This window comes from Fodinicola acaciae, assembly GCF_010993745.1.
Classification (GTDB): Bacteria; Actinomycetota; Actinomycetes; order Mycobacteriales; family HKI-0501; genus Fodinicola; species Fodinicola acaciae.
On sequence record NZ_WOTN01000002.1, the window covers coordinates 1,595,388 to 1,651,884 of the forward strand.

The 56,497-nt window shown below is 67.7% G+C and carries 56 protein-coding genes (2 of these 56 only partly in view); 32 read left to right on the forward strand and 24 right to left on the reverse strand.

What is annotated here, in order from left to right:
* A protein-coding gene (locus tag GNX95_RS22700; protein ID WP_163509397.1) for an SRPBCC family protein crosses the window boundary here: on the forward strand, positions 1-142 show its 3' end. The gene continues 317 nt to the left of window position 1, outside the view; only the last 142 of its 459 coding nucleotides appear in the window; the start codon falls outside the window, past its left edge; its stop codon occupies positions 140-142.
* Positions 143-674: 532 nt separating this feature from the next.
* Here GNX95_RS22700 and GNX95_RS22705 read toward each other — a convergent pair.
* On the reverse strand, positions 675-3,032 hold the full coding sequence (locus GNX95_RS22705) for a helix-turn-helix domain-containing protein (protein WP_163509398.1): 2,358 nt from the start codon (positions 3,030-3,032) through the stop codon (positions 675-677).
* Positions 3,033-3,269: 237 nt separating this feature from the next.
* Positions 3,270-4,226, reverse strand: a complete 957-nt coding sequence (locus tag GNX95_RS22710; protein ID WP_163509399.1) for a GlxA family transcriptional regulator — start codon at positions 4,224-4,226, stop codon at positions 3,270-3,272.
* Between the two features lie 44 nt (positions 4,227-4,270).
* Between GNX95_RS22710 and GNX95_RS22715 the strand changes: the two genes are divergently transcribed.
* Positions 4,271-4,861 (forward strand): DJ-1/PfpI family protein, encoded by a 591-nt coding sequence (locus tag GNX95_RS22715; RefSeq protein ID WP_163509400.1) that lies wholly within the window; start codon positions 4,271-4,273, stop codon positions 4,859-4,861.
* 50 nt (positions 4,862-4,911) lie between these two features.
* Here the strand turns inward: GNX95_RS22715 and GNX95_RS22720 are convergent, their stop codons facing one another.
* A complete protein-coding gene (locus GNX95_RS22720) occupies positions 4,912-5,190 on the reverse strand; it encodes a hypothetical protein (RefSeq protein WP_163509401.1) in 279 nt (92 codons plus the stop codon).
* 177 nt (positions 5,191-5,367) lie between these two features.
* Here GNX95_RS22720 and GNX95_RS22725 point away from each other — a divergent pair, with 177 nt between their 5' ends.
* Both GNX95_RS22725 and GNX95_RS22730 read left to right on the forward strand, forming a co-directional pair.
* Positions 5,368-6,219 (forward strand): helix-turn-helix domain-containing protein, encoded by an 852-nt coding sequence (locus GNX95_RS22725; RefSeq protein ID WP_163509402.1) that lies wholly within the window; start codon positions 5,368-5,370, stop codon positions 6,217-6,219.
* Positions 6,220-6,224: 5 nt separating this feature from the next.
* The gene (locus GNX95_RS22730) at positions 6,225-6,428 is read left to right on the forward strand and encodes a DUF397 domain-containing protein (RefSeq protein WP_222853826.1); all 204 of its coding nucleotides are present in this window, start codon (positions 6,225-6,227) and stop codon (positions 6,426-6,428) included.
* A gap of 186 nt (positions 6,429-6,614) precedes the next feature.
* Here GNX95_RS22730 and GNX95_RS22735 read toward each other — a convergent pair whose 3' ends face one another.
* Positions 6,615-7,043 (reverse strand): nitroreductase/quinone reductase family protein, encoded by a 429-nt coding sequence (locus GNX95_RS22735; RefSeq protein ID WP_163509404.1) that lies wholly within the window; start codon positions 7,041-7,043, stop codon positions 6,615-6,617.
* A 108-nt stretch (positions 7,044-7,151) separates the two neighbouring features.
* Between GNX95_RS22735 and GNX95_RS22740 the strand changes: the two genes are divergently transcribed.
* From GNX95_RS22740 to GNX95_RS22755, 4 genes are all read left to right on the forward strand, one after another.
* Positions 7,152-7,865 (forward strand): class I SAM-dependent methyltransferase, encoded by a 714-nt coding sequence (locus tag GNX95_RS22740; RefSeq protein ID WP_163509405.1) that lies wholly within the window; start codon positions 7,152-7,154, stop codon positions 7,863-7,865.
* A gap of 75 nt (positions 7,866-7,940) precedes the next feature.
* On the forward strand, positions 7,941-9,668 hold the full coding sequence (gene icmA, locus GNX95_RS22745) for a coenzyme B12-dependent isobutyryl-CoA mutase large subunit (RefSeq protein ID WP_163509406.1): 1,728 nt from the start codon (positions 7,941-7,943) through the stop codon (positions 9,666-9,668).
* A 128-nt stretch (positions 9,669-9,796) separates the two neighbouring features.
* Positions 9,797-11,548: an ABC transporter ATP-binding protein gene (locus GNX95_RS22750; RefSeq protein WP_163509407.1), complete on the forward strand. Its 1,752-nt coding sequence runs from the start codon at positions 9,797-9,799 to the stop codon at positions 11,546-11,548.
* Between the two features lie 45 nt (positions 11,549-11,593).
* A complete protein-coding gene (locus GNX95_RS22755; protein ID WP_163509408.1) occupies positions 11,594-12,043 on the forward strand; it encodes a hypothetical protein in 450 nt (149 codons plus the stop codon).
* Here GNX95_RS22755 and GNX95_RS22760 read toward each other — a convergent pair.
* Together GNX95_RS22760 and GNX95_RS22765 are read right to left on the reverse strand one after the other, a co-directional pair.
* Positions 12,033-12,749: a polysaccharide deacetylase family protein gene (locus GNX95_RS22760; protein WP_163509409.1), complete on the reverse strand. Its 717-nt coding sequence runs from the start codon at positions 12,747-12,749 to the stop codon at positions 12,033-12,035. The genes GNX95_RS22755 and GNX95_RS22760 overlap by 11 nt on opposite strands.
* Positions 12,750-12,808: 59 nt before the next feature.
* Positions 12,809-13,411: a response regulator transcription factor gene (locus GNX95_RS22765; RefSeq protein WP_163509410.1), complete on the reverse strand. Its 603-nt coding sequence runs from the start codon at positions 13,409-13,411 to the stop codon at positions 12,809-12,811.
* A gap of 18 nt (positions 13,412-13,429) precedes the next feature.
* Between GNX95_RS22765 and GNX95_RS22770 the strand changes: the two genes are divergently transcribed.
* From GNX95_RS22770 to GNX95_RS22795, 6 genes are all read left to right on the forward strand, one after another.
* The gene (locus GNX95_RS22770; RefSeq protein ID WP_163509411.1) at positions 13,430-14,470 is read left to right on the forward strand and encodes a sensor histidine kinase; all 1,041 of its coding nucleotides are present in this window, start codon (positions 13,430-13,432) and stop codon (positions 14,468-14,470) included.
* On the forward strand, positions 14,467-15,555 hold the full coding sequence (mnmA, locus tag GNX95_RS22775) for a tRNA 2-thiouridine(34) synthase MnmA (RefSeq protein WP_163509412.1): 1,089 nt from the start codon (positions 14,467-14,469) through the stop codon (positions 15,553-15,555). Before GNX95_RS22770 ends, mnmA begins: the two co-directional genes overlap by 4 nt.
* A gap of 72 nt (positions 15,556-15,627) precedes the next feature.
* Positions 15,628-15,984 carry a hypothetical protein gene (locus tag GNX95_RS22780; RefSeq protein ID WP_163509413.1) on the forward strand — a complete coding sequence of 119 codons (357 nt, stop codon included), beginning with the start codon at positions 15,628-15,630 and terminating at the stop codon, positions 15,982-15,984.
* Positions 15,981-16,970: a uroporphyrinogen decarboxylase/cobalamine-independent methonine synthase family protein gene (locus tag GNX95_RS22785; protein WP_163509414.1), complete on the forward strand. Its 990-nt coding sequence runs from the start codon at positions 15,981-15,983 to the stop codon at positions 16,968-16,970. The genes GNX95_RS22780 and GNX95_RS22785 overlap by 4 nt, the downstream gene beginning before the upstream one ends.
* Before the next feature lie 373 nt (positions 16,971-17,343).
* On the forward strand, positions 17,344-19,458 hold the full coding sequence (ligA, locus tag GNX95_RS22790; RefSeq protein WP_163510172.1) for an NAD-dependent DNA ligase LigA: 2,115 nt from the start codon (positions 17,344-17,346) through the stop codon (positions 19,456-19,458).
* Positions 19,459-19,541: 83 nt separating this feature from the next.
* Positions 19,542-21,617, forward strand: coding sequence for a putative bifunctional diguanylate cyclase/phosphodiesterase (locus GNX95_RS22795; RefSeq protein WP_163509415.1), 2,076 nt, complete (start codon positions 19,542-19,544; stop codon positions 21,615-21,617).
* 1 nt (position 21,618) lies between these two features.
* On the opposite strand, the gene GNX95_RS22800 is transcribed toward GNX95_RS22795, so the two are convergent.
* Entirely contained in the window at positions 21,619-22,323 is a 705-nt protein-coding gene (locus GNX95_RS22800) for a dienelactone hydrolase family protein (RefSeq protein WP_163509416.1), read from the reverse strand.
* Positions 22,324-22,459: 136 nt separating this feature from the next.
* On the opposite strand from GNX95_RS22800, the gene gatC reads away from it, so the two are divergent.
* From gatC to GNX95_RS22825, 5 genes are all read left to right on the forward strand, one after another.
* Entirely contained in the window at positions 22,460-22,756 is a 297-nt protein-coding gene (gatC, locus tag GNX95_RS22805) for an Asp-tRNA(Asn)/Glu-tRNA(Gln) amidotransferase subunit GatC (protein WP_163509417.1), read from the forward strand.
* A gap of 93 nt (positions 22,757-22,849) precedes the next feature.
* The gene (gene gatA / locus GNX95_RS22810) at positions 22,850-24,355 is read left to right on the forward strand and encodes an Asp-tRNA(Asn)/Glu-tRNA(Gln) amidotransferase subunit GatA (RefSeq protein WP_163509418.1); all 1,506 of its coding nucleotides are present in this window, start codon (positions 22,850-22,852) and stop codon (positions 24,353-24,355) included.
* Positions 24,355-25,851: an Asp-tRNA(Asn)/Glu-tRNA(Gln) amidotransferase subunit GatB gene (gene gatB, locus GNX95_RS22815; RefSeq protein WP_163509419.1), complete on the forward strand. Its 1,497-nt coding sequence runs from the start codon at positions 24,355-24,357 to the stop codon at positions 25,849-25,851. The genes gatA and gatB overlap by 1 nt, the downstream gene beginning before the upstream one ends.
* Positions 25,848-26,261 (forward strand): hypothetical protein, encoded by a 414-nt coding sequence (locus tag GNX95_RS22820; protein WP_163509420.1) that lies wholly within the window; start codon positions 25,848-25,850, stop codon positions 26,259-26,261. The genes gatB and GNX95_RS22820 overlap by 4 nt, the downstream gene beginning before the upstream one ends.
* A gap of 63 nt (positions 26,262-26,324) precedes the next feature.
* Entirely contained in the window at positions 26,325-27,938 is a 1,614-nt protein-coding gene (locus GNX95_RS22825) for an exonuclease domain-containing protein (RefSeq protein WP_163509421.1), read from the forward strand.
* Between the two features lie 156 nt (positions 27,939-28,094).
* On the opposite strand, the gene GNX95_RS22830 is transcribed toward GNX95_RS22825, so the two are convergent.
* The 3 genes from GNX95_RS22830 to GNX95_RS22840 all read right to left on the reverse strand — a co-directional run bounded on the left by GNX95_RS22830 (position 28,095) and on the right by GNX95_RS22840 (position 31,189).
* Complete coding sequence (locus GNX95_RS22830; RefSeq protein WP_163509422.1) at positions 28,095-29,246, reverse strand: PQQ-dependent sugar dehydrogenase; 1,152 nt, start codon at positions 29,244-29,246, stop codon at positions 28,095-28,097.
* Positions 29,247-29,303: 57 nt separating this feature from the next.
* On the reverse strand, positions 29,304-30,695 hold the full coding sequence (locus GNX95_RS22835) for a PI-PLC domain-containing protein (RefSeq protein WP_163509423.1): 1,392 nt from the start codon (positions 30,693-30,695) through the stop codon (positions 29,304-29,306).
* A 98-nt stretch (positions 30,696-30,793) separates the two neighbouring features.
* On the reverse strand, positions 30,794-31,189 hold the full coding sequence (locus GNX95_RS22840; protein ID WP_163509424.1) for a PH domain-containing protein: 396 nt from the start codon (positions 31,187-31,189) through the stop codon (positions 30,794-30,796).
* Positions 31,190-31,314: 125 nt separating this feature from the next.
* Between GNX95_RS22840 and ilvD the strand changes: the two genes are divergently transcribed.
* The 4 genes from ilvD to GNX95_RS22860 all read left to right on the forward strand — a co-directional run bounded on the left by ilvD (position 31,315) and on the right by GNX95_RS22860 (position 35,434).
* Positions 31,315-33,003: a dihydroxy-acid dehydratase gene (ilvD, locus tag GNX95_RS22845; protein ID WP_163509425.1), complete on the forward strand. Its 1,689-nt coding sequence runs from the start codon at positions 31,315-31,317 to the stop codon at positions 33,001-33,003.
* A 55-nt stretch (positions 33,004-33,058) separates the two neighbouring features.
* Positions 33,059-33,487, forward strand: a complete 429-nt coding sequence (locus tag GNX95_RS22850; protein WP_163509426.1) for a hypothetical protein — start codon at positions 33,059-33,061, stop codon at positions 33,485-33,487.
* Between the two features lie 100 nt (positions 33,488-33,587).
* A complete protein-coding gene (locus GNX95_RS22855; RefSeq protein WP_163509427.1) occupies positions 33,588-34,058 on the forward strand; it encodes an Lrp/AsnC family transcriptional regulator in 471 nt (156 codons plus the stop codon).
* Positions 34,055-35,434 (forward strand): aspartate aminotransferase family protein, encoded by a 1,380-nt coding sequence (locus GNX95_RS22860; RefSeq protein WP_163509428.1) that lies wholly within the window; start codon positions 34,055-34,057, stop codon positions 35,432-35,434. The genes GNX95_RS22855 and GNX95_RS22860 overlap by 4 nt, the downstream gene beginning before the upstream one ends.
* Before the next feature lie 109 nt (positions 35,435-35,543).
* Here GNX95_RS22860 and GNX95_RS22865 read toward each other — a convergent pair whose 3' ends face one another.
* Positions 35,544-36,434, reverse strand: a complete 891-nt coding sequence (locus GNX95_RS22865) for a polysaccharide deacetylase family protein (protein WP_163509429.1) — start codon at positions 36,432-36,434, stop codon at positions 35,544-35,546.
* A 95-nt stretch (positions 36,435-36,529) separates the two neighbouring features.
* On the opposite strand from GNX95_RS22865, the gene GNX95_RS22870 reads away from it, so the two are divergent.
* Complete coding sequence (locus GNX95_RS22870; RefSeq protein ID WP_163509430.1) at positions 36,530-37,306, forward strand: DinB family protein; 777 nt, start codon at positions 36,530-36,532, stop codon at positions 37,304-37,306.
* Here GNX95_RS22870 and GNX95_RS22875 read toward each other — a convergent pair.
* The 5 genes from GNX95_RS22875 to GNX95_RS22895 form a co-directional block, all read right to left on the reverse strand.
* Positions 37,272-38,126, reverse strand: coding sequence for an endonuclease domain-containing protein (locus tag GNX95_RS22875; protein ID WP_163509431.1), 855 nt, complete (start codon positions 38,124-38,126; stop codon positions 37,272-37,274). The genes GNX95_RS22870 and GNX95_RS22875 overlap by 35 nt on opposite strands.
* Before the next feature lie 120 nt (positions 38,127-38,246).
* Positions 38,247-39,269, reverse strand: coding sequence for a hypothetical protein (locus tag GNX95_RS22880; protein WP_163509432.1), 1,023 nt, complete (start codon positions 39,267-39,269; stop codon positions 38,247-38,249).
* 140 nt (positions 39,270-39,409) lie between these two features.
* Positions 39,410-39,982 (reverse strand): hypothetical protein, encoded by a 573-nt coding sequence (locus GNX95_RS22885; RefSeq protein ID WP_163509433.1) that lies wholly within the window; start codon positions 39,980-39,982, stop codon positions 39,410-39,412.
* A gap of 86 nt (positions 39,983-40,068) precedes the next feature.
* Positions 40,069-40,248 carry a DUF397 domain-containing protein gene (locus tag GNX95_RS22890; protein WP_163509434.1) on the reverse strand — a complete coding sequence of 60 codons (180 nt, stop codon included), beginning with the start codon at positions 40,246-40,248 and terminating at the stop codon, positions 40,069-40,071.
* Positions 40,245-41,132, reverse strand: a complete 888-nt coding sequence (locus tag GNX95_RS22895; protein WP_163509435.1) for a helix-turn-helix domain-containing protein — start codon at positions 41,130-41,132, stop codon at positions 40,245-40,247. Before GNX95_RS22895 ends, GNX95_RS22890 begins: the two co-directional genes overlap by 4 nt.
* Here GNX95_RS22895 and GNX95_RS22900 point away from each other — a divergent pair.
* The 6 genes from GNX95_RS22900 (at position 41,125) to GNX95_RS22925 (ending at position 48,412) form a co-directional block, all read left to right on the forward strand.
* Entirely contained in the window at positions 41,125-42,033 is a 909-nt protein-coding gene (locus tag GNX95_RS22900; RefSeq protein ID WP_163509436.1) for a hypothetical protein, read from the forward strand. The genes GNX95_RS22895 and GNX95_RS22900 overlap by 8 nt on opposite strands.
* Positions 42,034-42,159: 126 nt before the next feature.
* Positions 42,160-43,965, forward strand: coding sequence for an acetolactate synthase large subunit (locus GNX95_RS22905; RefSeq protein WP_246281710.1), 1,806 nt, complete (start codon positions 42,160-42,162; stop codon positions 43,963-43,965).
* 13 nt (positions 43,966-43,978) lie between these two features.
* Positions 43,979-44,509, forward strand: a complete 531-nt coding sequence (gene ilvN, locus GNX95_RS22910) for an acetolactate synthase small subunit (protein WP_163509438.1) — start codon at positions 43,979-43,981, stop codon at positions 44,507-44,509.
* 25 nt (positions 44,510-44,534) lie between these two features.
* The gene (ilvC, locus tag GNX95_RS22915) at positions 44,535-45,560 is read left to right on the forward strand and encodes a ketol-acid reductoisomerase (protein WP_163509439.1); all 1,026 of its coding nucleotides are present in this window, start codon (positions 44,535-44,537) and stop codon (positions 45,558-45,560) included.
* Positions 45,561-45,799: 239 nt separating this feature from the next.
* A complete protein-coding gene (gene serA / locus GNX95_RS22920) occupies positions 45,800-47,410 on the forward strand; it encodes a phosphoglycerate dehydrogenase (RefSeq protein WP_163509440.1) in 1,611 nt (536 codons plus the stop codon).
* Positions 47,411-47,482: 72 nt separating this feature from the next.
* The gene (locus GNX95_RS22925; protein WP_163509441.1) at positions 47,483-48,412 is read left to right on the forward strand and encodes a CE1 family esterase; all 930 of its coding nucleotides are present in this window, start codon (positions 47,483-47,485) and stop codon (positions 48,410-48,412) included.
* A gap of 72 nt (positions 48,413-48,484) precedes the next feature.
* On the opposite strand, the gene GNX95_RS22930 is transcribed toward GNX95_RS22925, so the two are convergent.
* Positions 48,485-48,904 carry a DUF4190 domain-containing protein gene (locus GNX95_RS22930; RefSeq protein WP_163509442.1) on the reverse strand — a complete coding sequence of 140 codons (420 nt, stop codon included), beginning with the start codon at positions 48,902-48,904 and terminating at the stop codon, positions 48,485-48,487.
* A 155-nt stretch (positions 48,905-49,059) separates the two neighbouring features.
* Between GNX95_RS22930 and GNX95_RS22935 the strand changes: the two genes are divergently transcribed.
* Positions 49,060-50,079 (forward strand): 3-isopropylmalate dehydrogenase, encoded by a 1,020-nt coding sequence (locus tag GNX95_RS22935; RefSeq protein ID WP_222853936.1) that lies wholly within the window; start codon positions 49,060-49,062, stop codon positions 50,077-50,079.
* Positions 50,080-50,474: 395 nt separating this feature from the next.
* Here the strand turns inward: GNX95_RS22935 and GNX95_RS22940 are convergent, their stop codons facing one another.
* Entirely contained in the window at positions 50,475-51,677 is a 1,203-nt protein-coding gene (locus GNX95_RS22940) for a glycoside hydrolase family 16 protein (RefSeq protein ID WP_163509444.1), read from the reverse strand.
* A 35-nt stretch (positions 51,678-51,712) separates the two neighbouring features.
* Positions 51,713-52,540: a glycoside hydrolase family 16 protein gene (locus GNX95_RS22945; RefSeq protein WP_163509445.1), complete on the reverse strand. Its 828-nt coding sequence runs from the start codon at positions 52,538-52,540 to the stop codon at positions 51,713-51,715.
* Positions 52,541-52,898: 358 nt separating this feature from the next.
* On the opposite strand from GNX95_RS22945, the gene GNX95_RS22950 reads away from it, so the two are divergent.
* Positions 52,899-54,017, forward strand: coding sequence for a branched-chain amino acid aminotransferase (locus GNX95_RS22950; protein WP_163509446.1), 1,119 nt, complete (start codon positions 52,899-52,901; stop codon positions 54,015-54,017).
* A 53-nt stretch (positions 54,018-54,070) separates the two neighbouring features.
* Here the strand turns inward: GNX95_RS22950 and GNX95_RS22955 are convergent, their stop codons facing one another.
* The 5 genes from GNX95_RS22955 to GNX95_RS22975 form a co-directional block, all read right to left on the reverse strand.
* Positions 54,071-54,220, reverse strand: coding sequence for a type II toxin-antitoxin system VapC family toxin (locus GNX95_RS22955; RefSeq protein WP_163509447.1), 150 nt, complete (start codon positions 54,218-54,220; stop codon positions 54,071-54,073).
* Between the two features lie 19 nt (positions 54,221-54,239).
* On the reverse strand, positions 54,240-54,509 hold the full coding sequence (locus tag GNX95_RS22960; protein WP_163509448.1) for a hypothetical protein: 270 nt from the start codon (positions 54,507-54,509) through the stop codon (positions 54,240-54,242).
* A 119-nt stretch (positions 54,510-54,628) separates the two neighbouring features.
* Positions 54,629-54,979, reverse strand: a complete 351-nt coding sequence (locus tag GNX95_RS22965; RefSeq protein ID WP_163509449.1) for a hypothetical protein — start codon at positions 54,977-54,979, stop codon at positions 54,629-54,631.
* A complete protein-coding gene (locus tag GNX95_RS22970; protein WP_163509450.1) occupies positions 54,976-56,235 on the reverse strand; it encodes a PepSY-associated TM helix domain-containing protein in 1,260 nt (419 codons plus the stop codon). The genes GNX95_RS22965 and GNX95_RS22970 overlap by 4 nt, the downstream gene beginning before the upstream one ends.
* 85 nt (positions 56,236-56,320) lie before the next feature.
* Positions 56,321-56,497, reverse strand: partial view of a class II fructose-bisphosphate aldolase gene (locus GNX95_RS22975; protein WP_246281711.1) — the 3' portion only. The gene runs 675 nt beyond the window's last position; the window shows 177 of its 852 coding nt (coding positions 676-852); the start codon falls outside the window, past its right edge; it ends in the stop codon at positions 56,321-56,323.

Here is a 56,497-nt window from a genome sequence, read left to right on the forward strand (position 1 = left end):
GACCGAGTCTTTTGAGCTCAGCAGTGCGCTGGTGCTGAGGATTTACTGGGGCTTGCTGGGATGGGCCCGCGGACGCACCAACCGCGACGGCATGCGTACGACCCTGGAGCGCATCAAAGCCGCGGTCGAGCAGGGCGCGTGATCGCTGTCGGCGCCGAACAGCGCCGCGCTTTTGGTCGCATGGCCACCATGCGTGCGTCAGGAGTCGTTGTGACATCCAGCGGCGGCTAGGCCCTAGGGCGGTGCTGGTGTGACTGCTGTGGCCAAGCATGCGGGTGAGACGGCCTGACCGGGTAATACTTGGTTAACAAGGCATCAAACCGGGCAATTGGCACGCCCGGGCGTCGAGCCTGGCCCGGCGAGCAGTCACAACGGCATTACTGGCCTCGGTAGTCACACCCACCGCAGGGGCTGGTGGTCACGCCGGTGCGAGAGCCTTGTTTCGTGCATCTAGCGCCAGTAACTCGACATTCACGCCTCCGGTAAACCTCACAGGGCGGACATTTAGCGTTACACGCGCCTATGGATCCCATAGAGTGGACCCCTTTCGCCACCTACCGGGACGCCATGACACCCTTCCGCGCCGGCCCGCGCAGCCGATGGCCGGACGCACATCACCCGGTCGCTGCGCCACCGGCCGATGCCCCACGCATGGTGGCCATGCGACGAAGAACCTAGAGCGACGACAGCGCCGAGGACACCTTGGCGATGTGTTCGTCGGCGCCGCCGATCGAGCGCCACAACCCCAGCGACCGCTCGAGTTTCGTACGCGCGCTGACAACATCACCGAGCCGGGCGTCGAGCTCACCGAGCAGCTGCCAGCACTCCGCCTCCTCCATCCGGTTGTCGTGCTGCGCAAAGTACGCGACCGCGTTTTCCAAAGCAGTCACCGCCGGCTCGCGATTGGCGTTGCGCGTGTGTACGCGACCAGCGCGCAAATAGGTGAACGCGACGCACCGATCGTCTTCCAACTTCTCGAAGATATTCAAGGCCTGCTCAAGAAAATCGACCGCGCGAGCCGTCTCGCCGACTCGGTCGAAGACCTGACTGGCCTCGCGCAACACAACAGCCTCGCGATGCGCGTCGCCGATACGCCGGCAAAGTCGCAGCGCAGCAAGGAAATTCTCCTGCGCCTCGTCGCAACGGTCCTGCGCCAGCAGCACCATGCCAAGGCCATTACGCATCTGCGCTTCCAGTCCGCGATCGTCCCCAGCGGCCGCGATGTCCAAAGCGCTGCGGATATGTTTCTCCGCCTTGTCATAATGACCGAGTACGCGGTCAATGGTCGCCAGGCCACCGGTCGCCAGAAATGCTTCACGATCGTCGCCACACTGCCGCGCCAACTGCAACGCACGCTGAAAATTCGCGGTGGCCTGGTCGTAAACATCGCAATAGAGCAGGATTTGTCCAAGGCCACGCAGAAGCGCCGCCTCACCACGCAGGTTTTTCTTCTCTCGTACGGGTTTGAGCGCCAGCTCGTGCGTGCGCCGCCAGTCCTCGTAATGGCTGATCTGGTCGTAATAAGGCACCGCCGCGACGGTCAGCTGCCAGGCCAGCTCGTCCTCGTCCCAGCGGGCGGCCAGCTCGATGGCGGCGATCAGCGTGGCGTGCTCGGCCTCGAACCACCGCCGCGGCTCGCGCAGCACGGTGGTCACCGTCGACATCGCGATCGGCGGCTCGGCGGCCGGCGGCACCGGCCAGCGGAACAGGCTCGCCTCCAGCTTGTGCGTCGCGCGTACGGTCAGGTCGAGCCAACAGGCCAGCAGTCGGCGTACGGCCGCACGCCGCTCGTCGAGCGCGATCGTCTCCAGCCCTTCGTCGGCGTACGCGCGGAGCAGGTCGTGCAGCCGATAACGCGGCCAGCCGGTGGCGTCGATGCCGGTGAAGCTGAGCAGGTTGGCGTCGACCAGCGTGTCCAGCGTGTCGTCGGCCTCCGGCCGGTCGAGCAGCGGACCGAGCACCCAGCCGGGCACGGTGTGTGGACCCAGCAGCGCCAGCAGCCGAAAGGCGCGCACGGCGTCGGCCGGCAGATTGTCCGTGCTGGCTTCGAAACTCGCGCGTACGCCGAGATCGCCGAGCCGCAGCTCGTTGAGCCGGCGCGACTCGTCGGCCAGTCGCTCGTGCATGAGCCGCAGCGGCCACGCCGGCCGGCCGGCGAGCTTGCCGGCGGCTATCCGGATCGCCAGCGGCAGGTGCGCGCACGCGGCCAGGATGGCGGCGGCGTGCTCCGGCTCTGCCGCGACCCGCTCCGGGCCGACGATGCCGGCGAACAGCTGGTGCGCCTCCGGCTCGGACAACACGTCGAGCTCGACGTGCCGCGCGCCGGCCAGATCGGTGAGCAGCTGGCGGCTGGTCACGAGTACGGCACAGCCGCGCGTCGGCAGCAGCGGCCGCACCTGGTCACTGTTGGCGGCGTCATCGCAGACCAGCAACATCCGGCGATCTGCCAGCAGCGATCGGAACAGCGCGGCACGCGCCGGCAGGCCGTCCGGCAGCGCGCCGCCGACCACACCAAGCGCGTACAGCAGCTCGCCGAGCATCACCGCCGGATCGCGCGGCTGGCCGGACGTGCCGGCCAGATCGAGATAGAACTGTCCGTCCGGAAAGTCGCCGGCGATCCGGTGCGCGACGTGCATGGCCAGCGCCGACTTGCCGATGCCGGGCCCGCCGACCAGGACGGCGACGGGTACGCCGCCGGCCTCGCTGGCGCGCAGGCTGGTCATCAGCCGCTCGACGTGCTCCTCGCGGCCGGTGAAGTCGGGCAGGTCAGACGGCAATTGCGAGATCGGCGCCACCGGCTGGCCGGCCTCGTCCGGCAGCTGCCCCTTACGGCTCTGCGCGGTCGCCGCGAAGTCGGCGCGCTCCTGGCCGGTCAGGCCGAGCGCGTCGGCGAGGCGCAGCACGGTGTCCTGCCGGGGAAACCGCCGGTCACCGCGCTCCAGCGCGCCGATCGCCTGCGTACTGAGCGCGGCCAGCTCGCCAAGCGCCTCCTGCGTCAGCCCTTTGGACCGGCGGTGCCGGCGCAACGTCATTCCGAACGGCTGTCCCAACCTTCACCCCCGTTCTGGGCCAGTCCAGTTTAGTTCCTTTGTGTAGCCGAACTGTAGAGGTTGTCGCTGGTGCCGGACCGCACCGGCCGCGACACTCGGACGTGCCTGGTGGACGTACGAGCCGCGGAGGTCGCGTTTGATCGGTAGCCACTAGAGCCACAGCAAAACAAGTCCTGCCCTGTCCCGAAAACCTGCCCCGGGACAGGGCTTTGCTGTGTGTCAGCCGCGGTACGCGCGTCGATAGTGGCTCGGGCTCGTGCCGGTGTCCCGCCTCAGCAACAGCCGCAGGTTGGCGGCGCTGCCGAGGCCGGTGCGTTCCGCGACCTGCTCGACCGTCAGGTCGCTCGACTCCAGCAGCTGCCGGGCGCGCAGCAGCCGTTGCGCGGTCAGCCAGCGGGCCGGCGTCGTGCCGGTCTCGTCGCGAAACCGGCGTGCGAACGTACGCGGAGCCCAGCCGGCGTGCCGCGCGAGGTCCGCGACCGACAACGGCTCGGCCAGCTGGTCCAGGGCCCACGAGCAGGTGGCGGCCAGGCCAGTGCCGGAGGCGGGCACCGGACGGTGCAGGAACTGCGCCTGTCCGCCCGTACGGTGTGGCGCCACGACCAGCCGCCGCGCGACCTCGGCAGCGACCTCCTCTCCGTGGTCGACGCGCATGACATGGACGCACAGATCGAGGCCGGCGGCGATCCCCGCGCTGGTCAGCACCGGTTCGTCGCTCACGTAGAGCACGTCCGCGTCGACCTTCACGGCCGGATAGCTGGTCGCCAACTCGGCGGCATCTCGCCAGTGGGTCGCCGCGCGTCGGCCGTCGAGCAGCCCGGTTGCCGCCAGCGCGAACGCGCCGGTGCACACCGACATCAGCCTGGCGCCGCGCTCGGCCGCCGCCCGTAACGCCTCGATCACCGCGGTTGGCGGCCGCGTGTGTGGCGAGTAGCCAGGCACGACGACGGTGTCGGCCGTACGCAGTGCCTCCAGGCCGGCCTTGACCGAGATGTCGAAGCCGCTCGTCGTAGGCACCAGGCCTGGTTGCGGCGCGCAGACCGTCAGTCGATAGCGGTCGCGCTCGTCCGGATGGCCGAAGACCTGCGACGGCACGGCCAGGTCGAAGGCCACCACCGCCGGCAGCGCCAGCACGATGACATCATGCACAGGCAGGATTCTTGCACATTGCGGCATTCCTGCCTCTGTTGCGCGTACGCGGTGGCCGGCATCGTTGGAGCATGACTCGTCACCTCGGAATCCTGTTCTTCGACGGCATGGAGGAGCTCGACGCGATCGGTCCGTGGGAGGTTTTCGCGTTCTGGACGCGGCGTTTTCCCGACGACGGCTATGCGGCGACCACGTTCTCCGCGGACGGCCGCGCGGTGACCTGCGCGAAGTCGCTGGCCGTACAGCCGCATCAGAGCGCCGCCGACCTGCCATCACTGGACGTGCTGCTGCATCCTGGCGGCAACGGCACGCGCGCGTTGGTGGAGGATCCGGCGCATTTGCAGTGGATACGCGACCAACGTGAGCAGGTGCCGTTGATGACCAGCGTCTGTACGGGTTCGCTGGTCTTCGCGGCCGCGGGCCTGCTGCGCGACCGGCCGGCGACCACGTACCACAACTCGTTCGCAGAGCTGACAAAGCTCGACCCGACGATCGCGACGAAGCCGGGTGAGCGCTATGTCGATGACGGCGACGTGATCACCTCCGCCGGCATTTCCGCCGGCATCGACATGGCGCTGCACGTCGTCAGCCGGCTGACCAGCCCGGAGCGCGCGCGGCAGGTGCGCGAGGGGATCGAGTACGCGCCGCAGCCTGACAACTGACCGACGACCAAACCGACGACCACAGCCAAGGGTGACGCTCCGAGCGAGCGTCACCCTTGGTCTGTGTCCGGTTCGTACGGCTCGACCTCGTCGCACCAGATCAGCCGCATCAGCTCCGGCCGGCCGGCGGACATCACCATCACCGCCGACTCCGGCGACTGGAAGACGCCGAACGCCGGCTCGTCGATGCTGACCACGACCGCCTGGTCCTCCATCGCGATTCCCCAGCCGGCGAGCCAGCCGTCGAAGCGGTCCTCGGTGACCGTACACAGCGCGAAGAAGCGCGGCATTTGCATCGCGACCAGCTGCTTGAGCAGTTTCTCCAGCAATTCCGGAGAAAAGGCGTAGAGCGTGCGGATGTCTCGGCACGACGTGTCGGTCTCGTGCCGTAGAGTAGCGGCGCCTGGTTCAGATGTCGCAGATGTCTCTCCCATGCACTCAGAGCGTTGTCTATGCAGCATTGACTCGCAAGGTTATGCGTAGCTGAATAATCACGGGAGGGTACGGTGCCGAAGCAACGCCCACGACCGCAGGCCCGCGGCCTCGCCGCTCGCCTGCTGGAGATGCGCAAGGCCACCGGTCTGTCATCGACCGAGGTGGCGGCGAAGCTGGGCTGGTCGCAGTCGACCGTCAGCCGGATCGAGACCGGCAAACGCGTAGTGAAGCCGGAAGAGGTCATCGCGCTGCTGGCCACCTACGGTGTCAGAGGCGACGACCGTGAGCAGCTGCTGGAAATGTCCCGCCACGGCGACCGACCGAACTGGCTCGAAGAACTCCGTGGCAAGGCTGTGCCGGTCCAGGCCTCGATGCTTGCCGAGTACGAGTCGGAAGCGATCGCCATCACGCATGTCGATCTGTTGCTCATCAGCGGACTGCTTCAGACGCGCGCGTACACGAATGCGGTCATGCGCGCGGACGGCGTGCCGGCAACCGAGATCGAGCCGCGAGTGGCGTTGCGCGTGGAGAGGCAGAAGCTCCTGCATCGCCGGCCGCCGATTCGGCTGCTGTCGATCCTCGACGAGGCCGCGCTCCGTCGAGAGGTTGGTGGCCGTCAGGTGATGGCTGACCAGCTCGAACAGCTCATTGCCTCGGCAGAGCGCCCGAATGTCGAGGTGCGCGTGGTGCCGTTCGACCGAGGTGGTCATGCGGCGAGCACCGCTTCGTACGCGTTGATGGAATTCAGCGGCGGACCGCCTCTGGTGCATGTCGAGATGCGTGGCGGAGGCGTCTTTCTGGACGATGGCGGCCACATCGATGCCTACGTCAACGTCACGGCTAACATGAAGGCGATCGCCTTGGAGCAGCATGAGTCGCTTCGGTTGATTGCGGGGATTGCGGCCGGCTATCGAAGAGAGTGAGCTTTGTGAACTCGGCGCGGCTTGTTTGGCGGAAGTCCAGCTTCAGTGGCTCCGAGTCCAACTGCGTCGAGGTCGCGTCGCTTGGCGACGGCCGTTTTGCCATCCGGAACAGCAATTTCCCTTCAGCCGGCTACCTCGCGTACGACCGCGCCGGCCTCGCCGCCTTCGTCGCGGCGATCAAGGCCGGCGCCCTCACTTCTCGCGCCTGAGCTCAGAAACCCTTCGGCAGCACCAGGTCATCGACCGCGAAGCTGATCGGCCATGGCTCGTAGCCATTGTCATGGCCACATCTGCGGGCCGTCCTCAGGCTCGTTGGATGGATCGGCGGCGGTGTGTCCGTCGATGGTGAAGTGGTCGATCTCAAGGTCCAGGGTCGGACGATATGCGTTCGTTGCTTACTTCGGCTCCAGGAGGACGAGCGGGATCACGCGGCTGGTCTTGGCCTGATAGCTCGCGTAGTTCTTGAACTTCGACGCGATCTGCGGCCACATCCGCTCGCGTTCCTCGGCGCTCGCCACTCGCGCGTGCATCGGCCTGGCCGGCTCGCCCTTCCACGACACCTGTACGTCCGGATTGGCGGTCAGGTTGTGATACCACGCCGGCGAGTGATCGTCGCCGCCGCGCGAGGCCACGACAACGATCGCGTCGCCTTCTTGCAGCGGCGAGGTGAGCATCACCGTACGTGGCTGGCCGGACTTGCGGCCGGTCGTGGTCAGCTCCAGCACGGGCATGCCGAGCGCGTCCCAGCCGGCCTTGCCGCCACTGACCTTCAGCAAGCCACGATGGACCGCGTTCATCGACTTGAGCACGAAGTCACTGGGCATGGGAGCTAACTTACCGCCAGTAGGATTCGCTGTCGAATGGTCGCATGGCCACCATGCGTGCGCTCAACGCACGCATGGTGGCCATGCGACCATTCGGTAGGAGGCGACGTGCTGGATTATGACGCCGAGGCGGCGCGCTACGACGAAACGCGCGGCGGCGTGCCACGTGCGCGTGCGGCGGCGGAGGCGATCAAGGAGCTGCTTCCGGCGGGCGCTGCGACCGTAGTGGACATCGCCTGTGGCACCGGTTTGGTGACGAGCCAGCTCGCCGGCGCGATCGGCCTCGATCAAGCCGAGATGATGCTGCGGCTGGCCGCTCCACGGCTCGGTGGCCGGGTCGTACGCGCGGACGCGTCCGCTTTGCCGTTCGCCAACGGCAGCATGGACGCGGTGACGATGATCTGGCTGCTGCACCTGGTCGACGATCCGGCGCCGGTGCTCGGCGAGGCGGCGCGGGTGCTGCGGCCGGGCGGCCGGCTGATCACCACGATCGACAAGAACGCCGCCAACTTCGTGCCGGACACCGACATCGGCCGGCTGCTTCGACCGCTGCGCGACGAGACGGTCAGCGATGGCTTCGACGCGATGGTGGCGACGTTGCGGTCGTACGACCTGCGGCCGGTCACCGAAACGACGTTCGTCGGCGTCGGCCAGGGGAGACCACCAAGCGGGTGGCAGAAGATCGTCGCGGGACGCGAGTTTCGCTGGATGCGCCGGCTGACCGCCGAGCAGATACGCGAGCTGGTCGCGGCGCTGGCCGAGTTGCCTGGTCAGGACGCGCCTCGCGCGGACCCGGTCTATCGGCTCGTCGCCTTTGGGTGAGCTGCGCCGCAGATCGCTGGCCGAAATTACTAGGACGTCCTAGTATTTCGCCTAGTGGACCGTAGGAGGCGTGGCGTGAGCGAGGACATCGAGGCTGGCCGGCGACGGTGGCGGGAGCGCTATGACGCGTCGCCGGTGCGCGATGCCGACTTCACCACCCTGTCCGGCATGCAGGTCGACCCGGCGTACGGGCCGCCGGACGGCGCCGAGGTCCCCGACTTCGAGCGGATCGGCTGGCCGGGCGAGTTTCCGTACACCCGCGGCCTCTATCCGACCGGCTATCGCGGCCGCGCCTGGACGATCCGGCAGTTCGCCGGTTTCGGCAACGCGCAGCAGACCAACGAGCGTTACAAGATGATCCTGCGTTCGGGCGGGGGCGGCCTGTCGGTCGCCTTCGACATGCCGACGCTGATGGGTCGCGACTCCGACGATCCGCGCAGCCTCGGCGAGGTCGGCCATTGCGGTGTGGCGATCGACTCGCTGGCCGACATGGAGGTGCTGTTCGACGGCATCCCGCTGGCCGACACCACCACGTCGATGACGATCTCCGGCCCGGCCGTGCCGTTGTTCTGCATGTACGTGGTGGCCGCGGAAAAGCAGGGCGCCGACATCTCCAAGCTCAACGGCACGCTGCAGACCGACATCTACAAGGAATACATCGCACAGAAAGAGTGGCTGTTCGCGCCGGAGCCGCATCTGCGGCTGATCGGCGACCTGATGGAATACTGCGCCAACGAGATCCCGGCGTACAAGCCACTTTCCGTTTCCGGCTACCACATCCGCGAGGCCGGGTCGACCGCCGCGCAGGAGCTGGCCTTCACGCTGGCCGACGGCTTCGGCTATGTCGAGCTGGGTCTGTCGCGCGGCCTGGACATCGAGAAGTTCGCACCAGGACTCAGCTTCTTCTTCGACAGCCACATCGACTTTTTCGAGGAGATCGCGAAGTTCCGCGCGGCTCGGCGGATCTGGGCCCGCTGGATGCGCGACGTTTACGGCGCCAAGACGGCGAAAGCGCAATGGCTGCGGTTCCACACGCAGACCGCCGGTGTCAGCCTGACCGCGCAACAGCCATACAACAATGTCGTGCGTACGGCCGTCGAGGCGCTGGCCGCCGTGCTCGGCGGCACGAACTCCTTGCACACCAACGCTTTGGACGAGACGCTGGCGTTGCCGACCGCGCAGGCGGCCGAGATCGCCCTGCGCACGCAGCAGGTGATCGGCGACGAGACCGGCGTCATGAACGTCGCCGACCCGCTCGGCGGATCCTGGTACGTCGAGGCGCTGACCGACAAGATCGAGGCCGAGGCGGAGAAGATTTTCGCCCAGATCAAGCGGATGGGTGGCGGCGACGACAATGAGCACGACAAGGAGTACGACAAGGAGCACGACAAGGAGCACGCGATCGGTCCGATGACCTCCGGCATCCTGCGGGGCATCGAGGACGGCTGGTTCACCGGCGAGATCGCCGACTCTGCCTTCGCCTATCAGGTGGCGCTGGAAAAGGGCGACAAGAAGATCGTCGGCGTCAACACCAACACCGAGACCATCAGCGGCGAGCTGGAAATCCTCCGGGTGAGTCACGAGGTCGAGCGCCAGCAGGTCAAGCTTCTGGCCGCACGCAAGGCATCGCGCGACGACGCGGCCGTGCGCGCGGCGCTCGGCGAGATGGTCCGGGTGTCGCGTACGGACGAGAACATGTTGCCGTCGATGCTCGCGGCCGTACGCGCCGAGGCCACCGTCGGCGAGATCTGCGGAGCGCTCAAGGACGAGTGGGGCGCGTACGTGGAGCCGGCGCGGTTCTGACCGGACTTCCGGCCGGGCCGGTCCCGGCGGGAGTCGGACCGCAAAGCCGCCTTTGGAGTGATCCGCCGCGGCTGGTCAGTCAGTAGGTTGGAGATCGACCGATCTACTGACAAACGACAGGTGACTGCATGGTCGCCGGCGAAACGCCGACGAAAACCGATCACCGCAGGATCCTGCGGATATTCACACCGTACGGCTGGCCGCTCGCCGGTTTGGCGGCGCTGATCGTTTTCTCCTCGGCAACAGGGATCTTCACCCCGTTCATCGTACGGTCCATTGTGGACGATGCGCTGGCCAACCGGGATCTCGGCCTGCTGCTGCTTCTCGTCGGCGCGCTGATCGGCCTGGCGGCGGTGGCGGCGTTGATCCAGGTCGTGGAGATCCTGATCGCGTCGCGCGTCGGCCAGGCGGTGATGCACGACCTGCGCGTACGCGTTTATGGCCACCTGCAACGGCTTTCGCTGAGGTTTTTCACCGCGTCGCGCACCGGCGAGGTGCAGTCGCGGATTTCCAACGACATCGGCGGCATGCAGTCGCTGGTGACGCATTCCGCTGTGGAGCTGACGCGCAGTGCCGGTGCGGTGTGCGTGTCGGCGATCGCCATGCTCGCACTGGACTGGAAGCTCGCGCTGTTCTCGTTTTTGGCTCTGCCATTGTCCATCTGGGTCAACCGGCGGATCGGATCCATCCGCGAACGGGTCACCGCGCGGCAGCAGGCGCGGCTCGCCGACCTGTCGTCGTTGGTGCAGGAGTCGCTGTCGGTCCAGGGTGTCGTGCTGAGCAAGACCACCGGCAGGTCCGGCTCGATGATCGCGCGTTTCACCCGGATGTCCTGGGATGTCGCGCGGCTCGAGGTCCGCTCGCACACCGCCGGACAATGGGAATATTCGCTGGTCATCCTGCTGGTGTCGGCGATGCCGGCGTTGACGTATCTGCTTGGTGGCGTGCTGCTCGGCGTCGGTGCGCCGGTCACCATCGGCACGCTGGTCGCGATGATCGCGTTGCAGGAGGCGCTGATCTGGCCGCTGGAGGAAGTGCTGGAGTTCGGTGTCGAATACAAGTCGGCAACCGCTTTGTTCGCGCGCGTCTTCGACTATCTGGACCGCGATGCCGACATTGTCGAGGCGCGGACACCGGTGGTGCCCGATGCCGTACGAGGCAACGTCAGGCTGACCAACGTCACCTTTGGCTATTCGGCGGAGCTGCCGCCCGTCCTTCGTGATATCGACCTGGAAATCCCGGCCGGATCGCGGCTCGGGATCGTCGGCGCGACCGGGTCTGGCAAGAGCTCGCTCGGCTATTTGCTCGTACGACTCTATGACGTGGACGCCGGCTCGGTGACGATCGACGGTGTGGACGTGCGCGAGCTGAGTTTCGAGTCGCTGGCCGGGATGATCGGTGTGGTGACACAGGAGCCATACCTTTTCCACGCCTCCGTCGCCGAGAACCTGCGCTTTGGCAAGGAAGACGCGACTCCTGCCGAACTCGAGGCCGCCGCGAGGGTCGCACAGCTGCACGATGTCGTGGCGGCGCTTCCTGACGGCTATGACACGATCGTCGGCGAACGCGGATATCGCTTTTCCGGCGGCGAAAAACAGCGGCTCGCATTGGCGCGTATTCTGTTGCGCGACACGCCGATCCTGTTGCTGGACGAGGCGACCAGTGCGCTCGACGCGCACACCGAGCGTGCCATCACCGAGGCACTGCACACCTCATTGGCCGGCCGCACGATCATCACGATCGCGCACCGGCTTTCGACCGTACGCGACGCCGACCGGATCATCGTGCTGCACAACGGCGACATCATCGAGTCGGGCACGCACGACGAGCTCGTCGCACGTAATGGCCGATATTCCGCGCTCGTCGGCGCCGACCGCTGAGCATCGGGGACCGGTCCCGGCGCGATGGCAGTAAAACTGCGTGTCATGAGAAACGCGATCCGCGGCGCTGTCGTCGCCTTGCTGCTGCTGTCCGCAGCTGCCTGTGGCACGCCAAAACCGGTGGCGAAACCGACGCATTCGCCATCGCCATCGGCCACACCGTCCGCCACACCGTCGGCATCGCCGAGTCAGGCACCAACGGTCGCGGCCGACGGCACCAACGTACGTGCCTGCTATGACGGAAACTGCGAGATCAGGGTCTCCGGTTCGCTGCGGATCCCACTGCAGCCGCGGTTTCACGTCCGCCGGCTGTCGGTGTCGGCGTCCGGCGACCAGGTCGTCGTGACCTCCGAGCTGGACGGCGACGGTGGCGGCGGCAGCCAGTGCAGCATCGGCGGCGGTGGCGAGTGCAGTTTTTCGTTCAACGGCCCGACGATAACCGTGCAGGCGTGGCCGGTTTCCGGCGGCGGCTCGATCCTGCGCATCACGAGCTGAGCGCGAGCAGCTCCGAGACCGTGACGAAGCGATAGCCGCGGGTTCGGAGCTGGTCGATGATCGGGCCCAGCGCGTCGCGAGTGACCTGCCGGTTCGCATACATGCCGTGCAGAATCACGATCGACCCGGGACGCACGTGCGAGACGACGTACGACGTCGTGGCGGCCGCGGTGCGGTCGACTTCGGGATAGCTGTTGGGCTCCACGTCCCACATGATCGTCTTTCGGTTGTGCTGGGCCAGATACCACGGCAACGCGATTCCCTTTTTGCCGTTCGGCGGTCGAAAGTCGATCTCGCCGCGAAAGCCGGTCTGTCGGATCAGCGCGTCCGTGCGGGTGATCTCCGACTCCACGAAACCCGGCGAGCAGAAGACCATCCGCTCGTGGGAGTACGTGTGGTTGCCGAGCTGGTGACCGGCCGCGGCGATCTGTCTGCCGAGCGCCGGATATTGCGCCAAGGCGCTGCCGATGAGGAAAAACGTGCCGTGCACGTGCTCGCGTGCCAGCGTCGCGAGCAGCTGCGACGTGCCGGCCGGATCCGGGCCGTCGTCGAAGGTCAACGCGACGACCTTCCGGCCGGTCTCCACTCGCGCGGTCAGGCCACCGAAAAACTGGAACGTACGCGAGTCGACCAATTTCAGGCCGCCATAACCCAACAAAAGCACGACGACGATTGCCGAGGAGGCGATGATGAGCCAGCGTTTCATGGGTGCCAGCCTGCCGGGCCGCCGCGCTGACCGGAACCGGCGAAGGACGGAGGCCGCAGCTACGACTTTGGGCCCATCTCGCGCGCGATGATGGCGGCCTGCGTACGGCTCGTCACGCCGAGCTTGGACAGCACATTGCTGACGTGGGTTTTGACCGTACGATGGGAAAGTTCGAGCGTGGACGCGATGTCCTGATTGGACAGTCCAGCGGCCAGCAGGTCGAGGACGTCGCGTTCGCGTCCGGTCAGCGCCGGCGTGACAGGCGATGGGTTGGCCAGCAACCGCGCGGCGGTCGGCGTGAGCGCGGTGACGCCGGCGTGCGCGGCGCGTACGGCCGCCGCCAGCTCCGCTCCGCTGGAGTCCTTGAGCGCGAATCCGGCGGCACCGGCGGCCAGCGCGCGGCGGATCTCGTGCGTGCGACCGACGGTGGTGAGCATGACGACCTTCGCCGGCACCTGCTTGAGCAGGTCGATGCCGCTCACATCCGGCAGATTCAGGTCGAGCAACACAACGTCCACCCGGTCCACCGGCCCGTCCCACTCCAGCAACGCCTTGCCGTCGGCGAGCTGTCCGACGACCTCGAGGTCCGGCTGGGCGGCCAGGATCAGCGCGATGCCTTCCCGCACCAGCGCGTGGTCGTCGACGACCAGGATCGAGATCATCGCGGCAAGCGTACGTTGATGCTGGTGTGGTTGCGGCGACACTGGCAGGTGTTGGTCGACGCCGCCTTCGTGATCGCGGTGGCGGCGTTGTTCGGCGTGTCCGGCGCGTGGCGGCCGTGGAATGGCTGGCTGGCCGCCGGCGTGGCGCTGTCGGCGCTGGAGATCGTGCCGCTGTTCGTACGCCGTCGAGCGCCGGCGGTCGTACTGTCCGTCGTCACCGCGGCGACCACCGCGCATCTGCTGATGGGGGCGTCGCGGACCATCGTCTACGTGCCGGCGCTGATCGCCATCTACGCCGCCGCCGTCAACGGGTCGCGTTGGGTGCGCTGGGGACTGTGCGCCGCCGCGATCGCGGTCATCGCGGTGGCCACCACGCCGCTGCGCGGTCTCGTCGAAGGTGCCGCGTTGGCGCTGGTCGTCGGCGGTGTCACCTGGCTGATGGGGGCCGAGCGGCGGCGGCACCTGGTCGAGCGGTCGGTGTTTCTCGCCGAGCGGACCCGCGCGCGTGAGCGTGAGCTGATCGCTCGGCGGCTGCACGACTCGCTCGCGCACACGATCACGGTGATGCTCATCCAGGCCGAGGCGATGCGTACGTCGGCGTCGGTCGACCGCCTGGACCAGCTGCTCGGCGCCGGCCGGCAGGCCCTGGACGAGGTCAGGGAAACGCTCGCTGACCTGCACGAACCCGACGTGCGACAGGCGCTGGACCGGCTGAGAAAGGCCGGCCTGGTGATCGATGACGTGGATGTCGACGGGTTGGCCGGCCGGATCGTCGTGGAGGCGGCGACGAACGCGTTGCGGCATGCCGGGCCGGGAGCCGTTGTGACCGTACGCGTCGACGGTGAGCGCGTGGAGGTGCGCAACGGTCCCGGTCAGCCGGTGGACTTCGGACCCACGCCCGGCCTCGGCCTGCGCGGACTCGCCGCCGAGGTCGCCGAGTGCGGCGGGTCGCTGTCGTACGGTCCGGACGGCGACGGCTGGCTGGTCACCGCCTTCCTGCCGACGGACGTCGCGGTCGTACCCTCGAGTGGTCGGCACAGAGAGGTAGGACGGTCATGAAGGTGCTCGCCGCGATGTCCGGCGGCGTCGACTCGGCGGTGGCCGCGGCGTTCGCGGCCGAGGCCGGCCACGACGTGACCGGCGTACACCTGGCGCTGGCCCGCAACCCGCAGACGCACCGCACCGGCGCGCGCGGCTGCTGCACCAAGGAGGACGCGCACGACGCGCGCCGTGCCGCCGACGTGATCGGCATCCCGTTCTATGTGTGGGACCTGGCCGAGCGGTTCCACGAGGACGTGATCGAGGACTTCGTGGCCGAGTACGCGGCGGGCCGCACGCCCAACCCGTGCCTGCGGTGCAACGAGAAGATCAAGTTCACCGCGGTGCTCGATCGTGCGCTCGCGCTCGGCTTCGACGCGGTCGTCACCGGCCACCACGCCCGACTGTCCACTGTGGACGGTGTGGCCCAGCTGCGGCGCAGCGTCGACTTCGGCAAGGACCAGTCGTACGTGCTCGCTGTGTGCACGGCCGACCAGCTGCGGCACGCGATGTTTCCGCTCGGCGGCATCACCAAGGAGCAGGTGCGCGCCGAGGCGGCCGCGCGCGGCCTCGCGGTGGCCGACAAGCCGGACAGCCACGACATCTGCTTCGTCTCCGACGGCGACACGGCCGGGTTTCTTCGCAAGGCGCTGGGGTCTCGCGCCGGCGACATCGTCGACACGTCCGGCGAGGTCGTCGGCACGCACGACGGGGCGTACGCCTTCACCGTCGGCCAGCGCAAGGGCCTGCGGATCGGCCGGCCGGCCGAGGATGGCAAGCCGCGCTACGTACTCGACATCGAGCCGGTCACCAACACCGTGCACATCGGACCGGCCGACGCGCTGGACGTGACCGAGGTGCGCGCCGCGCGGCCGGTCTGGACCGCCGGTGCCGCGCCCGCGCTGCCACTGCGCTGCCAGGTGCAGCTGCGCGCGCACGGCACGCCGCTGGACGCCGTCGTACGCCTGGACGGCGCCGAGCTGGTCGCCGAGCTCGACGCGCCGACCCGCGGCGTCGCCGCTGGTCAGGCCCTGGTCGCATACCTGGACGACGTGGTGGTCGGCTCCGCCACCATCGTCCGCTCCGCCGCCCTCGCCTCCCGTTAGCGGCCGCATGGCCACCATGCTTGCGTTGGATGCACGCATGGTGGCCATGCGACCAACTGGCAGGATGAGCGTGTGACGGTTGCGGTGTTCAGGCATGCCGACCAGTTGGTGGTCGCGCTCGCCGGCTGGGACGCGTTCTACGGCCTGCGCCGGCGGATCGCCGTGCCGGTCGAGACGGTCGGTGAGGTGCTGGTACGCCGCACGGAGTCGCTGGTCGCGGACCGGCCGGCTCTGCGCAGCCGCGGCGCGTACGTGCCGGGCGTGATGACCATCGGCACCTTCCGCCGGCTCTCCGACGGCGGCCGGCAGTTTTGGTGCGTACGTGACGCCGAGGAGGTCCTCACCGTCGAGCTGGCCGGCGCCGACTACGAGCGGCTCGTGCTGCAGGTGACCGATCCGTACGCGACCGCGCGCGAGCTGCCCGCATGACCGAGTGGCCGGCCGGTGCCGCGACCGGCGTGGGGTCGATGCCCGGTGACGACATCGTCGAGGCGATCGCGACCGTCTTCGGCGAGCTGCCCGACCTGCCGCACCTGCCGGAGCTGCCGGCACGCGGAGCCGGCGCCGACCTGGTCGGCCGTGGCGCCGGCATCCTGGTCGACCTGCCGGTCGAGCTGGCCGTCTCCGGCTGGCGGATGGCGTCGAAGGCCGGCCACGCCGCTCGGCGTACGGCTGACCTGCTGGAACGCGACCTGGACGCGCTGACCGACTATGCCGACGGCTATGCCGGTCTGCTGAAGATCCAGGTCGCCGGACCGTGGACGCTGGCCGGCGAGATCGAGCTGCGCAACGGCGAGCGCCTACTCACCGACCACGGCGCCACCGCGGACCTGGTCGCCTCGCTGGCTGAGGGTCTTTCCGACCATCTCGCCGAGCTGCGCCGCCGCGTGCCTGGCGCGACCTTCGTGACGCAGCTCGACGAGCCACTGGTGCCGGCGGTGCTGGCGGGGTCGCTGCGTACGGCCAGCGGCTATCGGACCGTCGCCGCCGTCGAGTCCGCGATCGTGGAGCGTGACCTGCGTACGGTGCTGGAGGCTGCCGGCGAGCTGACGGTCGTGCACTGTTGCGCCGCGGACGCGCCGTTGGCGTTGTTCCGGTCGGCTGGGGCTTCGGCGGTGTCGTTGGACCTGTCGCTGGTGTCGCAGGCCGACTATGACGACCTGGCCGAGCACATCGACGCTGGCGGCGTGTTGGTCGCTGGCGTTGTGCCTGGCGGTGGGGGCGACGTGCCGTCGGTGGAGGAGGTGGCCGATCCGCTGCGGACGCTGGTCACCGGCCTCGGCTTCGCGCCGGAACGCGTACCGGCCGCCGTGACCCTGTCGCCGTCCTGTGGCCTGGCCGGTGCCACGTCGGCGTACGCGCGCGCGGCTCTGCGACGCTGCACCGAGGCCGCCCACAAGCTTGCCTCCGGCTGACCCCGTCGCCGTCGTCGGGTCCGCGGAATCGGAATCCGATTGCGTCGTCTGAGGTGGTCTGACCTGCGGGTTTATTTCCTGAGGTGACAATCGGACATAGGTTTGGCGCCCGAATGTCACCTTGTTTACCCCTACTCGCCAGTAGATGGTCAGCGAAGTAGCATTCGGACATTTTCAAGATCAACTTCTATGTATGTAAGTTTCCACGCGAACCCACCCCCCGCCCGATCTGGGTGGGGGCCCAGATTGGCAGGGGGGTACGACAGTTTCGGGCCGTAGCGGGTAACCGGGGGACGAAACAGGCGGTGTTTGCCGTGGTCCGGTCGTCCGCGTCGTACCTGTCGTACAGAATGCATCCGTGGCAGAAGATCAGCTGGCCCAGACGCCAGAGAGCGACATCCCGACCGACGCGCGGCACCGGGTCGCCGAGCTGACGGAGCAGATCGACGCGCACCAGTTCGCGTATTACGTGAAGGACGCGCCGACCGTCTCCGACGCCGAGTACGACAAGCTGCTGCGCGAGCTGATGGCGCTGGAGGAGCGATATCCGGCGCTGCGCAGCCCGCAGAGTCCCACGCAGCGCGTCGGTGGCACGTTCTCGACGGCGTTCACCGCGGTCGACCACCTGGAGCGGATGCTCAGCCTCGACAACGCGTTCTCCGCCGACGAGCTGACCAGCTGGAACGAGCGGGTCGAGCGGGAGATCGGCACCGGTGCGCACTTCCTGTGCGAGCTGAAGATCGACGGCCTCGCGGTCAACCTGCTCTACGAGGACGGCCGGCTGACCCGCGCGCTGACCCGCGGCAACGGCGTCACCGGCGAGGACGTGACGCTCAACATCCGCACCATCGACGTGGTGCCGACCGAGCTGCGCCGCGACAGCGACGCCGGTCCGCCGCCGGAGCTGCTGGAGGTACGCGGCGAGGTCTTCCTGCCGGTCGAGGGGTTCGAGCAGCTCAACGCCAGCCTGGTCGAGGCAGGCAAGGCACCGTTCGCCAACCCGCGCAACTCGGCCGCCGGCTCGCTGCGGCAGAAGGACCCGAAGGTGACCGCCAGCCGGCCGCTGCGGATGCTCGTGCACGGCACCGGCGCGCGTCGCGGCTTCAACCCGGCGCGGCAGTCCGAGACATACGAGAAGCTCAAGGCCTGGGGCCTGCCGACCTCCGAGCGCTATCGCGTGGTGGACACGCTCGAAGAGGTGCAGGAGTTCATCGCGTACTACGGCGAGCACCGCCACGACGTCGAGCACGAGATCGACGGTGTCGTCGTGAAGGTCGACGAGATCGGTCTGCAGCGCCAGCTCGGCTCCACCTCACGTGCGCCGCGCTGGGCCATCGCATACAAATATCCGCCGGAGGAGGTCAACACCAAGCTCCTCGACATCCGGGTGAACGTCGGGCGCACCGGCCGGGTGACGCCGTACGGCGTGATGGAGCCGGTGGTGGTCGCCGGCTCGACGGTCGAGATGGCCACCCTGCACAACGCCGACGAGGTGCGCCGCAAAGGCGTACTGATCGGCGACACAGTTGTGCTGCGCAAGGCCGGTGACGTGATCCCGGAGATCGTCGGACCGGTGGTCGACCTGCGCGACGGCAGCGAGCGCGAGTTCGCGATGCCGACGTTGTGCCCGGAGTGCGGCACCAAGCTGCGTCCGGAGCGCGAAGGCGACAAGGACATTCGCTGTCCGAATAATCAGCATTGTCCGGCGCAGCTGCGCGAGCGGCTTTTCCACCTGGCCTCCCGCAACGCATTCGACATCGAGGTGCTCGGATACGAGGCGGCCGTCGCGCTGCTCGACTCCGGCGTGCTGGCCGACGAGGGAGATCTCTTCGCGCTGGACGAGGAAAAGCTCCGCCAGGTCGCCCTCTTCACCCGCAAGTCCGACGGCGAGCTGACCGCGAATGCCAGGAAACTGCTGGACAATCTGCGGGAGGCCAAAGATCGTCCACTGTGGAGAGTGCTGGTCGCGCTGTCGATCCGGCACGTCGGACCGACCGCGTCGCAGGCGTTGGCCACCGAGTTCGGCGACCTCGACGAGATCCTGGCGGCCACGCCGGAGCGGCTCGCCGAGGCCGAAGGGGTCGGTCCGACCATCGCCAGTGCCTTGCTCGATTGGGCAAATGTCGACTGGCACCGCGAGGTCGTACGAAAATGGCGAGAGGCCGGCGTACGCATGGTCGACGAGCCAACGCAGGACGTTCCGCGTACTCTGGCAGGACTTACGGTCGTAGTGACCGGTTCGCTCGAGGAGTATTCTCGCGACGACGCGAAAGCGGCCATTGTGGGCCGCGGGGGCAAGGCAAGCGGTTCTGTTTCCAAGAAAACCGATTTCGTCGTGGCCGGCGAAAAGCCGGGCTCCAAATATGACAAAGCGATCCAATTGGGGGTGGCGGTTCTCGACGAGGCGGGATTCGGAGTGCTGCTGGCCGACGGTCCGGAAGCGGCCAGAGCAGTCGCCGTGAACGCGTCCGAGGCGTCCGCGGAGTAGCGCTCCTGTGCCGCTGGCGCGCGTGCACGTGCATTCGCACGCTATCGTCTGCGCAAGACCTGACTTTGGGGCATGGGGGTTTGGTGACAACTGCCGATCCGCGTGATCTCACGCCGTCCTGGCGTGAGTGGCGGTTTTGGCTGTTCGTCACCCTGGTCGCCATTGGCGCGCTGGCGGTCATCCGGTTCGGTGCCGCCGAGGACATCAGCGAGCTCGGCCAGTTGCCGGTGACTTTCTGGGTTATCGCGGCGATGGTGGTGATCGGCGAACTGTGGCCGGTGGCGGTCATGGCGACGGACGGTCGCCGGCCGACCGCACAGGGTAACGGATTGGTCGCCTCGACGACTTTTGTCTTCGCCGTACTGATTTTCTGGGGCCTCGGCGCCGCGATCGTCATCCAGGCGATCGGCGTCATGCTCACCGACCTGCCGAAGCGCCGCGCGATCTATCGGACGATCTTCAACATCAGCCAGTACGCGATCAGCTGGGGCGCCGCGCATGTGGTGTTGACCACAATGGCGCAGAACCGCCATCCGTCGCACACGCTGGCGCTGCAGCCGCGGCTGTTGCCGGCGATCGTGCTCGCGGCCGTCGCGTACTTCCTGATCAACAACCTGGTCGTGTCGGTGATGGCCAAGCTGCACACCGGCGGCACCGTACGCAGTCACTATTTCTACGCGTTCGGCTATCACCTTTTCAGCGAAGGCGCGTTGCTCGCGCTGGCGCCGATCGTCGTGCTCGCCCTGCAACAAAGCTCCTGGTATTTACCGTTGTTACTGGTCGCGTTGATCGCCGTGCAACAAAACGCGAGGGTCAGCAACCGGCACCAGCGGCTCGCGCTGCACGACGAGTTGACCGGTCTGGCCAACAGAAAACTGCTGCACGACAGCGCCGTGCAGGCGCTCGCCGACGCGCGCGAGACAAATCGGTCGGTCGGCGTTCTTTTCCTCGATCTCGACCATTTCAAGAGCGTCAACGACACATTGGGACATCACGTCGGCGACCAGCTGTTGCAGGATGTGGCCGCGCGGCTGACGCGTTCGGTGCGTTCCGACGACATCGTCTCGCGACTCGGTGGCGACGAGTTTGCCGTTCTTTTACCGGGACTGGTGGACCAGTGGACCGCGGCCGAGGTCGCCGAGCGGGTGTCCGACGCGCTGGCCGCGCCGTTCAGTCCGCACGGCGAGGCGGCCGTACGCATCGACCTCGGCGGCTCGATCGGCATCGCTTTCTTCCCCGCGCACGGCGAAGACGTCGACACGGTTTTCCAGCGCGCGGACGCCGCGATGTACACGGCGAAATCGCGTGGACTGGACAGCGTCGTCTATTCCGACGACGGCACCGAGGGAATCGGCGGCGCCATTCTCACCGAGCTGCGCGAGGCGCTGCAAAACGGACCGGAGGCGGCCGGCCTGGCCGTACATTTCCAGCCACAGGTGGAGCTGGGGTCCGGCCAGGTGGTCGGCGTGGAGGCGCTCGTACGGTGGAAACACCAGCGGCTGGGGTGGATCGCGCCGACCGAGTTCATCCCGATGGCCGAGCGCGGCGTCCTCATCGGCGAGCTGACCCGGTGGATGCTGGACAACAGCCTGGCGCAGCTGCGCGACTGGGAAAACGCCGGCCTGAAGCTGCAGGTCGCGGTGAACATCAGCATTCGCGACCTGCAGTCGGTGGAGCTGGCCGACTTTTTGGCGCGGCGGCTGGTGCATTACCAGCTGCCGGCCGACCGGTTGAAGGTGGAAATCGACGACGCGAGCACGATTTCCGGCCGCGAGAACGTACAGGCGGCATTGCGCGCGCTGGAGGATCTCGGCGTCGGAATCAGCCTGGATCATTTCGGCATCGGCTATTGCAGCCTGACCAGACTGCGGCGTTTGCCGGTCAGCGAAGTGAAAATCGACTCGTCATTTGTCTCGCGGCTCATCACCGACGACGACGACGCGGCGGTCGTACGGTCCATTGTGGACCTGGCCAACGCGCTGGAACTGGACGTGGTCGCCGAAGGCGTCGAGGATGAGCCGACCTGGCGCGCGCTCGCCGCACTCGGCTGCAACGACGCGCAGGGCAACTACTTCGCCGAGCCGATGCCGCCGGAGGACGTGGTGCTGCTCCTGCGCGACGGCGGCCGTTTCCCGTTGTTGCACGCCGTCGGCACCTGATTCAGCGCAGGTGGGTGGCGAAGAAGGCGAGTACGCGTTTCCACGCGTCGGCATTGGCCTCGTGGTCATAGCCGAGGCCGGCGATCCGCAGCAGCGGCGCGAACGGTCCGACCGGCAGCCGGTTGGCGAAGCCGTGGCCGGCTTTCGGATATTCCTTGACGTCGTGCGGCACGTCGCGCTCGGTCAGCAACCGGTCGAGCTTGTCGGCCGCGCCGCGTAGTCCGGCGTCGCGGCCGCCGAAGCTCGCCACGATCGGGCACGCGTCGTCGAAAACGCTGTCGTCCAGCGGCATCGGCCCGTAGTACGGCGCGCTCGCGTCGAACCCACGTGCGGCGGTCACCAGCGCGAAGCCGCCGCCCATGCAGAATCCGGCGACGCCGACCTTGCCGTTGGAGTTGGGATGCGACAGCAACTCCGTACGCGCCGCCTCGATGTCGTCGAAGGCCTGGCCCTCGGCGTTGAACAGCTGCCGGAAGACGCCCTGTACGCAGCGTACGAAGCCGCCGCGGTGGTAGAGGTTGGGGACGAGCGCGAAATAGCCGGCGGTGGCAAACCGGTCGGCGATCTCGCGGATGTCGTCGCTCATGCCGAAGGCGTCGAAGACGATCACCACGCCCGGCCACGGCCCGTCGCCGGACACCTCCGGCTGCGGCACCGCCAGATAGCCGCCGATGGACCCGTTTGACGTCGGAATCGTCACATCCACGCCGCGCAGACTACTCCCTGCCGCAGGTCCGCATGGCCACCGAGCTCAGCGGTAATGCAGTGGAAGTCGGGCCGGGCACTGTCCGTAAACTTGGGATGGTTCACCGCTCTACGGACGAAAGCGAGCCCGCACCAGCATGTCCGTCATCACCCGAGCCGAGGTCCAGCATCTGGCGAAACTGGCCCGGATCGAGCTCACCGACGACGAGCTCGACCACTATTCCGGCCAGCTCGACGTGATCCTGTCCTCGATCGCGCAGATCTCCGAGGTCGCCGCGGACGACATCCCGCCGACCTCCCACCCGTTGCCGCTCACCAACGTGATGCGGCCGGACGAGCCGCGTCCGTGCCTGCCGGCCCAAGCTGTGCTGGCTGGTGCGCCGGCGGCCGAGCAGCAGCGGTTCCGCGTACCGCAGATCCTGGGGGAAGAGTGATGACGCGAGGCGACAGGTTCGCCAGCATCGACCGTGAGGCCGGCGCGGCAGCGATCGGCCGACCGAGGAGCGCAGCGGTTCTGGAGGCGAGCAATGCACTCTGACGTGACCGCGCTGACCGCGGCGGAGCTCGGCGCCAGGATCGCCAGCCGCGAGGTGAGCAGCCGCGAGGTGGTGGACGCGCACTACGACCGGATCGCCAAGATCGACGACAGGGTGCACGCTTTCCTGCATCTCGACCACGAAGGCGCGCGCAAGCAGGCCGACGAGGTCGACGCGCGGATCGCCAGCGGCGAAAAGCTCGGTCCGCTGGCCGGCGTGCCGTTGGCGCTCAAGGACGTGATGGTCCAGAAGGACATCCCGACCACCTGCGGCTCCAAGATCCTGGAAGGCTGGCGGCCGCCGTACGACGCGACCGTCGTCGGCAAGCTGCGCGAGGCCGGTGTGGTGATCCTCGGCAAGACCAACATGGACGAGTTCGCGATGGGGTCGTCCACCGAGCACTCCGCGTACGGTCCGACCCACAACCCCTGGGACCTCGACCGCATCCCCGGCGGCTCCGGCGGCGGTTCCTCTGCGGCGGTGGCCGCGCGGATGGCGCCGCTGGCCATCGGTACGGACACCGGCGGCTCGATCCGCCAGCCCGGCGCGGTGACCGGCACGGTCGGCATGAAACCGACATACGGAGGCGTCTCGCGCTATGGCCTGATCGCCTTCTCCTCCTCTCTCGACCAGGCCGGTCCGTGCGCGCGCAACGTACTGGACGCGGCGCTGCTGCACGAGGTGATCGGCGGCCACGACCCGCTCGACTCGACCTCGATCGACGCGCCGGTGCCGCCGGTGGTGGAGGCGGCCAGAAACGCCGACGTCAGCGGCATGCGCATCGGTGTCGTACGCGAGTTCGCCGGCGACGGTTTCCAGCCCGACGTGTCGGCGCGCGTCGACGAGGCGGTGGCGTTGCTGACCAAGCTCGGCGCCGAGGTCGTCGAGGTGTCGTGTCCGCACTTCGTACACGCGCTGCCGGCTTACTACCTGATCGCCCCGAGCGAGTGCTCCTCCAACCTGGCGCGCTTCGACGCGATGCGATACGGCCTGCGGGTCGGCGACGACGGCACCAGATCGGCCGAGGAGGTCACCGCGCTCACCCGCGAGGCCGGCTTCGGACCGGAGGTCAAGCGCCGGATCATGATCGGCACGTACGCGCTGTCGTCCGGCTACTACGACGCTTACTACGGCCAGGCGCAGAAGGTCCGCACGCTCATCACCCGCGACTTCGAGGCCGCCTTCGAGCAGGTCGACGTGCTGGTGTCGCCAACCACGCCGACCACCGCGTTCCGGATCGGCGAGCGGATGGACGACCCGATGCAGATGTACATGTCCGACATCTGCTCGATCCCGTCCAACCTGTCCGGCGGCGCGGCGATCAGCGTGCCGGTCGGCGTCGACGCCGACAACCTGCCGGTCGGCATGCAGATCATGGCGCCGGCGATGGCCGACGAGCGGTCCTACCGTGTCGGTGCCGCGCTGGAGAAGGCGCTGGTCGAGCAGTGGGGTGGTCCGTTGCTGGACCGCGCTCCGGAGCTGGAAGGTGCGCGCTGATGAGCGACCTGATGGGTTACGACGAGGCGGTCGCCACCTTCGACCCGGTCTTCGGGCTGGAGGTGCACGTCGAGCTCGGCACGGCCACCAAGATGTTCTGTGGCTGCTCGACCGAGTTCGGCGCCGAGCCCAACACGCAGACCTGCCCGACCTGCCTCGGGCTGCCCGGCGCGCTGCCGGTGGTCAACGAGATCGGCGTGGAGTCGGCGATCCGGATCGGGCTCGCGCTCAACTGCTCGATCGCGTCCTGGTGCCGCTTCGCGCGGAAGAACTACTTCTATCCGGACATGCCGAAAAACTTCCAGACCTCGCAGTATGACGAGCCGATCTGCTACGACGGCTATCTCGACGTCGAGGTCGACGGTGAGACCGTACGGGTCGGCATCGAGCGCGCGCACATGGAGGAGGACACCGGCAAGTCGCTGCACGTCGGCGGCGCGACCGGCCGCATCCACGGCGCGTCGCACTCGCTGGTCGACTACAACCGCGCCGGCATCCCGCTGATCGAGATCGTCACCAAGCCGGTCGAAGGCATCGGCGCGCGTACGCCCCAGGTGGCTCGCGCGGTCGTCGCCGAGCTCCGCGAGATCGTCCGCGGCCTCGGTGTCTCCGAGGCGCGGATGGAGCGCGGCCAGCTGCGCTGCGACGCCAACCTGTCGCTGCGGCCGTCGCCGGACGCGCCTTACGGCACGCGGTCGGAGACCAAAAACGTCAACTCGCTGCGCAGCGTCGAGCGAGCGGTCACGTACGAGATCCGCCGGCAGGCCGCGCTGTTGGCCGGCGGCGGCAAGATCGTGCAGGAGACGCGGCATTTCCACGAGGACAACGGCACCACCACCTCCGGCCGGGTCAAGGAGGAGGCCGAGGACTACCGCTATTTCCCCGAGCCAGACCTCGTACCGGTCGCGCCTTCACCGGAATGGGTGGAAAAGCTGCGTGCCGCGCTGCCGGAGCGGCCGAGTGAGCGGCGTCGCCGGCTGCAGTCGGAGTGGGGTTTCACCGACAAGGACATGAATTCCGCGGTCGGCGCCGGCGCGGTCGACCTGATCGAGGCGACGGTCGCCGCCGGCACGACCGCGGACGCCGCGCGCAAGTGGTGGCTCGGCGAGTTGGCCAGGCGTGCCAACGAAAACGGCAAGGAGCTGGACGCGCAGGGGGTCACCCCGGCGCAGATCGCCGAGCTGCAGTCGCTGGTGGATTCCGGCCGGTTGAACGACAAACTCGCTCGCCAGGCGCTGGACGGCGTGTTGGCCGGCGAGGGCTCACCGACCGAGGTCGCGCAGGCGCGCGGCCTGGCGATCGTCTCCGACACCGGCGCGCTCGGCGCGGCCGTCGACGAGGCGATCGCGGCAAATCCTGACGTCGCCGAGAAAATCCGTGGCGGCAAGGTCGCGGCAGCTGGCGCTCTGGTCGGCGCGGTCATGAAAGCGACGAAGGGACAGGCCGACGCCAAGACCGTACGCGAGCTGATCCTGGACAAACTCGGCGCTTCGTGACCGGACCAGCGGCCGTGCCGGCGTATGTCGACGCGTCGGACCCGATCTTCACCGGCGCGTACGGCCGGCCGCCGGCGATGTATGTCGAGGTCGCGCCTGGCCGTATCGTGCAGCTGCGGCCAGGACGCAACGAGCTCGAGCTGCCGTGCGGACGCCGCCGGCTGCGGTTTTACTCGCAGTACTGGTTTTTCCAGGTCGGCCGCGCCGAGCTGGACGTGGACGCCCGGCCGGGCCAGCCGCTGTGGCTGCATTATGCCGCGCCATACCTGATCTATTCACGCGGTCGAGCGGGCTTCGGCCAGCTCGGCCGGCGGCCGGGTGCGGCGGCCGCGGCCATGATCCTGGGCTCGGCGCTGCTGCTCCCGCTGGCCCTGGTCGGCATCTTCCTGCTGATCAGGGCTCTGAGCTGACTGTCGTACCTCGGACGTAATGTGAGGTCGTCGATACGCTCCGCCTGAGGACGGGACGGTTGGATGACGCTGTTGGGACCGCTGCGCTGGGCCGTGGTGGATGTCGAGACGACCGGCCTGTCGCCTGGCACCGATCGCGTGCTGTCGGTCGCGGTGGTCCACGTCGACGAGGACGGCCGGATCGAGCAGACCTGGTCGACGCTGCTCAATCCCGGCCGCGATCCGGGGCCGGTGCACGTACATGGCCTGACCGCACAGATGCTGGCCGGCGCGCCGACGTTCGAGGCGATCGCCGACGAGTTGCGTGAGCGGCTGAGTGGTCGGGTTTTCGTGGCACACAACGCCGATTTCGACTGGGGGTTCCTGGCCGCGGAGGCGGCGCTGGCTGGCACCGCGCTGCCGAGCACGCATCGGCTGTGCACTCTCGCGCTCGTACGCCGGCTCGAGCTGGGTCTGCCCAACCACCGCCTCGGCACGCTGGCGCAGCACTGGGGGATCGCGCAGCAGCACGCGCACGACGCGCTCGACGACGCCCGAGTTGCCGCGCAGGTGTTGAAAAACGCGACGCTGGAGGCGTTGAAAGCCGCCGTACCGTTGCCCCTCCTGCCGCTGACGGACTGGCTCTGGCAGCAGCCGCCGCTGCCGGTGTACGGCCGGGAGTGGACCAATCCTGGCATCCTGCGCGGTCCGCTCGTGCAAGGCATGCGGGTGGTGATCACCGGTCCGACGGCGACCAACCGCGCCGAGTTGTACGCGCGTTGCCATGCCGCTGGCCTCGACGTGAAAGACCGGGTCAACCGGCGCTGCAGCGTCCTGGTCTGCAACGATCCGCTGTCGACCACGGTCAAGTCGCGCCGAGCCGCCGCGCACGGCATTCCGGTGATCGACGAGTCGGTGCTGGTGCGACTGCTTGACGACGTACGGCCCGGTGTGGCCGCCGAGACGGCGCCGGTTCACCGGCAGGTGCGGCCGCGTCCGGCGCCGGTCGGCGCGCTGGCGATGCGGCGGATCCTGGTGCTCGGCGGTCCGTACGAGCGGGCCGCGAGCTTCCGGTCGCGGATCGCCGCGGCCGGCGGCCTGCCGGCGGTCAACCTGACGCCGCGGATCAGCCACGCGGTGGTGCTCGACGGCGGCGAGCACGATCCGCGCTTCGAGCGGCTCGGCGCGCTCGGCGTCACGATCGTGCCGCCGGCGGACTTCGACGCGCTGTTGGCCGACCGGCGGCCGCGCGGCGATGTCGATCCGCTGGTGTTGCCGGCCGGCGGCGACAGCGACCTGCCGGTCGACGCGTACGGTCCACAGTGGACGGTGAGCGCGTCGCGGGTCTGGGAGAGCCCGGCCGATCTCGACCTGGTCGCGTATGCGCTGGACGAGTCGGGCGAGATCGGCGACGAGCTCGACGCGGTCATCGACGCGCCAAACGAGCGGTCCGTCCGGCTGGATGTCGACGCGCTGCCGGTTTGGTGCGCGCGCGTACGCGTCGTCGCCGGTGTCACCGCCGGCGCTGAGCTGGGGCCGGTGCAGGTGCACATCCGCGACGCCGGCGACGCCGACTGGTGCACCAGCACACTCGACGCGCCGCCAGGCTGTCGCTCGCTGACCCTCGTCGACCTCTACCGCCGCGCCACCCGCTGGCGCCTCGTTGTGACCGGCTCGCCCGCGGACCTCGCCGACTGAGGTCCGATTGTCGCCTTCTTGACCGGTCTCCCCAGGAAACTGGTCAAGAAAGCCGCAATCGGACGCCAGGTCGCTGGTCCGATTGTCACCTTGGCCGACAAAACCTCAGGTCAGCCGGCACCAGACGACGCAATCGGATTCCGATTGCGTCGTCGGTCAGAGCTGGCTGACGCCGCCGCCCCCTGGCGGCACGACGCGCAGGATCTTGTCGTCGTCGGCGGCCGGAGTGCCGCGGCCGTCCTTGTTGGACGTGGTGACCCACAGCGACCCGTCCGGCGCGACCATGACCGTACGCAGCCGGCCAAACTGGTCTTTCAGAGCATCAGAAGGCTTGCCGGTGACGCCGCCGGTGTTGGCGTCGAGCGTGACGATCCACAGCCGCTTGCCGGCCAGGCCGCCGAGCACCGCGCTGTTGCCGGCGACCGCCAGACCGGCCGGCGAGGCCTCGGTGGTCGGCCAGGTGACCAGCGGGTTCACGTAGCGCGGATCGCTGCCGACCCCCTCGACCGCTGGCCAGCCGTAATTCTTCCCCGGCTGGATCAGGTTGAGCTCATCGAACCGGTCCTGCCCGAACTCGGTGGCATAGAGCCGCTTCTTGTCGTCCCAGGCCAGGCCTTCGACGTTGCGGTGACCGTAGGAATAGACCAGCGAGTTGGGAAACGGGTTGCCCGGCGCCGGCTTGCCGTCCAGTGTCATCCGCAGGATCTTGCCGCCGAGGCTCGCCTTGTTCTGCGCGTTGGATGTGACGCCGGCGTCGCCGGTGCCGGCGTAGAGAAAGCCGTCGGGTCCGATCGCCAGCCGGCCGCCGTCGTGGAAGTTGGCCGCCGGGATGCCGGTGACGATCGGCTGCGGCTGGCCGCCGAGCACCAGCTTGGCGATCCGGTTGTCGGTCGCGGTCGTGTAGTAGACGAAGACCGTCTTGTCGCTCGCGTACTTCGGCGACACGGCGATCCCCAGCAGTCCGCCTTCGCCGCGGTTGGTGACGCCGTTGACCGTCTGCACCGGTGTGACCGCGCCGTTTGGGGCCACCTTCAGGATGCGGTGGCTGTCCCGCTCGGTGACCAGCGCGTTTCGGTCTGGCAGGAACGCCATCCCCCACGGCACCGCGAGGTTTTTGGCCAGCACCTGTACGCCGGGACCGCCGTCGTCGGCGGTCGGCGAGTCGCTCGGCGTCGGCTGGGTCGTCGGGGTCGGCAGGTTGGGTGGCTCGCCCGAGGTGTCGCTCGGCGGTCCGAACGCACAGCCGGCGAGGCCGAGCAGCAGCACCGCTCCAAGAACGGTCCGCCGCATCGCGCTCGCCACACTCATACGGCAAAGCCTAACGACCCCGTGCGACCATCCGAGCGACCGAGCCTGCCGAACGGGCTACTGCACGGCGCCGGCCTCGCTGAGCATTGTCTGGTACCAGTCGGCCGACGGTGAGTTGGTCGCCGGATAGTTGGCCAGCGGCTGCGTCGCGAGGTCGGCCGAGTCGAAGTCCCAGCCGCGTACGAGGTGACCGGAGTTGCGCGCGGCGACGATGAACGACTTGTTCGACGCCGTCGATCCGTAGAACAACGCGTCTTCCTGGAGCTGCGCGTTGTCGCCGGCCTGGAACTCGTCGAAGGCGGTCTGCTGATAGCGGATACGTCCAGACGCGCGGTCGGTCGTCCAGTGCAGTGTCTGCGCCGGCATAGGACCATCCGCACTCGTCGATACGGTGACGCGCGCGCTGCCGCGTACGGACGTCGACTTGTCGAAGCGCGGGTCGGAGGTCTTGGCGTTGCCGGTCCAGCTGACCGTGCCAGCGGCCGTGTTGAGCGTGCCGAGCCACTGCCAGTTTTGGCTGTTCGACTGGCTTTGGTGGATCTCGCGCAGGCCGGAGCCGGTGAACGCGACGGTCGGCAGCACGCCGTTGTCGTACTGGTGGCTCGGCGACCAGCTGATCTCGCCATCGGCGGCGAGATGGCCGACGTGGTACCAGATCGTGCTGGACGACTGCGACTTGTGCACCTCCACCAGCCAGCCGTCGTCGTTGAGCGCGACCGCCGGCGTGACGCCGGAGTCGTACTTTCCGTGCCGCTGCCAGCTGATCGTGCCGTTGGCCTGGTACGTGCCGGTCCAGTACCAGAGCGCGCCGCCGCCGGAGTCGTGCACCTCCACGACCTGGCCGTGCCCGTTGAGCGCTACAGCGGGGTTGTAGCCGACATCGCGCCGGTATTCCGTACGCGTCGAGCCGTTGCCGGAGAGCAGAGTCAGCACCTTGCCGCGGAGCGCGTCGACCGACTGGCCCGCGTAGTCGGCCGGCCGCAGCAGCCGGGTTCCGAAAGCCGCCTCCAGTTCGTGATTGAGCGCGGTGAGGTTGCCGGCCGCGTACGACGGGTTGTCGGTCAGGTCGTCCTTGAGGTCGAGCATGACGACGATCGGCGCGGCGGCCGGATGTGCGGCCGACCAGGTCGCGACCGTGGCGAGCCAGTCGTGCAGCAGATTGGAGGCCGGGTTGCCGTTGTGGTCGACCTCGTCGCCAGGTGAGTTGTGGCCGATGCCGTAGTCGTGGTTGGTCGCGTAGTCGTTGTCATGCACATCGAACTCGATGAACCGTACGCCGTGGTCCAGTTGGCTAGTGATCGATCCGCGCTCGCCGCCCGAGTAACTGTTGTGTGTCGCCGCGAAAACCGCCTGCGTGAAGGGTACGTCGGCGGCAACCGGCCCGGGGGAGAGTCCGACGGCGCACGCGATGATCGCGACAACAGACGTACGTACCAGCGACCGAGCCATCGGGTCCCCTCACGTCAGGCCTGCCCGCCGACACCCTCCCACGTACGCGCGACATGTCGGCGGTATTCGCGAAAATTCGGCCGGAAAAGGAAAACCGTTCAGCTCGTGGTCGCGTTCCCGTCGTCGTTCTCGGCGACGTCCTGCCTGCCGGCACGCAGCAGGCGGGCGAGGTCGCCGGGTTGCACGGCCGGCAGCCGGACGACGTTGCCGTCGGTGAGCTTGGCGGCGACCCGCCGGCCCTCGGCGTCGAAACCGGCGACCTGCGACCACGGCAGCGACCGGTTGGTGACCGCGGACCGTACGCGGATCCAGTCGGGGGACACGTCGACGCCGGTGCGCAGCGCGTACACGAACAGCGCCAGCGGGATGAGCATCAGCGGCGCGGTCCACCAGGTCTGCCCGGCGACCGCCGCGCTGCCGACCAGCAGGATGAGGCAGGCGATCGGTACGGCGACCGGCTGGCGAAACTTGACGACATCGGGGTTGCGTGCCACAACCCAGATGCTCGCAGACCCCGACGGCCGCCGTAGTGTGGGTCTACCGCCTTGTCACGTCGATCTCTCGGTGCCGACCCCGGTGCTCCGCGACCGACAACGTACGAACGCTCGAAGGACGAGGAATGAGCACCGAATCGAAGTACGCTCCGAAACCGCGCAGCGCCGAGGTCACCGACGGTCTCGAGCGGTCGGCCGCTCGCGGCATGCTGCGCGCGGTCGGGATGGGGGACGAGGACTTCCAAAAGCCGCAGATCGGCATCGCCAGCAGCTGGAACGAGATCACCCCGTGCAATCTGAGCCTGCAGCGGCTGGCGCAGTCGGCCAAGGAGGGCGTACACGCCGCCGGCGGCTATCCGCTGGAGTTTGGCACCATCTCGGTCTCCGACGGCATCTCGATGGGCCACGTCGGCATGCACTTCTCGCTGGTCTCGCGGGAGATCATCGCGGACAGCGTGGAGACCGTCATGCAGGCCGAGCGGCTGGACGGGTCGGTCCTGCTGGCCGGCTGTGACAAGTCGCTGCCCGGCATGTTGATGGCCGCCGCGCGGCTCGACCTGGCCGCGGTCTTCCTCTACGCCGGCAGCACGCTGCCAGGCCGGGTCGGCGACAAGGACGTGACGATCATCGACGCCTTCGAGGCGGTCGGCGCGTGCGCGCGTGGACTGATCACGCGCGAGGAGGTCGACGCGATCGAGCGCGTGATGTGCCCGGTCGAAGGTGCCTGCGCCGGCATGTACACGGCCAACACGATGGCCAGCGCGGCCGAGGCCCTCGGCATGGCGCTGCCCGGCTCGGCCGCTCCGCCGGCCGTCGACCGGCGCCGGGACGGGTACGCGCGCGCGTCCGGCGAGGCGGTCGTACAGATGCTGCGCCAGCGGCTGACCGCGCGGCAGATCCTCACAAAGGAGGCCTTCGACAACGCGATCACCGTGGTGATGGCGCTCGGCGGCTCGACCAACGCGGTGCTGCACCTGCTCGCGATCGCGCGCGAGGCGGGTGTCGACCTGACCATCGACGACTTCAACCGGATCGGCGACAAGACGCCGCATCTGGCCGACGTGAAGCCATTTGGCCGTTACGTGATGAGCGACGTGGACCGGATCGGCGGCGTTCCGGTCGTCATGCGGGCGCTGCTCGACGCGGGGCTGCTGCACGGCGACGCGATGACGGTGACGGGGCGTACGCTCGCGGAGAACCTGGCCGACATCGACCCGCCCGACCCGGATGGCACGATCATCCGCGCGATGTCCGAGCCGCTGCACCCGACCGGCGGCCTGACGATCCTGCGCGGCTCGCTGGCGCCGGACGGCGCGGTCGTGAAGAGCGCCGGCTTGCCGTACGACGTCTTCGAAGGCACCGCACGCGTCTTCGAGCGTGAGCAGGGCGCGATGGACGCGGTCACGCAGGGGACGCTCAACAAGGGTGACGTCATCGTCATCCGCTACGAAGGCCCCAAGGGTGGTCCCGGCATGCGCGAGATGCTGGCGGTGACCGGTGCGATCAAGGGTGCCGGGCTCGGCAAGGACGTGCTGCTGCTGACCGACGGCCGGTTCTCCGGCGGCACGACCGGTCCGTGCGTCGGCCACGTGGCGCCGGAGGCGACCGTCGGCGGTCCGATCGCGTTGGTCGAGGAGGGCGACCGGATCCGGCTGGACCTGTCCGCCCGTACGCTCGACCTGCTGGTCGACGACGCCGAGCTGGAGCGCCGGCGTGCGAACTGGAAGCCGGAGCCGCCGCAGTTCAGCACCGGTGTGCTGGGGAAGTACGCGAAGCTGGTCGGGTCGGCCGCGCAAGGCGCCGTCTGCGAGTAGGCCATGCGAACTTTTCGGGACGGGTCCCGAAGGGGGCTGGGTAGCGTACCCGGCTATGGATGAGGCGCCGAAGTCACTGCGTACTGTCCGGGTGATCCTCTACATCCAGGGGATCCTCGGCATCATCGGAGCGCTGCTGCTGTTCGCCGTGCTCAGCGCCACGCCGGACGCCCCCGGCTGGGTCGTCGGCGTGATCCTGCTGAGCCTGGTCGCGGCCGTGCTGCTGGTGGTCGTCGCCGCGACGATCGTCTCGCCGGGCCGCAAGTGGCCGTGGACGCTGGCGGTCGTCGTCGAGGCGTTCGCGGTGCTGTCCGGCCTGGTCAACGTGTTCACTGGCGCGGTGCAGGCGCTGGTCGGCGTCGGCCTCGGCATCGTCGTGCTGGCGCACCTGTCGCGCGCGGACGTACGTGAGTACCTCGGCCTGAGCCGGCCCACCATCGACCGCGCCTGGGAATCTGACGACGATCGATTCCCACATGACTGAGCCATCGATTCCACTCTTTCCGTAGAACGAGGCCCGTCGATCGACGGAATCGGTGGGTTTGACGTTGACATCCCACCGGTGGTCGACCCAGAATGGCCCCATGCCGGGAACGGGTGGTCGAGAGCCGTCGCTTGACGAGACGTCACGCGCCATCATCGGTGAGCTGCAGGCCGACGGCCGCAAGTCGTACGCGGCCATCGGCAAGGCCGTCGGCCTGTCCGAGGCGGCCGTACGCCAGCGCGTGCAGCGGCTGCTGGACGCCGAGGTCATGCAGATCGTGGCGGTGACCGACCCGCTCACGGTCGGCTATCACCGTCAGGCGATGGTCGGCCTGAAGGTCAGCGGTGACGTGGAGAAGGTGGTCGAGAAGCTCGTCGCCGTCGACGAGATCGACTACGTGGTCGTCACGGCCGGCTCGTTCGATCTCATCGTCGAGGTCGTGGTGTCCGACGACGAACACCTGCTCCGGCTGCTGAACGAGACCATCCGGGCCATCGACGGAGTGACCTCCACCGAGACCTTCGTCTATCTCCGGCTCGCCAAGCAGACCTACTCGTGGGGAACCAGATGACCCAACAGATCAGCACCGCGCAGCAGCTGTCCCAGTCCGCACGTGACCACCTCTGGATGCATTTCACCAGGCTGTCCTCGTACGAGCAGTCGCCGGTGCCGGTGATCGTGAAAGGCGAGGGTCCCTATGTCTGGGACGCCGCCGGAAAGCGTTACCTGGACGGGCTTTCCGGTCTTTACGTGGTCAACGCCGGCCACGGCCGCACCGAGATCGCCGACGCCGCCTCGCGGCAGGCCGCCACGCTCGGCTATTTCCCGGTCTGGTCGTACGCCCATCCGGCCGCGATCGAGCTGGCCGAGCGGCTGTCCACGCTGACGCCGGGCGATCTCAACCGGTTTTTCTTCACCAGCGGCGGATCCGAGGCCGTCGAGAGCGCGTGGAAGCTGGCCCGGCAATATCACAAGGCCACCGGCAATCCCAACAAATACAAGATCCTGAGCCGCAACATCGCCTATCACGGCACCACCATGGGCGCGCTGTCGATCACCGGAATCCCGGCCATCCGTACGCCTTTCGAGCCGCTGGTGCCTGGCGCGGTGAAGGTGCCGAACACGAATTTCTACCGCGCCACCGAGCATGCCGACAATTATGCGGAGTTTGGCCGTTGGGCCGCTGACGCGATCGCGCAGACCATCGAGATCGAGGGTCCGGAGACGGTCGCCGCGGTGATTTTGGAGCCAGTGCAGAACTCCGGCGGTTCGTTTCCGCCGCCGCCCGGCTATTTCGAGCGCGTACGCCAGATCTGCGACGAGAACAACGTGCTGCTGATCTCCGACGAGGTCATCTGCGCCTTCGGCCGGATCGGTGACTATTTCGCCGCCAACCGCTATGGCTACGTGCCCGACATGATCACCTGCGCCAAGGGCCTGACCTCCGGCTATGCGCCGCTCGGTGCGCTGATCGCCAGCGACCGGATAGTCGAGCCGTTCCTGTCCGGCAGCAACTCTTTCGCGCACGGCATCACTTTCGGCGGTCATCCGGTGTCGTCGGCGGTCGCACTGGCCAACCTGGACTATTTCGAAAAGGAAGACCTCAACGGAAACGTGCGCCGCAACGAGGCAGCTTTCCGTGCCACCCTGGAGAAACTGTCCGACCTGCCGATCGTCGGCGACGTACGCGGCGACGGGTATTTCTACGCGATCGAGCTGGTGAAGGACAAGGCCAGCAAGGAGACCTTCAACGACGAGGAGGCCGAGCGGCTGCTCCGCGGTTATCTTTCCACCGCGTTGTACGAGCACGGCATCCACTGCCGCGCCGACGACCGCGGTGACCCGGTCATCCAGCTCGCGCCGCCGCTGGCCTGCGACCAGTCGCACTTCGACGAGATCGAGGCGACGCTGCGCACCGTACTCACCGAAGCCTGGTCTCGGCTGTAGGCGGTGTCGATTTCGGCCGCCTCCGTACGTCTTCTCAGCAACCTGAGACAACGTACGGAGGTTGCCATGAACCTGCTGGACATGTTCGAGCGCTGGGGACAGCTGCTGCTTACGCCTGTGCCGACACGTAGTCGACGACCTGCGCGTGCGTCGCGAACCAGACGCCGTCGTGGCCGCTGATGTGGTCGAGCAGGTCGGCGAGCACCGCGATGCGGGAGCGGTGACCGATGACGTGCGGATGCATGGTGAGCTGGAAGATGCCGCCGTCGGCGTACGCGGCGTCGAACTCGTCGCGCCAGATGGTCAGTGCGGCGCGGGGCGGTGTGTAGGGCCGTGACGAGCTGAAACGGTCCATCGTGAAGTACGGCGCGTCGTCGCGTATCCACTCCACCGGCAGCTCCACGACGCCGGTCGGCTCGCCGTTTTCCAGCAGTTCGTAGCAATCGTCGTCGGCCATCAGTGAAGAGTCATATTTCAGGCCGAGTTGTCGCGTGACCGCGAGCGTTTCGGCGGAAAAGTCCCAAGAAGGCGTACGGATGCCGACGGGCCGTACGCCGGTCAACCGCTCGAGCGTGTCGGCGGCGCGGAAGGCCAGCTCGCGTTCCTCGGCCGCGGTCAACGCCGTGTTGCGCTCGTGGATCCAGCCGTGCAACGCCACCTCGTGTCCAGCGTCCACATAGGACTTCGCCTCGCCTTCGTGCAACAGCGCCGAGACCGCCGGCACGAAGAAGGACGCCGGCGCGTCATAACGCTCCAGCAACCGCAGCACCCGCGGCACGCCGACCCTGGCGCCGTACTCACCCTGCGAGAGTTTTCCGGGCAACACCTGCCCATCGCGCAGCGCGAGCGTCTCGTGATCGGAGTCGAACGACAGCGCCACGGCCACTCTCGCGCCACCAGGCCAGACATCCGGCCGCAAAGCCCGGCCGGCGCGTACCTGGCGGACATGTCCACGCCAGGTCGCTTCGTCCCATTTCCACGGCTGTTCGTGCGTCGTCATACAGAAAATATGACACCGCCGCGGCCGCCACACAGGTCGCTTCCGAGTGGTCTGGATGGCGGGGGATTGTCGGGGGTGGTGGGCATACTGGCGGCATGACGGAGTTTGTGGAACAGAACTTGGACGGGGCTCGGTTCCGGAATGTCTCGCTGGCCGGTGCGAGGTTTCGCAACGTCAACCTCGCCGGTGCGTCGATCCGCGGCGCGTACGCGGTCGACCTGGAGATCGATGGCGACGTGCGCAACCTGACGGTCAACGGCGTCGATGTAGGGCCGCTGGTGGAGGCCGAGCTCAACCGCCGCGACCCTGACCGCGCACTGGTTTTCGCGCCCGGTGCGGACGGCATGCGGGAGGCATGGGCCATGCTGGAGCGGCGGTGGCAGCACACCGTCGATCGCGCTCGGAGCCTGCCGGCGGAGCTGCTCGACGAGCGCGTCGACGACGAGTGGTCGTTTGTCGAGACGCTGCGGCATCTGGTTTTCGCGACGGACGCATGGGTCCTGCGCGCGTACCTCGGTCAGCCGGCGCCGTGGCATCCGCTCGGCCTGTCGCACGAGGAGGCTGACGAGATTCCCAGCATGCGGCTCGATCGGCAGGCCAAGCCGTCGTTGGAGGAGGTCTTGGCGCTGCGGGCCGACCGGATGGCGACCGTACGGCAGGTGCTCGCCGATCTCACCGACGAGCGGTTGGCGGGCACCACGGAGCCGGTGCTGGAGCCGGGCTATCCGGCGTCGGAGAGCTATCCGGTCGAGCGCTGCCTGCGCTGCATCCTCATCGAGGAATGGGAACACCGCCGCTTCGCCGAACGCGATCTCGCCATCCTGACGTCGCGGGCGTCTAGCCCTTCCGGCGCCGGCGGATCGCCGTCTTGACCTCGGCGATCACCTGCCGTTCGCGGTGGAGCAGGTCGTCAGCTCCGAACCGCAACACGAGCCACCCATGCCGCTCCATCGTCCGTACGCGATCGAGGTCCGCCCGGGCCTGGTCGCGATCGAGGTGATGACCGCCGTCGTACTCGATGGCGATCTTGTGCTCGACCAGCGCGAGATCGGTACGTGCGATGATCACGTCGAAGTCGTCGGCGATGCTGACCTGCGGGACGACCATGAGGTCGGCCGCGTGGAGAACCAACCGGGTGCGCGTTTCCCACGGCGATTCAGCGCGTTCGTCAGCGGCCTCCAGGCTCCGTCGCGCGGCTTTCGCGCCGCGGTGACCGGCACGTATCGCCGCGGTAAGGCGCTCGCGGGTGGACAGTCCGCGATGCAGGATCGCGTCGGTGATCGCGACATGATCGTAGAAGTGGCACGTCGCGGCGAGATCGAACCAGGTGCGACCGACCGACGTGACCGGTATGCCGTCGAGTTCGGCTATGTCACAGGCGGCGAGCAGGTTTTCATGGACGCGTACGCCTTTCCGGTGTCGAGGCCGAGGCGGACGTACGGTGACGTGCACAGGCCGCCGACCATCACAGCCGATCGGCAGCGGCAGCCGCCAGCGAGCCGCCGCGGAGAAATGGCTGAGTGTCGCGTCATGGCCCGCCGCGGCGAGGGCCGCCTTGTACGGCGTGGCGTCGTCAACGATGCCAAATCGGACGTAGACACCGCGATGCTGCCGGGCCCACTGCCGGCCGCGTAGCTTGTTGTCGGTCTCGCCGCGCGCCAATGCGCAAGACCTGGTGATGGGATCGAACATCATCCAATTCTTCCGGCGGCGATGCCCCTACCAGGCGTTATCCACAGCCGCACTTTCACGAGCTCGACGTTTTCGTGGCACCCATCGGCGTGTCGACAACGAAAACGTCGAGTTCGTGACCTAGCGGCGCGGCGGCTGGGGGTTGCGGCTCGGCTGTGGGGTGGGGGCTGGAGAGCCGCCGGCGGGTTGTCGAGTGGGGGCCGGGGTGCGGCGGCGAGCGGTGGGGAAGGGCTCGGGTTGTTGCGCGTGGTGCGGTCCCCATGGCGGGCGAGGCACGGTGGTGGCCGGTCCAGGGGCTTCCGGCGCCGGCGGATGCGGCGTGGCCCGGGCCGCCGGCCGCACCGGTGCCGGCGCCGGTTCGCCGCGGCGGCGGGGCTGCGCCGCCGTACGCGCCGCCTGCTCGTCGATGCTCTCAGCGTGCGCGTTGAGCACCTGATGATGGCTGTTGACGTGCGCGAACACGTAGTTGGCCGCGTCGGCGTTCTGGTTGGTCACCTGTACGTGGGTGTCGTGCCGTTCGTTCAGATCGTTCAGGCCGCGGGTCAGGTCGTTGGCCGCGACCTGGGTGTCCTCGATGCGCTCGGACAGATCGGAATCGACCCGCCCGATCTCGGCTTGCAGATGTCCATCGGCTGATTGCCTGGCGTACGTCTCAGTGGCGATCTGACTCGCCAACTCGGTTTTGGCTTGCTGTAGCTCGGATCTGAGCTGGTTGACTTCCTGCCGTAACGGTGTGGTTGCCTGCGCGACCGCATCGTTGATCATGCGTTGTACGTCGGCAGGGGTGAGCTGTTTGTCTCGCAGCTCGGTGATGGCGTCGGCGACATCGGCCATGTCCGTGGCGCGCTGCCGACCTTCTTGGCGCAGTTGGGTCTGGAGGTCGCGATCGCGCACCTGACCTTCGTGCGCTACGCGGTCCAACTCGACCATCGGCTCGGCTTCCGGATCCTGCCCGCGCTCCCGCTGCGCCTGGAACTCCTTGGACTCCTTCTTGCCGCCACGCAAGTTGAAATAAGTCTGGGCTACCAGCTGCAGGCCGGCGCCGCCGACGAGTTTCAACGCAGCCTCGGTCATCGAGCCGGAAAATGCGGCCCAGCCGGAACTGAACCAGAGACTAAGAGTGGTCGCGGTGGTGAACACCATTTGTGCCGGCATCGACTTCGCGGCTGACGAGAAGCTCTCCCTGAACTTCTTGATGACGTTCTTCTTGGCAGCAGGGTCCGCCACGCCTGCTCTATCCAGCAGGTCGTCCGGCCAGTTTCCGAGACCGCTTCTGGAAAAGCTCATGACATTTGCAGGAATCCGCAGCGATTCGCCACGATGAGTGGCAGAGCTTGAGCAACGGGCACTGCGACTTCGTCTGGAGCTACGCCGATTTCATCGGCGTACGCGACCACTGCATCCCAGAGCGAGTCGTGGTATGCGGCGATGCACCACGTCGCGTAGACGGGTTGGTTGGCGCGGATCATCACGCGCCCTTCGCGCGCGATCTGATAGATGCCGCGCTCGTTCTCAATTGCGCCAAAGCCATCGGCGAGTGGAAAAAGCCGGTGTCCCTGGAGAAACTCAGTGGGCTTATCGGTGTCTAGCTCCGTCAGCAGGTGATCGTCGATGAGAGCCTTCGCGTGTTCGCTGGCGGACGGGATGCCTAGCTTCGTCGCTGCGTCGATCAATCGGTCGAGACTAAGGCTGAGCGAGGCTGCCGACTCGAGATCGGCGAATGCCACCGTCCAGACCTTCCAAACGTCTGGCGGTAGCTTGGCGTAGCCGCCCGGGAGGATTACCTCGTGGTGCTGGACGCCGGCCTGGTAGCGGGGGCCGGACTCGAAACCGATCGGGACAACGACGACAGGCATGCGGCCGAGCCTAACAGCGAACCGGTGCCTACCGTGTGTAGAGACAGGAACCGCCCAGCCCCTGACGCGGGCTGGGCGGCGAGGTGCTACCGGCCGCGGAGCTGACCGACGAACGACGACCACGCCGTTGCGGAGAAGGACAGCGCCGCGCCATTCCGGTTCTTGCTGTCACGAACTCCGACGACCGATCCCGCTGTGCCGACCTCAACACACTCGGCCTGGCTGCCGCTGCGTGTGCTCTTGCGCCAGTTGCCGATCACCGTCATGTACCGACTCCCCTGATGAGATCGATGGTCTCCTGCTGGCTCAAGGATGCCTGATGCACGCGGTTGAATAGAACCTCGTAGCGCGTAATTTTTTCGCTTGCGGTGACGTGGAGCTCCTTGGTTTCGGTCTCGACCACCGCGACCTCAGGTGAGTTTCCGATGTCAAAAAGGTAGAAGGAGTTCAGCGGCGGAGCTGCATGCTTGACATCTGCGTTGAACGGCAGCACCCGCAGGTCGACGTTTGGAAGGCCGGCAACCTCGATGAGGTGCCGGAGTTGACCGGCCTGCACCTCGACCGGTGCTGTCCGGCGGCGGATGACGCTTTCGTCAAGCACAACGGCGTACGTCGTAGGGTCGCCCTCGCGGCTCAGGATCTTTTGCCGCTCTTGGCGGTTGACGATTGCTGAGCCGTCGTCTATTGGGAGCACTGCCTCGGTGTCGCGGAACCTGACTGCCATGTAGTCAGCAGTTTGGAGTAGGCCCGGGACGAACATCAGCGAGAAGACCCGCAGCCGCCTGGCGTCTGACTCCAGTTCGGCGAAGGCGGCTTGACGCTCGGGCATGCCGCTGGTTTTCCACCAGGCGCGGTCGTTGGCGTCGCGGGCCTGCTTGATGAAGACGTTGGCCTGCTGGGGCGGCACTTCCAGCGCGTCCATGATGTTCATGACGAGCGCTACGTCAGGCGTGACCTCGCCGGTCTCCAGGCGCGAGATGCGCGTACCAGAGCAGCCGCACCGCTTGCCGAGCTCGATCTGCGACAACCCGGCGGCGACCCGGAGCATGCGCAGTTCGTCGCCGAACCTCAAACGGCCGAGTCGCAACGCATCACCTGAGTCCGCAAATTTGCGGTACCGCTTGCGATTCGACCCTGCTTCGTTGCTCATCGCCTTCCCCGCTTATCTTCTGGTCCTGAAATTCGGTGGATACCGCCGCCAACATGGCAGAGATTCGCGGATTTCACAAATATGCGCCATACGGTTGAATCGACAGCGAAAATTTGCGCTTGCATCAGCGGAAGGAAGCGTTATGAGCCTGGTTCTCGTCGTTGCAAAAGAGCCTTCCCGCGCGGCCATATGTGCCGAGTTGGCGGCTCGCGGTGTCGCGCATGCATTGCTGGAGATGTCGCGCCGACCGCTGGTGGAAGCGTGGCTCGACCGCAAGCCGAATGGCGACGTCTCGGTCCGATGGGCCGGCTTTCTTCATACGGCCGGTGGCCGCATCGCTCTGGAGGATGTCACCGGCATCTACTGGGACGTTCCTTCGCGGATTGTCGACGACCCGATCGCGGGTGTGCTCGGTACGCTCGACTGCCAATGGGTCAACAATCCGGCGGCCGTCGCCGCGGACACGTGGCCGCGCCGTCAGGAACGGGGTGCCAGGCTCTTCCCGTCGGACCGGTTCCTGATAACTGACGACAAAGCCGCAGTGCGGCGGCTGAAGTGTCGCCCACGCAGCCGCCGCTACTTCTACACCGCGCCGCGGCTCTCCGAACGGGTGATTCACTTTTTCGTCGTCGGCAAGCGAGTCTTCTTGGTTGCGGTGTTCGAGGGCAGGGAGACGGTGTCCAAGGTGTCTGACAAGCTCGGTTTCACGCTGTCGGCATACGTGGCATTGGGCGGCCTCACCTACTCCGCGGTGACGTTCGGAATGGCCGACAATGGACGGTGGATCTATCTGGGATCCGACCCGACCGCCGACTGGACGTCGTACGCCGAGCGCCTCAACCTGCCGATCGCGGAGGCCATCGCCGACGAGCTGACACGTCCACAGAGTGGGACGAGTTGACTCATGCGATGGGATAGTGCCAAGCTAGGCGGCGTGCAGGTGCAGATTCTCGTACTCCGCTAGCGCGTCGCCAGCTTCTCCAGGCGTCGCGCTCACCCCGGTTGCTTCGGCAAACGGGGTTTTTTGTTGTCCAGCTCAAACCTAGGGGTCAGGAAGAGAAAGATGAGCTCTCCCGGTCAGGACGCCATAACCGGCGCGCAGTCGCTGGTCCGCTCGCTCGAAGCGGTTGGCGCCGACGTCGTATTCGGCATTCCCGGCGGGGCCATTCTCCCCGCGTACGACCCGTTGCTGGACTCCACCGCCGTACGGCACGTGCTGGTCCGCCACGAGCAGGGCGCCGGTCACGCCGCCGAGGGGTATGCGCAGGCCACCGGCAAGGTGGGCGTGTGCATGGCGACGTCCGGGCCCGGGGCGACAAACCTGGTGACCCCGATCGCCGACGCGTACATGGACTCGGTGCCGATCGTGGCGATCACCGGCCAGGTGGCCAGCGGTTCGATCGGCACGGACGCCTTCCAGGAGGCGGACATCTGCGGCATCACCCAGCCGGTCACCAAGCACAACTTCCTGGTGCAGTCGGCCGAGGAGATCCCGCAGGCGATCGCCGAGGCGTTCCACCTCGCCAACACCGGCCGGCCCGGCCCCGTGCTGGTCGACCTGCCGAAAGACATCCTGCAGGCGCGTACGACCTTCCACTGGCCGCCGCACATCGACCTGCCCGGCTATCGGCCGACGCTGCATCCGCACGCGAAGCAGGTGCGCGAGGCCGCGCGGCTGCTGACGACCGCCAAGAAGCCGGTGCTCTACATCGGCGGCGGCGTGCTGAAAGCGCGCGCCTCGACCGAGTTCCGCGTGCTCGCCGAGCTGACCGGCGTGCCGGTGGTCACGACATTGATGGCCCGCGGCGCGTTTCCGGACAGCCACAAGCAGCACCTCGGCATGCCCGGCATGCACGGCACGGTCGCCGCGGTCAGCGCGCTGCAGAAAGCCGACCTGATCGTGGCGCTCGGTACGCGCTTCGACGACCGCGTGACCGGCCAGCTGTCGAGTTTCGCGCCACACGCGACCGTCGTGCACGCCGACATCGACCCGGCGGAGATCTCCAAGAACCGGGTCGCCGACGTGCCGATCGTCGGTGACGCGCGTGAGGTGATCGCCGAGTTGGTGGTCGCGGTGCAGGCGGAGATCGACGCCGGCCATGTCGACCCCGACCGGCTGACCGACTGGTGGAAGCTGCTGGACCGTACGCGCAGGACCTACCCGCTGGGCTGGGAGGACCCGGCCGACGGCGCGCTGGCGCCGCAGCGGGTCATCAAGCGGATCGGCGAGATCGCCGGACCGGACGCGCTCTACGTCGCCGGCGTCGGTCAGCACCAGATGTGGGCCTCGCAGTTCATCTCGTACGAGAAGCCCAACACCTGGCTCAACTCCGGCGGCCTCGGCACGATGGGTTACGCGGTGCCGGCGGCGATGGGCGCCAAGGTCGGCCGGCCGGAGGCGACGGTGTGGGCCATCGACGGCGACGGCTGTTTCCAGATGACCAACCAGGAGCTGGCCACCTGCGCGCTGGAGGGCATCCCGATCAAGGTCGCGGTGATCAACAACGGCAACCTGGGCATGGTGCGGCAGTGGCAGACGCTGTTCTATGACCAGCGTTATTCCAACACCGACCTGAAAACGCACAAACACCGCGTGCCCGACTTCGTACGGCTGGCGGACGCACTCGGCTGCGTCGGCCTGCGCTGCGAGTCGGCCGACGACGTGGACTCGACCATCGAGAAGGCGATGGCGATCAACGACCAGCCGGTCGTGGTCGACTTCCTGGTCGGGCAGGACGCGATGGTGTGGCCGATGGTGCCGGCCGGTACGAGCAATGACGAGATCCTCGCCGCACGCGACCAGCGTCCGGTGTGGGGCCCGGACGACGTGTGAGGACACTGGACCTATGAGCAGGCACACACTTTCGGTCCTGGTGGAGAACAAGCCAGGTGTCCTGGCCCGGGTTTCCGGCCTGTTCTCCCGCCGGGGCTTCAACATCGACTCGCTCGCGGTCGGTCCCACCGAGCATCCGGAGATCTCCCGGATGACGATCGTGGTGACCGTCGAGGAGTTTCCGCTGGAGCAGGTCACCAAGCAGCTCAACAAGCTTGTTAACGTCATAAAGATCGTGGAGCTGGATCCGTCCGCCTCGGTGCAGCGCGAGCTGATGCTGATCAAGGTGCGCGCGGAGCCGGCGACCCGGTCCCACGTACTGGAGACCGTGCAGCTGTTCCGCGCCAAGGTCGTCGACGTGTCCACCGACGCGGTGACGATCGAGGCAACGGGTACGCAGGACAAGCTGGACGCGCTGATCCGCGTCCTGGAGCCGTACGGGGTGAAGGAGCTGGTGCAGTCCGGCATGGTCGCGGTCGGCCGTGGCGCTCGGTCGATCACCGGGCCGGTCGTCGCGCTTCGCAGTGTCGAGCGACCCGCGTAGTTCTCGTTGAATTGAAAGGGAAGTAATGCCAGTCACCATGTACTACCAGGACGACGCGGATCTCAGCCTGATCGCTGGGAAAAAGGTCGCCGTTATCGGCTACGGCAGCCAGGGCGAGGCGCACGCGCTGTCGCTGCGCGACTCCGGTGTCGACGTGACCGTCGGCCTCGCCGAGGGCTCCAAGAGCCGCGCCAAGGCCACCGACGCGGGCCTCAAGGTCGCCACGCCGGCCGAGGCGTCCGCGGCCGCGGACGTCATCATGCTGCTCGTACCGGACCACGTCGCCCGGCACGTCTACAAGGAGTCCGTCGAGCCGCACCTGACCGCCGGCAAGGCGCTGTTTTTCGCGCACGGCTTCAACATCCGGTTCGGCTACATCAAGCCTCCGTCCAATGTGGACATCATCATGGTGGCGCCGAAGGGCCCTGGTCACCTGGTGCGCCGTCAGTTCGTCGACGGCAAGGGCGTGCCGGCGCTGGTCGCGGTCGAGCAGGACGCGTCCGGCAACGCGCTCGCCCTGGGCCTGTCGTACGCGAAGGGGATCGGCGGCACCCGCGCCGGTGTCATCGAGACGACCTTCACCGAGGAGACCGAGACCGACCTGTTCGGCGAGCAGACCGTTCTCTGCGGCGGCGTGTCGTCGCTGGTCCAGTCGGGTTTCGAGATCCTGACCGAGGCCGGCTACGCGCCGGAGATCGCCTACTTCGAGTGCCTGCACGAGCTGAAGCTGATCGTCGACCTGATGTATGAGGGTGGCATCGCCAAGCAGCGCTGGTCGTGCTCGGACACCGCCGAGTACGGCGACTACATCTCCGGCCCGCGGATCATCGACGACGGCGTACGGCAGCGGATGCGTGAGGTGCTGGCCGACATCAAGGACGGCTCGTTCGCCGCGCGGTTCATCGCCGACCAGGACGCCGGTGCGCCGGAGTTCAAGAAGCTGCGCGCGCAGGGCGAGGCGCACCCGATCGAGGAGACCGGCCGCAAGCTGCGCAAGCTGATGAGCTGGGTCGCCGCCGACGACGACTACGAGGGCACCGCCGCTCGCTAAGCCGTCCTGTCTTTTGGTCGCATGGCCCCCATGCGTGCGTTCGATGCACGCATGGGGGCCATGCGACCATCTGCGTCGACAGCTGGGACGTCTCAGGGAGTGAGAGCGTCGTCCCAGTGAGTCCCATCACGATGGGCGCCTTCGAGTAGGTAAGGGGCACTGTCCGGCTCGTACGATTGGCCGCGTCGCCGTCGGCGGCACCGTCCCCGAGAGCACAACTACAGCTGAGGAAGTCGCCTGTGGCCGAGAACGCCGCCACCAAGCCCGTGGTCCTCGTCGCCGAGGAACTCGCTCCATCCGCGCTGGACGTGCTGGCGCACGACTTCGAGGTCCGATCGGTGGACGGGGCCGACCGATCCCAGCTGCTGCCGGCACTGGAGGACGTCGACGCCGTCCTCGTACGCTCCGCGACCAAGATCGACGCGGAGGCGCTGGCCGCCGCTCCGAAGCTGAAGGTCGTCGCGCGCGCCGGCGTCGGCCTGGACAACGTCGACGTGCCGGCCGCGACCGCGCGCGGCGTCATGGTCGTCAACGCGCCGACCTCCAACATCGTCAGCGCCGCCGAGCAGGCCGTCACGCTGCTGCTGGCCACCGCGCGGCACACCGCCAACGCCAACGCCTCGCTGAAGGCCGGCGAGTGGAAGCGCTCCAAGTTCACCGGCGTCGAGGTCGCCGACAAGACCGTCGGTGTCGTCGGCCTCGGCCGGATCGGCGTCCTGTTCGCGCAGCGGATGAGCGCCTTCGGCACCAGGCTGATCGCGTACGACCCTTACGTGCAGCCGGCGCGCGCCGCGCAGATCGGCGTGCGGCTGGTCAGCCTGGAGGAGCTGCTCGCCGAGAGCGACTTCATCTCCATCCACCTGCCCAAGACTCCGGAGACTCTCGGCCTGATCGGCGAGAAGGAGCTTCAGCTGGTCAAGCCGAGCGTACGGATCGTCAACGCCGCGCGCGGTGGACTGATCGACGAGCAGGCGCTCGCGACCGCGATCGCCGAGGGCCGGGTCGCCGGCGCCGGCATCGACGTGTTCGCCAAGGAGCCGTGCACCGAGTCGCCGCTGTTCGACCATCCCAACGTGGTCGTCACGCCGCACCTCGGAGCGTCCACTGTGGAGGCTCAGGACAAGGCCGGTCTCGCGGTCGCCAAGAGCGTGAAACTGGCGCTGCAGGGCGAGTTCGTGCCGGACGCGGTCAACGTGCAGGCCGGTGGGGTGGTGGCCGAGGACGTACGCCCGGGCCTGCCGCTGGCGGAGAAGCTCGGCCGCGTTTTCACCGCGGTCGCCGGCGCGGTCGCGCAGTCGATCACCGTCGAGGTGCGCGGCGAAATCGTGGAATACGACGTGTCGGTGCTGCAGTTGGCCGCGCTGAAGGGCATTTTCGCGGATATCGTTGAGGAATCCGTCACGTACGTGAACGCGCCGCTGCTGGCCAAGGAGCGTGGCGTCGACGTCGGCATCACGACCAGCAACGAGAGCCCGGAATATCGCAACCTGGTGACCGTACGCGGCGTGCTCGGCGACGGCCGCGAGGTGAGCGTGTCCGGCACGCTGACCGGTCCGCGGCAGGTGCAGAAGCTGACCGAGATCGACGGCTTCGACATCGACCTGGTGCCGGATGGCCACCTGCTTTTCCTGCGCTACGAAGACCGTCCGGGCATCGTCGGCAAGCTCGGCGTGACGCTTGGAAACGCTGGCGTCAACATCGCCGGCATGCAGGTCGCGCGCAAGCAGAGCGGCGGTGAGGCGCTGATGGTGCTGACCGTCGACAGCGACGTGAACCCCGACACGCTTTCCACGCTCGGCAATGAAATCGCCGCCTCCTCGGCGAGTGTCGTCGACCTGACCGAGGTCTGACCCATCTGACGACGTGACCGGTCGGGGACAATCCGGCCGGCACGCCAGGTTCAGTCCATACGATCGGCGTTCATGCGGATCGGTATGGGTTTGTTGGCGGCGGCCGTCGCGCTCGCCGTTTTGCCTTCCACGGCAACGGCCGCCCGGCCAGAGACGTGTGCGTCGGCGCCGACCGGCGATGTGCCGGTGACGATCACGTCAGGCGGCATTTCTCGTACGTTCCTGACGTACGTGCCGCCCGGCCGGCACCGAAACCGGCCGCTGCTGCTGGATTTGCATGGCAGCAGCGGAAACGGTGCCGGACAGCTCGACTACAGCCGGATGCGGGCGACCGCCGATCGCTTCGGCTTTCTGGTGGCGGCACCGGATGGCGCGCTGCCGCTCGGCGGCGGCCATGCCTGGAACATCCCCGGCGTGCCGCTCACCGACGGCTCGTATCCGCCACCTGGCGCACCTGACGACGTACGTTATCTCAGCGATGTCATCGACGCGGTCGCCGCGCGTTGGTGCACCGACTCGCATCGCGTTTATTCGACCGGATTTTCCGGCGGCGCGCGGATGACCTCACTGCTCGGTTGCGAGCTCGCCGCGAAAATCGCCGCGATAGCGCCGATCAGCGGCCTGCGCGCCGGCCGGCCGGGCGCCGACGGCAAACCGGATCCGGCGACCTGCCGGCCATCGCGTCCGATGCCGATCTTCACCGTGCACGGCACGGACGATCCGACCAACCCCTACGGTGACGGCGGTCCGCCCTACTGGGTTTACGGTGTGGACGCGGCACTTGCTCGATGGTCCACATTGGACCACTGTGCGTACGGTCCACGTACGCGCGCGATTTCCAGCGTACTGACGGAAATCTCGTACGGCGGCTGCCGCGCCGGCGTGCGGCTGCTGCGGATCGCCGGTGGTCATCACGAGTGGCCCGGCAGCCCCGGCGCGGTCGATCCCGGTGTCGACGTCAACACGGTCATCTGGCAGGAGCTCTCCCGCCACCGCCGTTGAGGCCGCGCAGATAGGGGAGCGGGCGATAGCCTGGATCTCGACTCTCACCCACTCCCCTATCTGCGCGACCTCTTATCTCAGCACAAACCAGAGGATGACGCCGACGAGCGCAACGAGAAACAGCACGACGGCGATGATGCCGAGGATCATGCCGGTGACGGCGGCGCCGCGGCCGGGTCGGTTGCGGTGGCGGGCGGTCTGGCTGAGGCCGACGATCGCGAAGACGACCGCGACGATGCCGATGACCAGCGCGAGGATGCCGCTGATCTGCGCTCCGATCACCAGCGGCGGCAGGAACGACCGAAAGCCGACCAGCCGGTAGAGCGGCCGCCAGACACCGCCGTAGAGCAGCCGGAAGACGGTTGGGATCTGGGTCAGCAGCAGGCACACCAATGGCAGGCCGAGGCTGATCGCGCCGGCGACGACACTGAACCGCGCCGCCCCGGATGGCTTGCCGGCGTGACCCGGCGCGGGGTGGGGCGGTGTCGTCATGGCCGGCTCCTCGCTCGTCTTTGCTGGCGGCGCGGCCATTGTGGCACGAGCGGCACAGCCGCCGATGTCACATGGTGGGAACCGACGTCCGTCAGCTGGGACGAGGCCCGTACGCTGGACGGCAGGCATCGAGTGAGGAGGCAGCAGTGGGTGGCGTGAAGCTCGCGGTGGTCGGCGGCGACGGCATCGGACCGGAGGTGGTCGCCGAGGGGCTCAAGGTGCTCACCGCGGTGCTTCCCGAGGTGACGACGACGACGTACGACCTCGGCGCGACCGCCTTCCACCGCACCGGCGAGCCGCTGCCCGACGCGGTGCAGGCCGAGCTGGCCGAACACGACGCGATCCTGCTCGGTGCGATCGGCGACCCGTCGGTGCCGCCGGGCGTGCTGGAGCGCGGCCTGCTGCTGCGGCTGCGATTTGCCTTCGACCACTTCGTCAACCTGCGTCCGGCGCGCATCTGGCCGGGGACCAAGACGCCGCTGGCCGATCCGGGCGAGGTCGACTTCGTGGTCGTACGCGAGGGCACCGAGGGCCTGTATGTCGGCGCCGGCGGCACGCTGGCCAAGGGTTTCCCGCATGAGGTGGCGACGGAGGAGAGCGTCAACACGCGAGCCGGTGTCGAGCGCGTCGTGACCGACGCGTTCAAGCGCGCCGCCGCGCGGCCGCGCAAGCACCTGACGCTGGTGCACAAGACCAACGTACTCACCAACGCCGGCGGCCTCTGGTCGCGCGTTTTCGCCGAGGTGGCGGAGAAGTTCGGTGAGGTGGCGACGGCGTACCAGCACGTCGACGCGGCCTCGATGTTCATGGTGACAGACCCCGGTCGCTACGACGTGATCGTCACCGACAACCTGTTCGGCGACATCCTCACCGACATCGCCGCCGCGGTGACCGGCGGCATCGGCCTCGCCGCCAGCGGCAACATCAACCCGACCGGCGCGTTTCCGTCGATGTTCGAGCCGGTGCACGGCTCGGCGCCGGACATCGCCGGCCAGGGGATCGCCGACCCGGTCGCAGCGATCCTGTCGACCGCCCTGCTGCTCGACCACCTCGGCCACGCCAAGGAGGCCGCTCGCGTGCAGGACGCGGTGGCCGAGGAGCTGGCCACGCGCAAGCCCGGCGAGCCGATCCGTACGACCGAGGTCGGCGACCGCATCGCCTCCGCCGTCTCCTGATGGGCGACTTGCTGCCTGGCTTGAGGTTTTGACGTTTGCCGATTGCTTGATAGGTGTTCGGGGTGTCGGCTGTCTGTTCGTGGCGTTTTGAGAGTGGGGTGCGTTTTTCGATTGTTGCGTTGGGAAGGTGGTGGACCAGGAGTGTGGCCAGGTTGCCGGAGGCCCGATGGCGTCCCGGTCTGTGGCGAGAAGGTCCAGTATGTGGGATGTGAAGGCATGTGGAGCGCTAAATGTCTGGATTGAGAGGTTCGCGGATGGCGTGAATGTCGAGTTTCTTGCGCTGGACGCAAGAAACAAGGCCTTCACGCCGCCGCGATCATCAGAGGCTGTGACGGGTGTGGCTACTGCGGCTGGTAATGCTGTGTGACTGCTCGACCGGCCAAGGCGCCAACTTCCTATCCGACCGTCCATTTCTGGTTGGGGCCACCGTTGCAGTCCCAGATCTGCAGCTGCGTGCCGTTGGCGGTGTTGCCGGCCGGCAGGTCGAGGCATTTTCCGAGCGCGCGGATGGTGCCGTCGGAGCCGACCGTCCACGACTGCGCGTTGGTGCCGTTGCAGTCATAGAGCTGCACTTTGGTGCCGTTAGCGGCATTCGCGGCCGTCACGTCCATGCATTTGCCCAGTGCCTGCAGCGTGTTGCCGGAGCGCGTCCAGGCCTGCGCATTGGTGCCATTGCAGTCATAGAGCTGGATCGGCGTGCCGTTGGCGGTGTTCGCCGCCGCCACGTCGACGCATTTTCCGCCAGGCCCGGTGATCCGGCCGCCGCCGCCACTGCTGCTGGTGTCGGTGACGTGTACGTAGTCGATCACCATGCGCTGCGGGAAAACCGTGCTGCCGTCCGGATTTCCCGGCCAGTCACCGCCGACCGCGAGGTTGAGGATAATGAAGAACGGGTGGTCGAAAACCCACTGGTTGCCGTTGATGTCGGCCGAGGTCTTGGTCGAGTAGACGTTGCCGTCGACCGACCAGGCGATCCGGTTGGGCGACCAGTCGACCGCGAAAGTGTGGAATCCGTCGGCAAAAGCGGCGCCACCGGGCAGCGTGTAGCCGGCGCCGATGCCGCCGGCACCGGAATAGCCGGGACCGTGGATCGTGCCGTGTACGGTGCCCGGCTCGAAGCCGACGTTTTCCATGATGTCGACCTCGCCGCTGTTCGGCCAGCCGACCTGGCCGATGTTGTCGCCGAGCATCCAGAACGCGGGCCACATGCCCTGGCCGCGCGGGATCTGGATCCTGGCCTCGAAACGACCGTATGCCTGAGTGAACCGGCCGGCCGTGTTCATCCGCGCGGAGGTGTACTGGCACGGGCCGTTCCAGCAGTTCTGGCCGATGTTCTCGCGTTTCGCGGTGATGACCAGATGGCCCTGGCCGTCCAGCGCGGCGTTGGCGGCGCCGGCGGTGTACCACTGCAGCTCGTGGTTGTTGCCGCTGTTGTTGCCGGTTTCCTGCACCCACTTGCCGCCGTCGACCGCCGAGCCGGCCGGTCCGTCGAAGTCGTCGGTGAACGTGGCCGCCGCGGCTGCCGGAGTTCCCTGCGGCAGCAACGAAGCGGCCAGCAGGATGACTACCGCGAGCAGGCTCTGTCGCGTCCGGGACATGACTCTTCCGTCCTTTGCTGACAAGGAAATCCGCCTCAGGTGGTGACGTGCACGTAGTCGATCTTCATCTGCTGCGGGAAAACCGTGCTGCCGTTGGGGCTGCCCGGCCAGTCGCCGCCGACGGCGAGATTGATGATGATGAAGAACGGGTGATTGAAGACCCACTGGTTGCCGTGCGTGTCGGACGGCGTTTTGGTGCCGTAGGCATGGCCGTCGACGGAGAACGTCACCGCCGACGACGACCAGTCGATGCGGAAGACGTGGTACGTGTCGGCGAAGGCGCCGCTGGACAGCGAGTACGCCGAGCCGAGGCCACCGGAGCCGGAATAGCCCGGGCCGTGCAGCGTGCCGTGCACCGTACGCGGCTCGAAGCCGACGTTTTCCATCGCGTCGATCTCGCCGCACGCGGGCCAGCCGACGCTGCCGATGTTGCTGCCGAGCAGCCAGAACGCCGGCCACATGCCCTGGCCGCGGGGGATCTGGATCCTGGCCTCGAAATGGCCGTACGTCTGGGTGAACTTGCCGGCCGTGTTGAGCCGCGCGGCGGTGTACTGGCACGGGCCGTTCCAGCAGTTCTTGCCGATGTTCTCGTGCTTGGCGGTGATCACCAGGTGGCCGTTGCCGTCCAGCGCGGCGTTGGACGTGCCGCCGGTGTACCACTGCAGCTCGTGGTTGTTGCCGCCGTTGTTGCCGGTCTCCTGCGTCCACCGGCTGGTGTTCACGCCGGAGCCGGCCGGACCGTTGAAGTCCTCGGTGAAGGTCGCCGCCGCGGCCGCCGGAGTTGCCCGCGGCAGCAACAAAGCCGCGACCAGGATGCCGACGGCGAGCAGGCACCGTCGCGTTCGTGACAGGTTTTGGGACACAGCTGAGCCGCCTCTCCCGAACAGGGTCAGGGTCCGGGACACACCACCGCGGCAGTGGTCGTACGCGCCGAAGTGTCAGCCTCACTCCGGCGCCGGCGGTGCGTCCGTGCGGGACGAAAAACCGTTGATATCCACGAACAATGTGGCATCTGCGAGTATGGGAGGAGTGCGCCGGGTTGGCAACACTTTGGCACCCCCATTATTTGCGATTAAGTTCAAGCTAGGAACTTTCTCGATTCGGTGGATCCGGCAAACCGGTCGAACTCCGGCGCCGTACGTCCGGCCTCGGCTTAACGCTGGTTGAGGTAGGTTCAGCTATGTCGCGTGTCACGAGCAGAGAAGAAGGAGGCGCTCATCCATGAGCACTGAGTTGGCTACCGGAGCGCCAACGTTCCCCATAGCCCTGCGTCCGAACGCGACCCCGGTATCCGACGACGAGCGCGCCGAGCTGCTGACCAATCCCGGATTTGGCCGAGTTTTTACCGACAACATGGTCGTTGCGCAGTTCGCCAACGGCGGCTGGGGCGACGCGGAGCTGCGCGCGTACGGCCCGGTGCCGCTCGACCCGGCCGCCGCCGCCATGCACTATGCGCAGGAGATTTTCGAGGGCCTGAAGGCATACCGGCAGCCCGACGGCGGCACCGCGCTGTTCCGGCCGGAGCGGAACGCCGCTCGCTTCCGGCACTCGGCGCGCCGGCTGTCCATGCCGGAGGTGCCGGACGAGCTGTTCCTGGAGTCCATCCGGGCGCTGGTCGAGCAGGACCGCGCGTGGGTCCCCGAGTTCGCCGAAGGCAGCCTCTACATCCGGCCGTTCATGTTCGCCAACGAGCCGTTCCTCGGCGTACGGCCGGCGCTGAGCTACATATACGCGGTGATCGCGTCGCCGGTTGGCGCGTACTTCCCGCGTGGCGTCAAGCCGGTCAACCTGTGGCTGTCGACCGACCGCGTACGCGCCGTGCCCGGTGGCACCGGCGACGCGAAGTGCGGTGGCAACTACGCGGCGAGCCTGCTGGCGCAGTCCGAGGCCGCCGAGGCCGGCTGCGAGCAGGTCGTCTTCCTCGACGCGGTGGAGCGGCGCTGGGTCGAGGAGCTGGGCGGGATGAACATCTTCTTCCTGTTCGACGACGGCGCCGCCGGCCGCCGGCTGGTCACGCCGCCGCTGACCGGCTCGCTGCTCGCCGGCATCACCAGGGACAGCCTGCTCACCCTGTCGGCCGACCACGGCCATCTGGTCGAGGAGCGGCCGGTGTCGATCGAGGAGTGGCGCTCGCGCGCCGCCGACGGCTCGCTGCTGGAGGTCTTCGCCTGCGGCACCGCCGCGGTCATCACGCCGATCGGTCGCGTACGCGGCAAGGACGGCGAGTTCGTGATCGCCGACGGCGAGGCCGGTCCGGTCACCACCGAGCTGCGGCAGTCGCTGCTGGACATCCAGTACGGCAAGGCCCCCGACAAACACAACTGGATGCGCGCGGTCTGACGGACACGCGTTCTGGCGTCTCTCACACCGAGAGACGCCAAAACATCATGCCCTCACTCCTGGAACGGATTGAGCACCCGTACAGCGGCGGCTTGAAAATCCTTGGTGTTACGAGTGACCACCGTCCAGCCGTGCACGGCCGCTGTGGCCGCGATCAGCGCGTCCCGGCCGGAGCCGACCGGGCGGCCTGGTCTCGTCCCCACGACTTCGCCACGTCGACGGTCACCGGCACGATCCTGCCGCCGAACGCGTCGACGATATCGTCCAGCCAGGCTGCGAACACGGCCGCCTGGCCAGCGTCGCCTCGGCGATCGAGCCGGGCTGTCCCGCGCTCGATGTCGCCGATGGTAAGCGTGGAAACATGCATCTGGTCCCGGTCGGTTTCGGCGAACCAGGCGCGGACACCTCGATCTCCTGGACAGCGCGCAGCACGGCGCTGAAGCGCTGCTTGGCTTCCTGCACCTGCCAGTGGTCTCCGACGTGCTCGCTCATCGGCCCACCTCCGCACCTGTCCGTCATGGAAGGCGTAGCCTGCGGATTGCTCGCGGATGGCCCCCCTTCATAAGACCTGATCCGACCGTACGAAGACCGACCGACAGAAACGCGCCGCTCTAGCGCCAGGTGGTCTGCAGGCGTACGACGATGACGGCGAGCACGATCAGGGCGACCGCGAGCAGCACACCGCTCCAGCGATCGTTTTTGGCGACCTGCGTCGCGGTGACCGGAAGCGCCGCCAGCGAGACGACCAGGTAGGCGAGGTGCGTCACCGGCTCCGCCGGACGGTGGCCGCCGAGTTGGCCGACGAGGTCGAGGAGAGCCTGCAACAGCAAGGCGGCTTCCAGGATCGCGACGGTCGGCCAGGCGGCGCGCCAGCGATAGCGGTCGAGCGCGGCGGCGGCGAGTACGGCGATGCCGGCGGCCGCGCAGGTGAGCGTGATCGCCAGCGCGAGACCGTCGATCATGCCAGCCGTTTTCGCCGTTTTCGCGTACGGCGGCGGAAAAGCCAGGTCGACGCGGCCGTCACCGCGAGCGCCAGCGGCGTGAGGCCGAGCACGAACCAGATCGCCCGCCACCACGGATTCACCAGCCAACCGAAATGGCTCGCCTCGAAAACCTTGTCATAGAAGGTGTTCGCCAGCGGCTCGCCGGTGGTGTCGACCACCTTGACGTGGGCCGGATCGTGGCTGTCGACCATGACGGTGGTGTCACCGCTGTAAAAACCGCGATATTGGTACGCGGAGTACGAGCCGGCCAGCGAGATCGAATAATAACCCGGCGTCAGCGTCGCCGGTGTCGTCGCGTACGCCAGCCGGCCTGGATAGTGTTGCCGCGCGATCTGGATCGCTTTGTCCAAGCCGATCTCCGGCGCACCGGTCTTGTGTGGTCTGAACGCGAACCGGTTCTCGTCGACGGCATGTCCGCCGGTGACCGCCAACCACGCGTTTTCCACCGGTGGAAAGTAAATCGCCGCGCCCGTCAGTCCCCACATGAACAGGAAGGGCAGTGCGATCATGCCGATCACGTTGTGCAGGTCATAGTCGCGCGCGAAGCGGCCTTTGGTCGTACGTACGCGCCAGCCGTGGGAGAACCGGCGACATCCCGGCCACCAGGTGATCAGGCCGGTGATCGCCAGCAACACCATCAGCAGGCCGAGGACCACCAGGATCGCGGCACCCCAGGTGACCGACAGGCCGCCGACGTTCTGGCCGAGAAACGGCAGATAGCCCGGATATCCCTTGCAGCCGAGGCCACAGTCGTGCAGGTTGACCAAAAACCCCATCGCACCGCCGTTGAGCGCGGCCAGACCGGTGATCCGTCCGGTGCCCGGATCGACGCCATAGACATGCTCGTACGTCTGGTCGCCGACCGCGAGAATGCCGCCGTCCGCGCTGACCCAGGCGGCCGGAAACTCCGGATGCGCCGTTCGGACGATGTCGTACGCGCGCTGCGCGCTGACCGGATGTGCGGTCGCGCTGTGCCGATAGAGCTCTTGGTGCGTGGCGCGGAAATACTCCGCGTTGTAGAGCACGATCGCGCCGGATGTCGTTTCGACCAGCAGAAACAGGCCGAGCACCAGCGAGGTCCAGCGATGCGTGACCACCAGCGACCGGCGGATTGGCCGGCGCCGCCACCATTTCCGCAGTCGGCCACCGGACGTCGACCGTGCTCGCGCCACCTCGGTACGCGTCAGCACGGCCTCGTCGACGTCGGTGCGCACGGCTGACCTCCGCTCACGATGGCATAGCGGAGATAGGTTAGCCTTACTTAAGTCGTGAGTCCAGACGATCGGTGCGTGGCGAAGATCATCCGCCGAGCACGCCGAGCAGATGTGCGACCTGGTCGGCGACCGCGTCCCGGCCGGGACCGAGATACTTGCGGGGATCGACCAGTTTTTCGTCCTCCGCAAGGCGATCGCGTACGGCCGCGGTCAGGGCCTTGTTGAGATGCGTGGCGATGTTGATCTTCGTCATGCCGGCGGC

Excerpts from the sequence above, each read along its gene's own strand:
- GNX95_RS22705 (WP_163509398.1), bottom strand. The coding sequence starts at position 3,032 with ATGACGTTGCGCCGGCACCGCCGGTCCAAAGGGCTGACGCAGGAGGCG.
- GNX95_RS22710 (WP_163509399.1), bottom strand. The coding sequence starts at position 4,226 with ATGCCGCAATGTGCAAGAATCCTGCCTGTGCATGATGTCATCGTGCTG.
- GNX95_RS22715 (WP_163509400.1), top strand. The coding sequence starts at position 4,271 with ATGACTCGTCACCTCGGAATCCTGTTCTTCGACGGCATGGAGGAGCTC.
- GNX95_RS22735 (WP_163509404.1), bottom strand. The coding sequence starts at position 7,043 with ATGCCCAGTGACTTCGTGCTCAAGTCGATGAACGCGGTCCATCGTGGC.
- GNX95_RS22750 (WP_163509407.1), top strand. The coding sequence starts at position 9,797 with ATGGTCGCCGGCGAAACGCCGACGAAAACCGATCACCGCAGGATCCTG.
- GNX95_RS22755 (WP_163509408.1), top strand. The coding sequence starts at position 11,594 with ATGAGAAACGCGATCCGCGGCGCTGTCGTCGCCTTGCTGCTGCTGTCC.
- GNX95_RS22760 (WP_163509409.1), bottom strand. The coding sequence starts at position 12,749 with ATGAAACGCTGGCTCATCATCGCCTCCTCGGCAATCGTCGTCGTGCTT.
- GNX95_RS22765 (WP_163509410.1), bottom strand. The coding sequence starts at position 13,411 with ATGATCTCGATCCTGGTCGTCGACGACCACGCGCTGGTGCGGGAAGGC.
- GNX95_RS22770 (WP_163509411.1), top strand. The coding sequence starts at position 13,430 with ATGCTGGTGTGGTTGCGGCGACACTGGCAGGTGTTGGTCGACGCCGCC.
- mnmA (WP_163509412.1), top strand. The coding sequence starts at position 14,467 with ATGAAGGTGCTCGCCGCGATGTCCGGCGGCGTCGACTCGGCGGTGGCC.
- GNX95_RS22785 (WP_163509414.1), top strand. The coding sequence starts at position 15,981 with ATGACCGAGTGGCCGGCCGGTGCCGCGACCGGCGTGGGGTCGATGCCC.
- gatC (WP_163509417.1), top strand. The coding sequence starts at position 22,460 with ATGTCCGTCATCACCCGAGCCGAGGTCCAGCATCTGGCGAAACTGGCC.
- gatA (WP_163509418.1), top strand. The coding sequence starts at position 22,850 with ATGCACTCTGACGTGACCGCGCTGACCGCGGCGGAGCTCGGCGCCAGG.
- gatB (WP_163509419.1), top strand. The coding sequence starts at position 24,355 with ATGAGCGACCTGATGGGTTACGACGAGGCGGTCGCCACCTTCGACCCG.
- GNX95_RS22825 (WP_163509421.1), top strand. The coding sequence starts at position 26,325 with ATGACGCTGTTGGGACCGCTGCGCTGGGCCGTGGTGGATGTCGAGACG.
- GNX95_RS22830 (WP_163509422.1), bottom strand. The coding sequence starts at position 29,246 with ATGAGTGTGGCGAGCGCGATGCGGCGGACCGTTCTTGGAGCGGTGCTG.
- GNX95_RS22835 (WP_163509423.1), bottom strand. The coding sequence starts at position 30,695 with ATGGCTCGGTCGCTGGTACGTACGTCTGTTGTCGCGATCATCGCGTGC.
- ilvD (WP_163509425.1), top strand. The coding sequence starts at position 31,315 with ATGAGCACCGAATCGAAGTACGCTCCGAAACCGCGCAGCGCCGAGGTC.
- GNX95_RS22850 (WP_163509426.1), top strand. The coding sequence starts at position 33,059 with ATGGATGAGGCGCCGAAGTCACTGCGTACTGTCCGGGTGATCCTCTAC.
- GNX95_RS22855 (WP_163509427.1), top strand. The coding sequence starts at position 33,588 with ATGCCGGGAACGGGTGGTCGAGAGCCGTCGCTTGACGAGACGTCACGC.
- GNX95_RS22860 (WP_163509428.1), top strand. The coding sequence starts at position 34,055 with ATGACCCAACAGATCAGCACCGCGCAGCAGCTGTCCCAGTCCGCACGT.
- GNX95_RS22865 (WP_163509429.1), bottom strand. The coding sequence starts at position 36,434 with ATGACGACGCACGAACAGCCGTGGAAATGGGACGAAGCGACCTGGCGT.
- GNX95_RS22870 (WP_163509430.1), top strand. The coding sequence starts at position 36,530 with ATGACGGAGTTTGTGGAACAGAACTTGGACGGGGCTCGGTTCCGGAAT.
- GNX95_RS22875 (WP_163509431.1), bottom strand. The coding sequence starts at position 38,126 with ATGTTCGATCCCATCACCAGGTCTTGCGCATTGGCGCGCGGCGAGACC.
- GNX95_RS22880 (WP_163509432.1), bottom strand. The coding sequence starts at position 39,269 with ATGGTGTTCACCACCGCGACCACTCTTAGTCTCTGGTTCAGTTCCGGC.
- GNX95_RS22885 (WP_163509433.1), bottom strand. The coding sequence starts at position 39,982 with ATGCCTGTCGTCGTTGTCCCGATCGGTTTCGAGTCCGGCCCCCGCTAC.
- GNX95_RS22890 (WP_163509434.1), bottom strand. The coding sequence starts at position 40,248 with ATGACGGTGATCGGCAACTGGCGCAAGAGCACACGCAGCGGCAGCCAG.
- GNX95_RS22895 (WP_163509435.1), bottom strand. The coding sequence starts at position 41,132 with ATGAGCAACGAAGCAGGGTCGAATCGCAAGCGGTACCGCAAATTTGCG.
- ilvN (WP_163509438.1), top strand. The coding sequence starts at position 43,979 with ATGAGCAGGCACACACTTTCGGTCCTGGTGGAGAACAAGCCAGGTGTC.
- ilvC (WP_163509439.1), top strand. The coding sequence starts at position 44,535 with ATGCCAGTCACCATGTACTACCAGGACGACGCGGATCTCAGCCTGATC.
- GNX95_RS22925 (WP_163509441.1), top strand. The coding sequence starts at position 47,483 with ATGCGGATCGGTATGGGTTTGTTGGCGGCGGCCGTCGCGCTCGCCGTT.
- GNX95_RS22930 (WP_163509442.1), bottom strand. The coding sequence starts at position 48,904 with ATGACGACACCGCCCCACCCCGCGCCGGGTCACGCCGGCAAGCCATCC.
- GNX95_RS22940 (WP_163509444.1), bottom strand. The coding sequence starts at position 51,677 with ATGTCCCGGACGCGACAGAGCCTGCTCGCGGTAGTCATCCTGCTGGCC.
- GNX95_RS22950 (WP_163509446.1), top strand. The coding sequence starts at position 52,899 with ATGAGCACTGAGTTGGCTACCGGAGCGCCAACGTTCCCCATAGCCCTG.
- GNX95_RS22960 (WP_163509448.1), bottom strand. The coding sequence starts at position 54,509 with ATGAGCGAGCACGTCGGAGACCACTGGCAGGTGCAGGAAGCCAAGCAG.
- GNX95_RS22965 (WP_163509449.1), bottom strand. The coding sequence starts at position 54,979 with ATGATCGACGGTCTCGCGCTGGCGATCACGCTCACCTGCGCGGCCGCC.